This is a genomic window from Nonomuraea sp. NPDC049486 (genome assembly GCF_040676925.1).
GTDB lineage: Bacteria > Actinomycetota > Actinomycetes > Streptosporangiales > Streptosporangiaceae > Nonomuraea > Nonomuraea ferruginea.
Genome location: NZ_JBFAPV010000001.1, coordinates 795442 through 849593 on the forward strand (window position 1 = coordinate 795442; position 54152 = coordinate 849593).

A 54152-nucleotide genomic window follows, 5' to 3' on the forward strand; every position below is an offset into this window, starting at 1 on the left:
GGCATACATCAGCCTTATATGGACCAATAATAAGCTGGTCTGTGTCGTTTTCCGGTCACAGCCGGCCGGAGCATCCGGGAAACTAGGTCCGTGCGCGAATACCTGTTCATGGCGCTCATCGCGGCAGCGGTGACCTATCTGCTGGTCCCTCTGGTGCGCCGCTTCGCCATCCGCATCGGCGCGGCCCCCGAGATCCGTGATCGTGACGTGCACACCACGCCCACGCCCCGGCTGGGCGGCCTGGCGATGTACGGGGGTCTGGTCGTCGGGCTGCTGGTGGCCGCCCAGCTGACCAACACCGGCAAGGCGCTGGCCGGCACCGCCGCCGAGCCGGTCGTGGCCCTGATCCTGGCGGGCGGCCTGATCACGGTGACCGGCTTCCTGGACGACTGGTGGGGGATGGACCCCTTCATCAAGCTGGCCGGGCAGATCGCCGCCGCCGGGGTGCTGGTCCACTTCGAGCTGAGACTGACCTACATCCCGCTGCCGAAGGACTGGGGCGGCTCCACCAGCCTCGACTACACGCTGAGCGCGATCATCACGATCCTCGTGGTGGTGGTGGCGATCAACGCGGTCAACTTCGTCGACGGGCTCGACGGGCTCGCGGCCGGCATCGTGTGCATCGCCGCCATGGCGACCTGGGCCTACTCCATCTACCTCGGGCAGAACATCAGCGGTGACCGCATCACCACCACCGCCGCCATCTCCGCCGTGCTCATCGGGGCCTGCATCGGCTTCCTGCCGCACAACTTCCACCCGGCCAAGATCTTCATGGGCGACACCGGCGCGATGCTGATCGGGCTGGTGCTGGCCTCGTCGCTCGTCACCGTGATGCCGGTGGACCCGTCGGTCATCGAGGGCATCAACCGGTTCGGCGTGCTGCTGCCCCTGCTGGTGCCGGCCGCGGTCCTGGTGCTCCCGCTCATCGATCTGATAACGGCCGTGGTGCGCCGCACCTCCTACGGGATGTCGCCGTTCGCGCCCGACCGCGGTCACCTGCACCACCGGCTGATGGACATCGGCCACTCCCACCGGCAGTCCGTGATGATCATGTACGCGTGGACGTTCCTGTTCGCGTTCGGCATCTTCGCGATGTCCGTGGTCACGGTGCCGGTGCTGGCGTTCCCGGTGGTCATCCTGCTGGCCCTGGGCGTGCTGGTGCTGATGGCGCTGCCGCGCTGGCGGGGCAGAGGCGGCGCGCACACCTCGCGGGGCAAGCCGTCGAGCGACGACGACGACGGCCCGCCCACCGGCCCGATGCCGCCGGTCCGGCCCGACGCCGAGTTCCGGCGGCCGGTGCCGCCGCCCGGCCCGCCGCGGGAGCGGCCGAGCACCGATCCGAACTCGGTCATTCCCATCTATCCGGGCCGATCGTGATCGCGAACTAGAAACGGCAGGTAAAAGCAGCCTTCCGTGAGCTTGTGATATCTTTCACGAGCAGGGCCTCCAGATTTTCGTGTTCTGGAGGTAGCAAACGCTCGCTTGATAACTCGCGATGGAGCACCGATGCAGGCCAACGACGTGCGCGTACTGAAAAGCGCCGCGCTTCCCACCCTCGGGGTCGGAGTCGTCGCGCTGGCCGCGGCCACCATCCTGGCCGGTGGCAAAGGAGCGCTCGGCGCGGCCATCGGCGTGCTCCTGGTGATGGTCTTCTTCAGCGTCAGCGTGGTGGCCGTGTCGTACGCGGCCCGCGTCTCGCCCCAGCTGATGGCCATCGCCGCGATGGGCAGCTACCTCGTGAAGGTCATCGTCATCATGCTGATGCTGGCCACCTTCGGCGACACCACGCTGTGGAACTCGCAGGCTTTCGCCTGGACCGTGGTGGTCGGCACGATCGTGTGGACGGCCTTCGAGGTCCGCGCCTTCCTCAAGACCAAGATGCTGTACGTCGACCCCGACGCCAAGGTCCCCGGGCACGGCGACTGATGAGCCTGGTAAAACACGGGGTCCGATATGACTAGTCCTCTGCCCGCCTGCTATCGTCAGGGCCGCGATGAGCGAACAGGAACGCCGACCGGAGACAGACGGTCGCGACTTCGCCGACGCCATGTGGTCAGTCCCCAGCTATCTTCTCGCCGGGATGGCGGTCTACGGCGGCATCGGCTGGTTGCTGGACCGTTGGCTCGACCTGTCCGCGTTCTTCCCCATAGGCATCGTCCTGGGGCTGGTGCTGGCCGGCTACGCGGTCTACCGACGGCACGGTCGCTAGCCCCACGCCGCGACCGCTTCGCCGAGGAAATTCCTGTGATCCACTACGACGTTGAAGGGAACGCCGCGTGAGTGCGCTGACGGTCCTAGCGGCACCACCGGGTGAGTTCGGTGCGCCGACGCCTGGCGAGCTGTTCGACCTGCCCCCCATCATTCCCGGGGTCGCCTGGTTCACCAAGCCGGTCCTGCTCGCCATTCTCAGCTCGATCATCGTGATCGGCGTGTGCTGGGCGGCCTTCGCCAAGCCGAAACTCGTCCCCCGGGGCATCCAGAACGTCACCGAATATGGCTACATGTTCGTTCGTGACCAGGTCGCCCGGCCCTTCCTGGGCAAGGACACCGACCGGTGGATGGGCCTGCTCGTCAGCGTCTTCTTCCTGGTGCTGGTCTGGAATCTCATGGGCGTCATCCCCTTCCTCCAGTTCCCGGTCGCCTCGCACATCGCCTTCCCGTTCGTGCTGGCGCTCTCGATCTACGTCCTGAAGATCTACCTGGGCGTCAAGCACCAGGGTGGCATCGGCTACTTCAAGAACATGATGTTCCCGCCGGGGCTGCCGAAGCCGATCTATCTACTGCTGGCCCCGATCGAGTTCCTCTCGAACATGATCATCGCGCCGTTCACGCACGCCGTGCGACTGTTCGCGAACATGTTCGCGGGCCACATGCTGCTCGCCTTCTTCAGCATGGTGGGTTTCTGGTTCCTCTTCGAGAAGCTGACCCTGCCGGGCTCCACCATCGGTGTCCTCGGCGTGGTGATGACCATCATCCTCACCGGCTTCGAGATGTTCATCCAGTTCCTGCAGGCATTCCTCTTCGCGATGCTGGCCGCGATGTACATCGGTGGCTCGCTGCACGCGGAGCACTGAACCCCATACCGGAATATCCATGACCGGTGAGACTCCACTTCACCGGCCGTCCAGTAAAGGAATAAGAGCAATGGGTCTTCTCGCTGAGGTCTCCGGCAACGTCACCGCCATCGGTTACGGTCTCGCCGCCATCGGCCCCGGCATCGGCGTCGGCATCATCTTCGGTCAGGGCGTGCAGGCCATCGCCCGCCAGCCCGAGGCCTACGGCCTGATCCGCCAGAACATGCTCCTCGGCTTCGTCCTCACCGAGGCCCTCGCCCTGATCGGTCTGGTCGCGCCGTTCATCTTCCAGGCTCTCTGACGGCCAGAAGCATCCCCTGACGAAAGGCTGCACCCATGAACATGGCAGCTACGCTCCTCACAGTGGCGGCGGAGGAGGGTGCCAACCCCCTCATGCCGCACACTTACGAGCTCGTCGTCGGCATCTTCTCGTTCTTCGTCGTCGTTCTCGTCGTCGGCAAGATGCTCGTCCCGCGCATCCAGAAGACGCTGGCCGAGCGCACCGACGCCATCGAGGGCGGCATCAAGAGGGCGGAGGAGGCCCAGGCTCAGGCCCAGGCCCTGCAGCAGCAGTACGCCGAGCGGCTCGAAGAGGCGCGGCGCGAGGCGGCCAGGCTCCGCGAGGAAGCTCGCGAGCAGGCCGCGCTGATCAAGGCGGAGCTCCGCGAGGAGGCGCAGGCCGAGGCCCGTCGCCTCGTCGAGGCCGCACACGCCCAGATCGAGGCCGACCGCCAGGCGGCGTTCGCCCAGCTCCGCACCGAGATCGGCCGTCTGTCGACCGACCTGGCCGGCCGCATCGTCGGCGAGTCGCTGACGGACGAGGCCCGGCAGAGCCGCATCGTCGACCGGTTCCTCGACGAGCTGGAGAGCTCCAACGCGCAGGCGGTGCGCTAATGCGCGGCATGAGCAGAACCTCGCTGGCAGAGGTCGAGGAGCGCTTCAACGCGGTCGCGGGCAGCGCTGACCTCGGCACGCTCTCCGACGAGCTGTTCGCGGTCGCGGATCTGCTCGACCGCGAGCACGGCCTGCGCCGGGCGCTGTCCGACCCGGCGAGGCCCGCCGAGCAGAAGGCGCAGAGCGTGCGCGTGCTGCTGGAGGGCAAGGTCAGCGAGTCGGCGGTCGCCACCACCGAGGCCGCGGTCTCGGCCCGGTGGTCGCGCGTCGGCGACCTGGCCGACGTGATCGAGCGGCTCGGCGTGGTCGCGGCCGCCGCCGAGGCGGAGAGCCAGCGGCGGCTCGACGACGTGGAGGACGAGCTCTTCCGCTTCGGCCGCATCGTCGCCGCCAACCCGTCGCTGCGCCGCGCGCTCAGCGACGCCGGCGCCCCGGCGGAGGGCAAGCGCGAGCTGCTGCGGTCCTTGCTCGAAGGCAAGGTCGCGCCCAGCACGATGCGGCTCATCACGCAGGTTGTGGTACATCCACGAGGACGTAGCCTGGAGACAGGGCTGGAGGAGTTCGGCCGGCTGGTGGCTCAGCAGAGCCGGCGCCTGGTCGCCGTGGTCCGCAGCGCGGTCGAGCTGACCGAGGAGCAGAGGCAGCGTCTCATCACGTGGCTGCGCTCCTCCTACGGCCGTGACGTGCACCTGAACGTCGAGGTGGACAAGCGAGTGCTCGGTGGGTTCTCGGTCCGCATCGGCGACGAGATCATCGACACCACCATTGTGGGACGAATCGAAGAAGTCCGCCGCCGGTTGGCCGGCTAGGCGAATAGGGAGACAGAGTAGAGATGGCGGAGCTTACGATCCGGCCGGACGAGATCCGGGACGCGCTTGAGCGCTTCGTCCAGGCGTACGAACCGGAAGGCGCCGCGCGCGAGGAGATCGGGACCGTCGTCGACGCCGGCGACGGCATCGCCCATGTCTCCGGCCTTCCCTCGGCGATGGCGAACGAGCTGCTCGAGTTCGAGAACGGTACGCGCGGCCTGGCACTTAACCTCGACCCGCGCGAGATCGGTGTCGTTATCCTCGGCGAGTTCGCCGGCATCGAGGAGGGCCAGACGGTCCGCAGGACGGGCGAGGTCCTGTCCGTGCCCGTCGGCGACAACTTCCTCGGCCGCGTCGTCGACCCCCTGGGCAAGCCGCTCGACGGCAAGGGCGCGATCGAGCACGAGGAGCTGCGCGCCCTGGAGCTGCAGGCCCCGTCGGTCGTCCAGCGGCAGCCCGTGAAGGAGCCGCTGCAGACCGGCATCAAGGCGATCGACGCGATGACCCCGATCGGCCGCGGCCAGCGTCAGCTGATCATCGGCGACCGCGGCACCGGCAAGACCGCGATCGCCGTCGACACGATCCTCAACCAGCGCGAGGGCTGGCTGTCGGGCGACCCGGAGCGCCAGGTGCGCTGCGTCTACGTCGCCGTCGGTCAGAAGGGCTCGACGATCGCGCAGGTGCGTTCCCGCCTTGAGGAGGCGGGCGCGATGGACTACACGACCATCGTCGCCGCCCCGGCCTCCGACCCCGCGGGTTACAAGTACATCGCCCCCTACGCCGGTTCGGCCATCGGCCAGCACTGGATGTACCAGGGCAAGCACGTCCTCATCATCTTCGACGACCTCACCAAGCAGGCCGACGCCTACCGCGCGGTCTCGCTGCTGCTGCGCCGCCCGCCGGGCCGCGAGGCGTTCCCCGGTGACGTCTTCTACCTCCACTCCCGCCTGCTGGAGCGCTGCGCCAAGCTCTCCAACGACATGGGCGCGGGCTCGATGACCGGTCTGCCGATCATCGAGACCAAGGGCAACGACGTGTCGGCGTTCATCCCGACCAACGTCATCTCCATCACCGACGGCCAGTGCTTCCTGGAGACCGACCTGTTCAACGCGGGCGTCCGTCCCGCGATCAACGTCGGTATCTCCGTCTCCCGAGTCGGCGGTTCGGCCCAGGTCAAGGCCATGCGCAAGGTGGCCGGCACGCTCAAGCTCTCCCTGTCGCAGTACCGCGACCTGGAGGCCTTCGCGGCCTTCGCCTCCGACCTCGACGCCGCCTCTCGGGCCCAGCTCGACCGCGGTCAGCGTCTGGTCGAGCTGCTCAAGCAGCCGCAGTACTCACCGTTCCCGGTCGAGCGTCAGGTGGTGTCGGTGTGGGCCGGCACGACCGGTGAGCTCGACGAGGTGCCGGTCGAGGACGTCCGCCGCTTCGAGTCGGAGTTCCTCGACTACCTGGCCTCCTCGCACAAGGGCATCTTCGACGGCATCCGTGAGACCAAGGAGCTGCCGGACGACGCGGCGACCGCTCTCAAGGACGCCATCTCGGAGTTCAAGAAGGGCTTCACCACCTCTTCGGGCGAGCTGCTGGTGAAGGACGAGCCGGTGGCGCCGCTCGAGGCGGACGAGGTCGGCCAGGAGAAGATCAAGAAGGTCGTCCGTCCGGCGACGGGGAAGTAGCACATGGGTGCCCAGCTAAGGCTGCTGCGGCGGCGGATCAACTCGGTCAAGTCGACCGCGAAGATCACGCGCGCCCAGGAGCTCATCGCCTCCTCACGGATCGTGCGGGCGCAGCAACGGATGCAGGCGGCGCTGCCGTACGAGCGCGAGATCACTCGCGCCGTCACCGGCGTCGTCAGCAACGCGGCCAGCGTCGACCATCCGCTGACCGTGGCGAAGGAGAACCCCGCCAAGGCGGGCGTCCTCATCGTCACCAGCGACAGCGGCTTCTGCGGCGGCTTCAACGCCAACGTGCTGCGTGAGGCCGAAGCGCTGCGCGGGCTCATCGAGGGCCGCGGGATGCAGTACATCCCGTTCGTCAGCGGGACCAAGGGAGTCACCTGGCACACCTTCCGCCAGCGCGAGATGGGCGGTCAGTGGACCGGTTTCTCCAGGAACCCGTCGTACGCCGACGCCAAGGAGATCGCGACCACGCTGATCGACTCGTTCAAGGACGACAACGGGATCGACGAGATCCACATCGTCTCGACGCAGTTCGTCTCGATGCTCACGCAGAACGTCGTGGTCCGGCGGATCCTGCCGCTCGAGGTCGAGGTGACCGAGGCGACGGAAGCCACCGTGATCCCGCCGTACTTCGAGTTCGAGCCGACCGCCGGCGACGTGCTGGAGTCGCTGCTGCCGCGCTACGTGGAGTCCCGCATCTTCACCGCGCTGCTGCAGTCGGCGGCCTCCGAGGAGGCCGCGAGGCGGCGCGCGATGAAGTCCGCGACCGACAACGCCAACGAGCTGATGCGGATTCTCACCCAGCAGATGAACCAGGCTCGCCAGGCCGAGATCACCCAGGAAATCAGCGAGATCGTCGGTGGCGCCAACGCGCTCGCTGACGCCGCAGCGGGGAAAGAGTGAAATGACTGCAGAGGCTGTTGAAACTGTAGAAACCCCCGCGGCCGGCACTGGCCGCGTGGCACGTGTCACCGGCGCCGTCGTCGACGTGGAGTTCTCCGTCGAGACGATGCCGGAGATCTATAACGCGCTCAAGGTCGACGTGACCCTCGGCGGCGAGACCAGGACCCTGACCCTCGAGGTGGCCCAGCACCTGGGCGACAACCTCGTCCGGGCCATCTCCATGCAGCCGACCGACGGCCTGGTCCGTGGCCAGGCGGTGACCGACACCGGCGGCCCGATCTCGGTGCCCGTCGGCGACGTCGTCAAGGGCCACGTGTGGAACGCGCTGGGCGAGACGCTCGACGTGCCGACCTCGTCGCTCAAGATCGAGGAGCGGTGGGGCATCCACCGGCCGTCGCCGCCCTTCGACCAGCTCGAGTCCCGCACCGAGCTGCTGGTCACCGGCATCAAGGTCATCGACCTGCTCACCCCGTACGTGCAGGGTGGGAAGATCGGTCTGTTCGGCGGCGCGGGCGTCGGCAAGACCGTTCTGATCCAGGAGATGATCCGCCGCGTCGCCCGTAACTTCGGCGGCACCTCGTGCTTCGCCGGGGTCGGCGAGCGCACCCGTGAGGGCAACGACCTCTGGCTGGAGATGGAGGAGGCGGACGTCCTCAAGGACACCGCGCTCGTCTTCGGCCAGATGGACGAGCCGCCGGGCACCCGGCTGCGGGTGGCGCTGTCCGCGCTGACCATGGCGGAGTACTTCCGCGATGTGCAGAAGCAGGACGTGCTGCTGTTCATCGACAACATCTTCCGCTTCACGCAGGCCGGTTCCGAGGTCTCCACGCTGCTCGGCCGCATGCCGTCCGCGGTGGGTTACCAGCCGACGCTGGCCGACGAGATGGGTGTGCTCCAGGAGCGCATCACCTCGACGCGTGGTCACTCGATCACCTCCATGCAGGCGATCTACGTGCCCGCGGACGACATCACCGACCCGGCTCCGCACAACGCGTTCGCGCACCTCGACGCGCAGACCGTGCTCTCGCGGCCGATCTCGGAGAAGGGCATCTACCCGGCGGTGGACCCGCTCGACTCCTCCTCCCGGATCCTCGACCCGCAGATCGTGGGCGAGGAGCACTACCGGGTGGCCCAGGAGACCAAGCGGATCCTGCAGAAGTACCGCGAGCTCCAGGACATCATCGCCATCCTCGGCATCGACGAGCTCTCCGAGGAGGACAAGGTCACCGTCCAGCGGGCCCGCCGCATCGAGCGCTTCCTGTCGCACCCGATGTACGCGGCCGAGGCCTTCACCGGCCAGCCGGGCGAGACCGTGCCGCTGGACGAGACCATCGCCTCGTTCAAGGGGCTGTGCGCGGGCGAGTACGACCACCTGCCCGAGCAGGCGTTCTTCATGGTCGGTGGCATCGACCAGGCCGTGGCCAAGGCCAAGGAACTCGAGAGCCGCTAAACCGCCCTCTTATGGTGGTGGCGCGGCGGCCGGCCGTGCCACCACCTGATCGGAAAGGAACCTACACCAGTGGCTAAGCTACGCGTAGGGGTTGTCTCACCCGAGCGTGAGATCTGGTCGGGCGAGGCCGACATGGTGATTGCCAAGACCGTGGACGGCGAGATCGGTATCATGCCGCAACACGCACCCGTGCTCGGCGTCCTCGTCGAGGGCGGCGTGCTGCGCGTGAAGCGGGAGGGTGAGTCCGACCTGGTCGCCGCGGTTCACGGGGGCTTCATCTCCGTGGCCGACGACGAGGTCTCGGTGCTCGCGGAGGCGGCCGAGCTCGGTTCCGAGGTCGACGTCGCCGCGGCCCGTGACGCTCTCGACCGCGCGCAGGCCTCTGTCGAGGCCAACCAGGAAGACGCCGACGCGGCGCTCGAGGCCAAGCGGGCTCGGGCACGGCTGCGCGCGGCGGGCGAAGAGGTCTGACTTACACGAGCCTTTGGGGGGCGGCATGGTGGCAACGTTGGTGATCTGCGCGCTGCTGGCCGCCGCCCTGGTGGGCGCGCGGGTGTTCATGGTGGCCCGCCGCGGCAACGTACCGTGCCGCCTGAAGGCGGGCGACGGGGGGTGGCGTGCCGGAGTGGCACGCTATGCCGACGGAGAACTCCACTGGATCCCGCTCCTGGGTGTGCGACTGAGGCCGCGCCACGCGATCGCGAGGCGCGGCCTCGTCGTTTCCGGGCGCAGAGAGCTCGACAACGGGCTGTACGCCGTCGACTGCTCCGGCTCTACCCGTGACGTCTCGCTGGCGATGAGCGCCGACGCCCTGACCGGTTTCCTGGCCTGGCTGGAGTCGGCGCCGCCGAGCGCCTATCTCGACGTCGCCTGACCGGCTAGCGGGTGCCGCCGGGCTTCCAGAGGATCTCGTCGCCGTCGTGGGCGATCCTGCACAGGATGAAGAGCAGGTCCGACAGCCGGTTGAGGTAGGTGGCGGTCAGCGGGTTCATGTCCTCGTGCTCGTGCAGCGCCGCCCACGTGGTGCGCTCGGCGCGGCGGACGGTCACGCGCGCCAGGTGGAGCGCGGCGGTGGCGGGGTCGCCGCCCGGCAGGATGAAGCTGCGCAGCGGCTTGAGCCGCTCGTTGAAGAGGTCACACTGCTCCTCCAGCCAGTCGATGTACGACTGCTCGACCCGTAGCGGCGGGAACTCGGGATTCTCGGTGATCGGGCTGGACAGGTCGGCCCCGAGGTCGAACAGCTCGTTCTGGACGCGCCGCAGCACCGGTACGAGGTCGCCGGGCAGGGTGTCGTGCGCCAGGGCCAGCCCGAGATGGGCGTTGGCCTCCTCCACGTCCGCGTAGGCGGCCAGCCGCGGATTGGTCTTCGAAGTCCGGCTCATGTCGCCGAGCGTGGTGGTGCCGTCGTCCCCCGTGCGGGTGTAGATACGGGAGAGGACGACCGGTTTGTCCTTGTCTGCGCGCGTCATGTGCTCAGCGTAATGACAAATGTCATCCGGAACGGACGCGGATCACACCCCAGGCCGCTGATTTCCACGACTACCAGGCGAATGCCGCACGCGCCACGATCTATCCATGACGAAGGAGAGGACCTGATGCTCGAGATAAGCGGGCTGCGCAAGCGCTTCGCCGGAGGCCCCGGGGCGCCCGAGGGAAAGCAGGCCCTGGACGGGATCGGCTTCACCGTCCGGCCGGGTGAGATGTTCGGGTTCGTGGGCGCGAACGGCGCGGGCAAGTCGACGACCATGCGGATCGTCATGGGCGTGCTCAAGGCCGACGCCGGCACCGTGAGCTGGCGCGGCGAGCCCATGACGCACGCCGACCGCCAGCGCTTCGGCTACATGCCGGAGGAGCGCGGCCTCTACCAGAAGATGCGCGCGGGCGAGCAGATCGAGTACTTCGGCCGGCTGCACGGGATGAGCCAGGCCAAGGCGAAGAAGGCCACCGAGGATCTGCTGGAGCGGCTCAGCCTGACGGACCGCAGGAACTCCAGCGTGGAGTCGTTGTCGCTGGGCAACCAGCAGCGCGTCCAGCTCGCGGTGGCGCTCGTGCACGACCCCGAGCTGCTGATCCTGGACGAGCCGTTCTCCGGTCTCGACCCGATCGCGGTCGACGCGCTGGCCACGGTGCTGCAGGAGCGGTGCCGCGGCGGGGTGCCGGTGATCTTCTCCAGCCACCAGCTCGAACTGGTGGAGCGGCTGTGCGACTCCGTGGGCATCGTCTCCGCGGGCCGGATGGTGGCCAGCGGCACGGTCGACGAGCTGCGCGCCGCCGAGGGCGGCATGCTGCGGGTCGTGGTCCGCGACCCGGCTCCCGGGTGGGCGGACGGCCTGCCGGGTCAGGTCAACGTGCAGGGCAACCGGCACGTGCTGGTCACCGAGGACGGCGACGACCAGGACATCCTGCGCCGGGCCATCAAGGCGGGACACGTCGAGCACTTCGGGGTCGAGCAGCCGACCCTCACCGAGATCTTCAAGGAGGCCGTGGCGTGAACGGGATGATGCTGGTCGCGCGGCGGGAGATCACGACGCAGATACGGACCCGGTCGTTCGTCATCAGCCTGCTGGTCACCGTCGTGGTGGTGGGAGCGCTGGCGTTCGCGCCCAAGCTGTTCGACCGTCCTGACTCGTACACGATCGGCACCGTGAACTCGCAGCAGCTGCCGCTGGAAGCGGCGGCGCCGGACATCGAGTTCGAGTGGCGCAGCTTCCCCGACGAGGCCGCGGCCACGCGGGCCGTGCTCGACGGGGACGTGGACGCGGTGCTGGTCGACGGGGCCAAGGTGTTCACCGACGGGCAGATCGAGACCGAGCTGGGCGTCCTCCTGCAGAGCACGCACCGCGAGGCGAAGCTGGGCGCGGCCGGGGTGCAGATCGCGCCCCTGCAGATGGAGTCCGTCGGCGCGGACACCCGCTACCAGGCGGCCAGGACCGGCATCGCCGTGGTGCTGGTGCTGGTGCTGTTCATGCTCATCCTCGGACAGGTCATGATGGTCGCCATGGGCGTGGTGGAGGAGAAGGGCAGCCGGATCGTGGAGATCCTGCTCAGCTCGGTGCGCCCGTGGCAGCTCCTCGGCGGCAAGGTCATCGGTCTGGGCGTGCTCGGGCTGATCAACCTCGGCGCGATCCTGGTGGCCGGCATCGGCGCCTCGTTCGCCTCCGGGTTCGCCGCCGACTTCCCGCCGGGCATGACGGGCATCGTGGCCGGGGTCCTCGTCTGGTTCGTGCTCGGCTACGCGTTCTTCGCCACGCTGGGCGCCGCGCTGGCCTCTCTGGTGTCGCGCCAGGAGGAGGTCGGCAACGTGATGTCGCCGATGACCATGCTCATCATGGCGGCCTACTTCGTGGCCTTCTACGCGACCACCGACCCCACCGGCACCCTCGCCACGATCGTCTCGTTCGTCCCGCCGTTCTCCTCGATGGTGATGCCGGTGCGGATGGCGGCCACCGAGGTGCCCCTCTGGGAGGTCGCCGCGTCCGCCGGGCTCATGGTGCTGGCGGTGCTGGCCATCCTGGCCTTCGGGGCCAAGGTGTACGAGCGCGCCGTCCTGCGTACCGGGGCCAGGGTGAAACTCGGCGAAGTGCTGCGCGCGAAGTAATGAACGAGATCGACCGGGCGCGACGCAAGACCTGGTGGATGCTGGCGACTCTGGTGGGCTTCCTGTGGCTGTTCACCGGCACCCGCGTGGTCTTGTCGGCGCTCAACGGGGAGCCGCTTTCCTGGGCCCGCACCGTGCCCGCGATGATCTTGATTGCTGGTTTCACCTGGGTCTACCTGCGTATCTCCGCGGCGCTGACCGAGCGCCGTTACCCCGTCCGTGAGGTGGCGGTGGCCGGGGCGACGGCCGTCGTGACGGCTGCCGTCGGCGGTGCGGACCCGATGTCCTTCGGCTTCGTCCTGATCGCCTGGCTGGCGGTGGCCTCGCTGGAGGTGCCGTCCAGGGTGGCCATCCTGATGGCGGTGGGCACGTTCGTCACGGGCGTGGGACTGGCCTACGTCACCTACCTGAGCGATCCGGGCCATCTGCTGGGCGGCGACTGGAGCGCGGGCCGGAACCTGCTGTACCTGGCCCTCATGTACGGGGTGTTCTGCGCCGCCTTCCCTCCCACGAACCGGGTGTGGATGTGGTTGCTGACGCTGACCATCCAGGCGCACGAGGGCAGGGAGGCGCACACCCGCCTGGCCCTGGCCGAGGAGCGGCTGCGCTTCTCCAGGGACCTGCACGACCTCGTGGGGCACCGGCTGTCCGCGATCGCGGTCAAGGCGGGGCTCGCGGTGCGGCTCTCGGACCAGGACCCGGCGGCGGCCAGGTCGCAGATGGCCGAGGTCAACGAGCTCACCAGGACGGCGCTGCGCGAGCTGCGGCAGGCCGTGCGCGGCTACCGCGAGCTTGACTTGACCGCCGAGCTGAATAGCGTGAAAGACGTGCTCGAAGCGGCGGGCATCGCCTGCCACACCCGGCTGCCCTATCGTGACCTGCCGGGCGAGGTGGCGCCGGTGTTCGCCTACGTGGTGCGCGAGGCGGTGACCAACGTGCTCAAGCACAGCACCGCCACCCGCTGCGACCTCCTCCTGCGGTTCACCGAGGACGAGGCGGAGCTGCGCGTGCACAACGACGGCGCCGGCGCGCTGGACGGTGCGGGGACCGGTAGCGGGCTGCTGGGGCTGGAGGAGCGGGTGGCCGCCGTGGGCGGCGAGCTCACCGCCGGGCCCGACGGCGACGGGGGGTTTCTGCTCACCGCTGTCGTGTCCTTGCCCGTACGTGGGTAGGGGGGCATATATCCCCATGGAGGAGGTGGCATGCGCGTCCGGGGCAATCCCAAGGGTCAGGTGGTGCGGCTCGGCGCCCGGCTCGACGCGGGCACGTCGGCGGGAGTGCGCGAACGCCTGCACGAGGCGGTCGAGTCCGGCGCCGGCGACCTGATCCTCGACCTTTCCGAACTGGAGATGATCGACGCCACCGGCCTCGGCGTGCTCGTGGGCACGCACAGGCTCGCGCTCGACATAGACCGCCGCGTGGTGCTGCGCGCGGTGCCGCCGCGGATCATGCGGATCCTGGCGGTGACCCGGCTGAACCGGGTCCTCCACGTCGAAGCGCACACCGCCGCGGTGGCGTGAATCCGTATTTCGCCGCATTCAAACGTTGAATACGGCGGGCCAAATTGCGGCGTTACGGCGTCAGTGCACGCAGGAAGAGATGCACGGCCACGCCCACGAGTTCGTCGAGCTCCGGCGGCCGGTCGGCCAGCAGCCATTCGATGAGCAGCTCCTGAAGCCCGCCAATTACCCCCAGCGCCACCAGCCGCCGATTCACCCCCGGCGCCTGCGGGAAATCGGCCCAGGCTTCCTCCACGAGCCCGGCGAAGGAGTCGATGGCGCGCTGCCGCGACATCATCAGCACATCGCCGGATCTGCGCACCTCCACATGCATGATCCGGGCCCTGCGCCAGTCGGCGGTGGTGAACTCGATATAGGCCCGAATTCCCGCCCTGATCCGGCCGTCCAGCGTGTCGGGCGCGTCCTGCACGGCCTTCGCCACCACGGCGAGGCTTTCTTCGACGCAGCGCTCGTGCAACGCCTGTAAGAGTTCCTCCCGGCCGCCGAAACATTCATAGAAGGCGCGGTTGGAGATCCGCGCCTCGGAGCACAGCCTTTCGATCGTCGTGGCCGCGAAACCAGGCTTCGCGTATAGCGTGTAGGCGGCTGTCATCAGCCGCTCGCGTCTGTCGGCCAGCCTTTGTTCCGCTGACATCCCCCGGTAAGACCGGTTCACATTCCACCCGTCCAACATGATCGTGGCCCCCGAGCACACAATTATGGATGGATGATCGGATTGTGGAAAGGGCGGGCAGTTTACCTCTTACGTCGTCCGTGCAAGAACGTGACAAGTCTGATCAGCCGCTCAAGCTCGTCAGGCTGCCGGGAGAACGAGGTCAGCCGCATTCCGGGCACCGGGAAGCGCTGCCGCGCGATGGCCTTGGCGCGGGCGAACTCGCGCAGCCCGTCGGCGCCGTGGATACGACCGAAACCGGAGTCGCCCGTACCGCCGAACGGCAGCGAGGCCACGCTCGCGAACGAGATGACCGAGTTGACGGACGCCATCCCGGTGCGCATCGCGCGCGCCAGCGCCATCGCCCTGCGCCGGTTCCCGGAGAACACCGTGCCGGCCAGCCCGTACGCCGTGTCGTTGGCCAGCTCCAGCGCCTCCTGAGCGTCCTTGGTGCGGCGCACCGTGATCGTCGGCCCGAACGTCTCCTCGCGCACCGCCGGTGAGTCCTCGGGCACGTCCTCCACGATCACCGGGTCCACGTACGGCGGCCGCACCGAGTCGGGCCCGCCCGCGACCGTCCTGCCGGACTTGGTGGCGTCGTCGATGTGCCGCTTGATGATGTCGAGCTGCCCCGGCATGGTGATCGGCCCGTAGTGCTCGCCCGCCTTCACCGTGGCGGCCCGCTCCGACAGCGCCCGCATGAACGGCTCGTACACGGCGTCGACCACGTACACCCGCTCCACGCCCACGCACGTCTGGCCGGCGTTCGACAGCGCGCCCCACAGGCACGCGTCCGCCGCCGCCTCGACGTCGGCGTCGGCGTCGACGATGAACGCGTCCTTGCCGCCGCACTCCGCCACCATCGGCGTCAGGTTCTCCGCGCAGGCCGCCATGACCCGCTTGGCCGTCGCCGTCGAACCGGTGAAGGCGATCTTCTTCACCCGGGGGTCCCGCGCCAGGGCCGCGCCCGTCTCGCCCAGCCCCGTCACCGTCTGGAACACCGGCCGCTCCGGCACCGCCTCCGCGAACAGCTCCGCCAGCCGCACCCCCACCCCGGGCGTGAACTCGCTCGGCTTGAACACCACCGCGTTGCCCGCCGCGAGCGCGTACGCGATCGACCCCATCGGGGTGAACACCGGGTAGTTCCACGGCCCGATGACCCCGACCACGCCCAGCGGCAGGTACTCCAGCGTGGCCGACAGGTTGGCGCCGACCATCCCGGGGGAGACCCGGCGCGGCCCCAGCACCTTCCGCGCGTTGCGGGCCGCCCAGTCGATGTGCGTGATCGCCAGCACGATCTCCAGCGTGGCGTCCGCGACCGGCTTGCCCGTCTCCTCGTGCACCAGCGCGGCCAGCTGCCGCAGCTCGCGCGTGACGACCGCCTTGTAGTCGAGCAGTCTGCGCCTGCGGCCCGCGTGTCCCAGCCCCTCCCACCACTCGGCGGCCTCCTGCGCCCGGGCGACGGCCGCGCGCACCGCCTCGGCGTCGTGCTTGGGGTGACTGGCGACGACCGTTCCGGTCGCGGGATTCAGGGAGTCGAATGTGAGCGTCGTCATGACGCCAACATAGAACGGTAAGCCGTCGCTTACTAGCGGGCCGGTGGCTCAGAAGAGCGTCGGGTTCTCCGGCTCGATGCCGCGCAGCGCCTGGTAGTCGAGCGTGACGCACTCGATGCCGCGGTCGGCCGCCAGCACCCTGGCCTGAGGCTTGATCTCCTGGGCGGCGAACACCCCGCGCACCGGGGCCAGCAGCGGGTCGCGGTTGAGCAGCTCCAGGTAGCGGGTGAGCTGCTCGACGCCGTCGATCTCGCCACGGCGCTTGATCTCGACCGCCACCGTCGCGCTCTTGGCGTCGCGGCACAGGATGTCGACGGGGCCGATCGCCGTCATGTATTCACGCCGGATGAGCGTGTAGCCCTCGCCGAGAGTGGTGATGTGCTCGGCGAGCAGCTCCTGCAGGTGGGCCTCGACGCCGTCCTTGATCAGCCCAGGGTCGACGCCCAGCTCGTGGGAGGAGTCGTGGAGGATCTCGGCCATCGTCAGGACCAGCTTCTCGCCGGTCTTGCCGTGGGTGACGGTCCAGGTCTCGCCGTCCTCCTTGAGCTTGCACGGCGGGTTCATCCAGTTGAGCGGCTTGAAGGCGCGGTCGTCCGCATGGATCGACACGCTCCCGTCCGCCTTGATGAGCACGAGCCTCGGCGCCATCGGGAGATGTGCCGTGAGCCGTCCGATGTAGTCGACGCTGCATCGCGCGATGACCAGCCGCATGAGAGTCCACCCTAGCGGCTCTGTAAAACTACAAGCATGGCGTTTGAAATGGTGGGAGTGGTCGGGCTCGGCACGATGGGTGCCGGGATCGCGGAAGTGTTCGCCCGGGGCGGGCTGCGGGTCATCGGGGTGGAGGCCGACGCCGACGCGCTCGCCCGCGGCCGGGGCCACCTGGAGAGATCGACGCAGCGCGCGGTCGACCGGGGCAAGCTGGCGGCCGGTGACCGCGACGAGGTCCTGGGCCGGATCACGCTCACCACCTCCCGCGAGGACCTGCGCGAGGCGGACCTGGTGGTCGAGGCCATCCCCGAGGTGCTCGGCTACAAGACGGCGCTGATGAACGACCTCGACGGGATCTGCAAGCCGGAGACGGTGCTGGCCACCAACACCTCCTCGCTGTCGGTCACCGCGATCGCCGCCGCCACCGGGCGGCCGGGCCGGGTGGTGGGCCTCCACTTCTTCAACCCGGCGCCGGTCATGCGGCTGGCCGAGGTGGTGCGCACGGTCGTGACCGACGACGACGTGGTGCCGGCGATGCGCGAGCTGGCCGTACGGCTCGGCAAGACGGCGGTGGTCGTCGGCGACCGCGCCGGGTTCGTGGTGAACCGGCTGCTCCTGCCGTACCTCAACCACGCCGCCGTGCTGATGGAGCAGGGCGTGGCCGGGCGCGACGACATCGACGCGGCGATGCGCGACGGCGCGGGGCTGCCGATGGGCCCGTTCCAACTGCTCGACCTGATCGGGCTCGACACCGCCTACGAGATCATGGGCGTGCTGTTCGACGAGACCCGCGACCGCCGCCACGCGCCCGCGCCGGTGCTGCGCGAGCTGGTCTCGGCGCGGCTGCTGGGGCGCAAGAGCGGGCGCGGCTTCTACGGCGACGAGCCCCGGCCGCACGAGCCCGCCAAGTCCTCGGTGATCACGTTCGACGTCGCCGGGCAGGGCGGCGACGAGCTGGCCGAGCGGCTGGGCACCGCCGGGTTCAAGCGGTCGGCGGAGCCCGACGTGCTGCTCCGGATGGCCGACCGGCCGGTGATCGAGCACGCCGTCCAGCTGTCCGACCCGTCGCGGCTGGTCGGTGTCCACGTGGTGGGCGGCCGGGTGGCCGAGGTCGTCTCCACGGTCCTCACCTCCCCGGAGGCGGCCTTCGCGGCCGCCGACCTGATGAAGGTGATCGGGCTGGCCCCGGTGGCCTGCAAGGACCGGGCCGGGTTCGTGGTGGACGCGCTGCTCTACCCGTATCTCAACGACGCCGTGCGGATGTACGAGTCGGGCTACGCCTCGATCGACGAGATCGACTCGGCCATGCGGCTCGGCTGCGGCTACCCCGCCGGGCCGTTCGAGACGCTGGAGTCCGTCGGCCTGGACGTGGTGCGCGACGGGCTGCGGGCGCTGTACGCGGAGTACCGCGAGCCGGCGTTCGCCCCCGCGCCGCTGCTCGACCAGCTCGTCACGGCGGGCGTGCGCACCTTCCCGCGGCCATGAGCCCGCGCCGCGCCCGGCGCAAGGAGCCCGCCCGGCCTCCCGTCTTCCCTCGCAGCTCCGACCGGGTGGAGGAGTGGCCGGACGGTGAGTGGAAAGTACGCTCACTCACCGGCGGGACCTCCACCAAGGACTACCGCTGTCCCGGCTGCGACCAGGAGATCCGGGGCGGCCAGCCGCACCTGGTCACCTGGCCCGACTGGCCGGGCGGCGAGGACGAGCGCCGCCACTGGCATCCGGTGTGCTGGCGCAAGAGACTGGACCGCGGCCCGGGCCGCAGCCGCTACTGACCGACTCGACCCCGATGGACGAAGGAGCGACGTGGAAATTCGCGCGGCGACCGTGCTGCCCGCCCGGCGTGAGCCGATCGAGCTGCACACCGGCGACGGCCTGACCCTGGTGGGCGAGCTCGCCCTGCCCGAGGACCGGCCGCCGGCGGCGACCCTGGTGATGCTGCACCCGCTGCCGACCCACGGCGGCTTCATGGACAGCCATGTCTACAAGAAGGCCGCCAACCGCCTGCCCGCGCTGGCCGATCTGGCGGTGCTGCGCTTCAACACCCGCGGCACCTCCTCCGACCGGGGCACCTCCGAGGGCACGTTCGACGGCGGCGAGGACGAGCGGTTCGACGTGGCGGCGGCGCTGGAGTACGCCGAGTTCCACGACCTGCCCAGGGTCTGGGTGGTCGGCTGGTCGTTCGGCAGCGAGCTGGCGCTCAAGTGGGGGCACGACCCGCTGGTCGAAGGCGCCATCCTGCTGTCCCCGCCGCTGCACAGGGCCAACGAGACCGACCTCGACGCCTGGGCGCGGTTCGGCCGGCCGCTGGTCGCGCTGGTGCCCGAGTTCGACGACTACCTGCGCCCCGACGAGGCCAGGCGCCGCTTCGCGCGGGTGCCGCAGGCCGAGGTGGTCGGCGTCGAGGGCGCCAAGCACCTGTGGGTGGGCGAGCCGTACGTGCGCGTCGTGCTGAACGAGATCGTCCGCCGCGTCGTCCCCGACCGTCACCCCCTCCCCACCGAGGTGTGACCGCCATAGAATCTCGTTCGGTCCGTACGGAGGAGGCAACATGGGCGCGTTCGCTCTCGACGGCAAGAAGGCTCTGGTCACCGGGGCGTCCAAGGGCATCGGCAAGGCGATCGCGCTCGCGTACGCCGAGGCGGGCGCCGACGTGGCGCTGACCGCGCGGTCGGCCGACGCGCTGGCCGAGGTGGCCAAGGAGATCCAGGCGCGCGGCCGCGAGGCCGTGGTCATCCCCGCCGACCTGACCGACAGGGACACCGCCGCCGCCGTCGTGCGCGAGGCCGTCGCCGGGCTCGGCCACCTCGACGTGGTGGTCAACAACGCGGGCGGGTCCAACTTCCTGGTCGAGTTCAAGGACCTGCGGCTGGCCGGCTGGGACAAGATCATGCGGCTCAACCTCGACTCCGCCATGGCCGTCTGCCACGCCGCCGCGCCCCACCTGCTCGGCCGCGGCAGCGGGTCCGTGATCAACATCGCCTCCGCGGCCGCGCTCGGCGCGCCCTTCCTGGCCCCGTACGCGGCCGCCAAGGCCGGTCTGGTGGCCCTGACCAAGACGCTGGCCCTGGAATGGGCGTCGGCGGGGGTACGGGTCAACGCGCTGTGCCCCGGCTGGACCGCCACCGACCTCAACCGCAACCTGTGGGACGACGAGAGCGGCGGACAGGCGACGGTGGCGAACGTGCCGATGCGCCGCTGGGCCACGGTGGAGGAGATCGCCCAGCCGGCCGTGTTCCTGGCCAGTGAGGCCTCGTCCTACATGACCGGCCAGATGATGATCGTCGACGGCGGCCTCACCACCGCCTGACGAACCGGACGGACCATTCACCGCATATCGGCACCGGCTGTGGAGTGATTGTCGCGGGGAACCGGGCTACCGTGAGGTCCGTGCAGCTCTACACGAGAACAGCCGGGACCGGGCTCCCGGTCGTACTGCTCCACGCGTTCCCGCTCTCGTCGGCCATGTGGCTGGCCCAGCGGGAGGGGCTGGCCAGGGCGTGCCGGGTGATCACCCCCGACCTGCGCGGCTTCGGCGGATCGCGGCTCGGCGACGACGAGCCGTCACTCGACCTCATGGCCGACGACGTTGCCAGGGTGCTCGACGGGGAAGGCGTCGAGCGGGCGGTCATCGGAGGGTTGTCGATGGGCGGTTACGTGACCATGGCGTTCTGCCGCCGCCACCCCGACCGCGTGCTGGGCGTCATCCTGGCCGCCACCAAGGCGAGCCCCGACGCCGCGCCCGCCCGCGACAACCGCGAGCGCATCGCCCAGGCGGTGCTCGCCGACGGCAGTGGCGTACTGGTCGAGGAGGTGCTGCCTGGCCTGATCGGGACCACCACCAAGCAGCGCAGGGCCATGGTGTTCGGCCGGGTCAAGGGGCTGGTGCAGTCGGCGCCGCCCAAGGCCGTGGCCTGGGCGCAGCGCGCGATGGCCGCGCGGCCCGACTCCCTCGACACGCTGGCCGCGCTCAAGGTGCCCGCGCTGGTGCTGGTGGGCGACGAGGACGAGCTGGCGCCGCCGGCGGACGCCCGGGCCATGGCCGGAGCGGTGCAGGACGGCCGGCTGGAGATCATCTCCAAGGCCGGTCATCTGATCGCCGTCGAGCAGCCCGAGGCGTTCAACGCCGCTGTCGAGCGCTTCCTCAGCTCTGAGCTTGCCGGGGTATCACGATCTCACGAATGATCAGGGCGATCGCGGCGGCCACCGGGATGGCCAGCAGCGCGCCCACGATGCCGAGCAGCGTGCCGCCCACCAGGGCGGCGATCACGGTCACCGCCGGGGTCACGTCGACCGAGCGTTTCATCACCTTCGGGTAGATGACGTAGTTCTCGATCTGCTGGTAGATCACGAAGAAGATCGCGCAGGCGATGCCGGCGGGGAGCGAGCCGAGCAGCGCGACACCGGTCACCACCACGGCCCCGATCGTGGCGCCCACCAGCGGGATCAGGTCGGTCAGGGCCACCACGAGGGAGAGCGCGAGCGCGTACTCCACGCCCAGGATCGACAGGAAGATCCACGTCAGCACGCCGGCGATGAGCGAGATGAGGATGTTGCCGGCGACGTAGCCGCCGATGCCGCCCAGGATCTCCTCGGCGATCGCCCCGGTGCGGTCGCGGCGCGAGGCGGGGACCAGCTTGAGCAGGTAGGCCTTGATCGTGTGCAGCGAGCCGAGGAAGTAGAGCATGAGCACCAGCAGCGTCACCGTGGTGAACAGGCCGTCGATCACCACCAGCCCGGCTCCCACCACGCCGGTGGCCAGCGACGGTCCGAGCGTGCTCGTGACGAACGTGGCCAGCTGCGGCAGGATCTGGTAGTCGGCGTCGAGCTCGCGCAGCGTCGGGTGGCTGCTCAGCTCGCGGATGTAGCCGGGCACGGCCGCCACGAAGTCGGCGAGCTCCCGGCTGACCGGCGGCACCACGGCCAGGCCGAACAGCACGAACGCCACGATCACCGCGGCGAACACGGACGTGATCGCCCACCGCCTGGCCAGGCCGCGCCGCTGCAGCGCCTCAACCGCCGGGTTGAGCCCCACGGCCAGGAACATCGCCACCACGATCATGATGATCACGCTCAGCGAGCTGACGACCATCTGCGCGATCGCGATGGCGGTGAGCACGCCGAGCCCGCCGGTCAGCCCGAACAGGAATGGGCCCCGGGCCAGCGGCTTCCCCGGCATCCCGTACGAACCCAGCGAGATCCCCGCGGGGACGTCGCCGGGGATGACGGTGCGCGCGCCCTGCTCCGCGCGCGGGGGACGCGGGGTGGCCTGAGCGTGATCTCCGGACCCGGCCGGCGCGGCCGTCCTGGCCCCGTCCGTGAGGGCGGAGGGCGGGTCCGCGGGAGGCTCCGGGCTCGGGAGGGAGTCCGCTCCGGCGGGCTCGGCTGCTGCGGTCACGGGGTCTCCTGCACGAGGGGGGCGCACAACGAGAGAGAGCCTAGCGACCTTGGTCGCCAGGCTCTCTCCGGTTATGCGATCGATCCCCGTGCAGCCGGCCCGGGACGCCCCTCGTGCCGGCCTACTCCTGCCACCACTCGGCGTCGTCGTCGGACTTGCTCGCGGCCTTGGCGGGAGCCGCCGGGGCGGCCACCGGGGCCGGGTGGTCGTCGACCGACGCGGCGGCGATGGCCGGCTTCGGCGGGGCCGCGGTGACGGCGGGGTCGGGGTCGAGGCCCGGCAGCGCCGCGCCGCCGAGCAGCTGGCGCAGCTGGGCGAGGTGGCTGGTGATGCTGTCGCGCTGGCGGGTCAGCTCGTCGACCTGGCGCTGCATCGAGGTGCGGGTGCGCTCGGCTTCGTTCTTCGCCTCGGTGACGATGGTCTCGGCGCTGCTCTTGGCCTCGGCGACGATCTGCTCGGAGTTCTTGCGCGCGTTGGCGACCAGCTGCTTGGCGTGCAGGTCGGCCTCGCGGCGGGTCTGCTCGGCCTGCTGGGTCGCCTTCGTGGCCCGGGACTCGGCGGTGGCGGCGCGCTGCTCCGCCTCGGCCACCAGCTTCTGCGTCGCGGCCTGGGTGGCGGCGTGGCGCTCGGCCTCCTGGCGCTCCGCCTCCTCGCGCCGGGCGGCGAGCTGGATCTCGAACTCGGCCTCGTCCTGCGCCCGCTTGGCCTCGGACTCCTCCAGCACCCGCTGAGCCTGCGCGCGCATCTCGTCGGCCTGCCGCTTGGCGGTGGTCAGGACCTCGTCGCGCTCGCGCTTGGTCGAGGCTCGCAGCTGGGCGACCTCGCGCTCGGTGGTGGTGCGCAGCTTGGCGATCTCGCGCTCGGCGTCGGCCCGCTTCTCCGCGACCTCGTGGTCGGCGGTGGCGCGGAGCTTGGCCACCTCGCGCTCGGTGGTCGCCGTCAGCTCGTCGGACTCGCGGCGGGCGGTCGAGCGGATCTCCTCGGCGTCGCGCTCGGCGCTGGTGCGCATCTCCTCGCTCTCGCGCGTCGCCTGCGCCCGCTTCTCGGCCGCCTCGGCCTCCGCGGCGGCACGCAGGTCGGCCGCCTCGACCTTGGCCGCGGCCTTGATCTCGTTGGCCTCGGACCTGGCCGCCTGGACGAGCTCCGTGGCCTGTTCTTCCGCCAGGCGGAGCAGCTGTTCGATACGGGCGCCGAGACCGGAGTAGGTGGGCCGCTCCTGCTCCTGCAGCTGGCGCTGGGAGTCGGAGAGCTCGCGCTGCAAGGACGTGGTCTGCTCGCGAGCCTGGCGCAACTCGGCGTCGAGCTGCTTCAGGTGGTCGTGGACCTGATGCCGGTCGTAACCTCGGAGCACCACGTCGAACTCGCGGGCTGGTGCGTCCTCGAAGAAGTTGTTGAGCTGGGCGTCGATGTCGGACTGCATGGAGGCTCGATCCTGGGTTGTCGAGACGGCTACACGGGCCGGACGGGGGGTTCGGGGCATCCGAGCCTGGAGCCCGTGCCTCGGGGCAGGCTCCATGTCCGGTGGAAGGCCAGCGTACTCCGCCGATGCCGAGTACGAAGCCCCGTCCGGGTTTCTGCGTGACTAGTTACTTATGAACGATTTTTGCGTTTGCTAGCCCTTGGCCGCTTGCACCAACTCGGTCAGCATTCCTCCCACGTCCTTGGGGTGCAGAAACGCGATCCGGGAGTCCATGGAACCGTGACGGGGGCGCTCGTCGAGCAGCCGGACGCCCTTGTCGCCGATCTTGGACATCGCCTCCGCGACGTCCGGGACGCCGAACGCCACGTGGTGCACTCCCTCACCCCTCTTGGCGAGGAATTTCCCCACGGGGGAGTCGGGCGAGAGCGGTTCGAGCAGCTGGATGTAGGAGCCGCCGCCGTCGGCGTCGGCGATGCGCAGCATGGCCTCCTTCACCCCCTGCTCCTCGTTGACCTCGCGGGCGACCACCTCCAGCTCGAACAGTTCAGAGAAGAGCGCGATCTTCTCTTCGAGGTCGTTGCACGCGATCCCGATGTGGTCGATGCGCATGAACATGTGGGCCACCTCCATAGCGAACACCCTGCTACCGATAGGTATGGTGTCAAAGAGCTCCCCTCGTGTGCACAGGAGGCCCCGCATGTCTGGTTCCGTCATCGTCGCCGGAGCGCGTACCCCCATCGGAAAACTGCTCGGCTCGCTGTCCGGCCTGAGGGCGGTGGACCTGGGCGCCATCGCGGTCAAGGCCGCGCTGGACCGTGCCGGGGTGGCGCCGGAGGCCGTCGAGTACGTGATCCTGGGCCAGGTGCTGCAGGCCGGGTCGGGTCAGCTCCCCTCCCGCCAGGCGGCGGTCAAGGCGGGCATCCCGATGACGGTCCCGTCCATCACGATCAACAAGGTGTGCCTGTCGGGCCTGGACGCCATCGCCATGGCCGACCAGCTCATCCGCGCGGGCGAGTTCGACATCGTGGTCGCGGGCGGCATGGAGTCGATGACCAACGCCCCGCACCTGCTGCCCGGCATGCGCAAGGGGGTCAAGTACGGAAGCGCCGAGATCCTCGACTCGATGGCCCATGACGGCCTGTTCTGCGCGTTCGACCAGTGCGCGATGGGCGAGTCGACCGAGCGCTACAACACGCGGCTGGGCATCGGCCGCGAGGAGCAGGACGCCGTGTCGGCCCGCTCCCACCAGCTCGCCGCCGCGGCGGCCAAGAACGGCGCGTTCGAGCCGGAGATCGTGCCGGTGGAGATCCCGCAGCGGCGCGGCGAGCCGCTGGTGGTCAAGGACGACGAGGGCGTGCGCGGCGACACCACTGCCGAGACGCTGGCCAGGCTGCGGCCCGCGTTCGCGGCCGACGGCACCATCACGGCCGGCTCGGCGTCGCAGATCTCCGACGGCGCCTGCGCGGTGGTGGTGATGTCCAAGGCCAAGGCCGAGGAGCTGGGCCTGGAGTGGCTGGCCGAGATCGGCCGCCACGGCAACGTCGCGGGCCCCGACTCCTCCCTGCAGTCGCAGCCGGCCAACGCCATCAAGCACGCCCTGGCCAAGCAAGGGCTGAGCCCGCAGGACCTGGACCTGATCGAGATCAACGAGGCGTTCGCCAGCGTGGTGATCCAGTCGGTCAAGGAGCTGGGCGTGCCGATGGACATCGTGAACGTCAACGGCGGCGGCATCGCGCTCGGCCACCCCATCGGCGCGTCCGGCGCCCGCATCGTGCTCACCCTCGCCCACGAGCTGAAGCGGCGCGGCGGCGGCGTCGGCGCCGCGGCCCTGTGCGGCGGCGGCGGCCAGGGTGACGCGCTGATCATCAGCGTGCCGAAGAACGCGTAACACCCGCGCGCCCGCTCCCCGAACCCAGGGGAGCGGGCGCGCCGGTGCGTGTCGCTAGGGGGGGAGATGCGCCCGGCCGCGAGGGAGGGTGCGGCCGGGCGTCCTTGGCATGGTCATGACTCGCGCAGCAGGCCGAAGAGGGAGCGGTGACGGCGCTCGGGCTTGCGCGCCCTGGCCGCCGCGCGGGCCAGCCGTCGCTCGGCGGCCTCCTGGCGCAGCTCGCGCGCCCGATGCTGCATGACGGTGTACTCGAACTCGGCGTTCATGAGAGTGCTCCTCGTGGTCGTTTCTCCGCACTCTCAAGATTCGTCCTAAGGCCCGTGGCGGCACATCGGGCGGATGCCTTATCTCCCGGCCTCAGCCGTGGCCGGCCCGCGTCTAAGGGTGCCTAGGGCTCGTCCGCGAACTTGACCGTGACCTTGGTGAAGCCGAGCGACTTCAGCATGCCCTCCAGCATGGTCCGGGTGTTGGCGTCGGCCCGGGCCCGCAGGTCGCTGGAGGCGGCCGCCTCGGCGATCTTGCGTTCGGCGAGCACGTACAGCTCCCGCTGGTCGGCCGGAGAGCCGGACAGGAAGTCCTCCACCCGGTCGAACAGCCCCCGCCGCTGGGCGAAGACGTAGGAGCGCTCGTTGTCCAGGTTGGGCTTCTCCAACTGGGCGCGGGGGAGGGTGACCGTGACCGCGGTGCGGTCCTCCGACACGGTCAGCGCGTCGCCGGCCAGGCCGGCGAAGTCGACGTACGCGTCCACGCCGCCGGCGCCGACGAAGAGGGTGCGGGTGCCCTTGACCGCGTCAGGCAGGAAGTTGGCGTCCTTCTCCAGGTCGACCACGACCTGGAAGGTGCCCGTCGCGGCCTCGAACCTGCTCAGGTCCTTGATCGATTCGAGCAGCACCGGCTGGCTGCGGTCGACGGTCTGCGTGCCCATGGGATTGAGCCAGGACCAGGCCAGCCGCCCGGCCACCACCAGCAGGACCGCCACGACCAGCAGCCCCGCCACATATCGCCACGTGCGGCGCCGGCGAGGAGAGACCGCCGAGGGCGCCGTCTGCGAAGTCGTCATGCCCCCTGACTACCCCCGGATCGATCATCTGTGCCACCCATGAGGTGACATCTCCGGTCCCCAGTTCGGCGAGGGGTGCCCGCTCGGGTCAGGGTAGACCGGGTAGACCTGCGGGGCGCTCTCCTGGTGCACCTGCGTGGCCACCGGGGTGGCGGCCTGGGGCGGAGTGCCGGCCGGGCCGCCGCCGAAGTGGGTGGCCGACAGCTTGCAGGCCTGGAAGTCGCTGAAGAACATGCGCAGCCACTCGCGGCGCTGGTGCTCGTTCAGTCCGGAGAACCAGGCGGCGGCGTACTCGTGCTCCAGCAGCGGCCCCCCGGGCAGCGGCTCGCCGCGCAGCCAGGCCGTCACGATCTCGCGGTAGCCGTCGGCCGGCCTGCCGGGACACCGGGCGGCCAGGGCCTCGACGTACTCGTGCACGGCCTCCTCGGCGAACCCCGCCGACAGGTCCGGCACGTGGATCGGCGCCAGCCCGTTCGAGGGCTTGAGCGGGTCGTCCAGCGGCCGCTGCTCCACCCGGGTGAACGCGGCGGGCGTCTCGGCCAGGCGGGAGGCGATCTCGGTGAAGGCGGCGCCGAGCTCGGTCAGCCCGCCCCGCATGCCGGGATGGACGCAGACCGTGATGGGCCACTCCTGACAGCTGTAGGCGATGTCCTGGGCGGCCGCGGGCCGCGGCTCGCCGAGCACCCGCGCCACGCCCGTGCCGGCCGCCAGCACCGCCAGCAGCGCGAAGGCCAGCACCACGGCCTGCCGGGTGACCAGCGCGGCCCAGCCCAGCAGCAGCGCCCCGGTCACGCCGAGCAGCCAGATGATCTGGTTGACGAAGACGGTGCCGCTCAGCCCCTGGAACAGGTCGTACGGCTCGCCCGTACCGGGTGCGAGACGGTCGGCCCAGCCGTCGCCGTCGGCGACCCAGCTGAACAGGGCGTAGCAGCCCAGCCCGGCCAGCGGCGCGGTCGGCGCGTACGGCAGGACCCAGCCGGCCACCCACCCGATCACCGAGTAGAGGGCCAGCCCCGCCATGCCCATGCCCAGGCCCGTCAGGCTGAGCCGGCCCGCCTGCTCGGTGAGCACCGTCTTGACGGCCAGCACCAGCACGGTCGCGGCGAAGGAGCCCAGCACCACCAGCACGATCGCCAGCGGCGCCTTCAGCGCGCGCCAGGTCGTCAGCGGCAGGTCGCGCGAGGCCCGGCGCTTGCGCAGGGCCACCCAGGCGGCGAAGGCGGCGGCGACGGGCCCGGTCAGCCTGAGCGAGCCGATGACCGCCGCCACGATGTTCTCCCACGCGTCCACGCCGGGGATCAGGACGCTCCACGCCGCGACCAGGCCGAGCGCGAGCAATACGGCCACCGTGACGGCCGCGCCCTGCTTCAGCTCCTCGCGTGAAACGCCCCCGTGCTCACGCACGCGTCATCCCAATGAAGTTCATCAAAAGCACCCCCCGTGCCCCGTCGGCGACAGGGGGAGCCGGCAGTCCGGCCGGTCCCCACACGGCTGATGGACTTGGCTCCCCCGTCACCATTCGATGCGAGAACCATAACGGAGCGTGATGAAGGACGCCCGGATTCTTGGCCAAGCGGAGAATGCGATTGCGCTCCGTAAGCAGACGAAACTGGACGAGCAGCGCGCTAACGTATCTGCGTGTCGCAGCCCAAGCCGCTCAACCTGCCGTTCGACCCCATCGACCGTGCCGCGGAGACCTGGCGCGATCACTTCGGGCCCTCGTCCGCCATGGCCGCCGTCACGTCGATCATGAGAGCCCACCAGATCCTGCTGTCCCAGCTCGACTCGCTGCTGAAGCCGTACGACCTGACCTTCGCCCGCTACGAGGCCCTGGTGCTGCTGACCTTCAGCAAGACCGGGGCGCTGCCGCTGTGGAAGATCGGCGAACGGCTGATGGTCCACCCGACGAGCGTCACGAACACCGTCGGCCGGCTGGAGAGGTCCGGGCTGGTGCGCCGCCTGCCCAACCCGCGCGACGGCCGGGGCGTGCTCGCCGAGATCACCGAGGCCGGTCGCGACGTCGTGCGGCGCGCCACGGGCGATCTCATGACCGCCGAGTTCGGCCTGGGCATGTACGCCGAGAGCGAGCTTGGCCGGATGTTCGACCTGCTGCGCACGTTGCGGGTGGCGGCGGGTGACTTCTCGGTCCCCCCGATGGGGCAAGATGAGGAGCATGGCGGACTTCTCTAGGCCCGGATCGCTCTACGGAGCGGTCGATCTGGGCGCACGTAAGCAGGCTCTGGAGGCGCAGGCCCGGCGGGAGACCGGTGGTGCCCAGGCAGCCTCATCGGCCTCGGTCGTCGACGTGACCGAGGAGACGTTCACCACCGACGTCATCGACCGCTCGATGAGCGTGCCCGTCGTGCTCGACCTGTGGTCGCCGCGGGCGCCCGGCAGCGCCCAGCTCAGCCCGGTGCTGGAGAAGGTCGTCGGCGACCTGGGCGGCAGGGCCGTGCTCGCCAAGGTCAACGTCGACGGCAGCCCGCAGATCGCGCAGGCGCTGCGCGTGCAGGCCGTGCCGACCGTCCTGGCGATCTTCCAGGGGCAGGCCGTCACCGGGTTCCAGCAGGTGCTGCCCGAGCCGGAGGTGCGCCGCTGGCTCGACGAGCTGATGGCCGCCGTGGAGCAGTTCTACCAGGCCAACCCGGGGGCCAGGCCGCCCGCCGAGGGGCCGGGCGAGCCGGAGGCGCCGCCTGCCGACCCCGACCTGGTCGCCGCCGAGCAGGCCATCGACCAGGGCGACCTCGACGCCGCCGCGGCCGCCTACGAGCGACTGCTCGCCCGCGTGCCCGGCGACGAGGACGCCAGGATGGGGCTCGCCGGCGTCAGGCTGATCAAGCGCACGTCCGACGCCGACCCGGACGACGTGCAGCGCCGCCTGCAGGACCCCGCCGACATCGACGCGCACCTTCTGGCCGCCGACCTGGAGATGCTGTCCGGCTCCGTCGACCAGGCGTTCGAGCGGATCATCGCGGTGGTCAAGCGCACCTCCGGCGACGACCGCGACAAGGCCCGCGTCCACCTGCTGGGCCTGTTCGAGACGCTGCCCGCCGAGGACCCGTCCCTGGCGAAAGCCCGGCGAGCGCTCGCGAGCGCCCTGTTCTAACCTGAAGGTGTGCGAGTCGTCACAATTTCGGCGACCTACGGCACCGCCGGCCACCAGGTGGGCCCGGCCGTCGCCGAACGGCTGGGCGTGCCCTTCGTCGACCGGGCGATCCCCGGCGCCGTCGCCGGAGAGCTGGGCTGCACCCTCGAGGAGGCCCTGACCTACGACGACCGCGCCGAGCACGGCCTCGGCCGCCTGCTGTCGGGGACACTGCGGCTGCCGACCGTGACGTTCGGCGGCGTCGACATGTACGTCCCGGGCCCGCTGCCGCACGCGCCGGAGGAGTTCGTCCGGCGCACCGAGCAGGTGCTCCGCGACACCGCCCGCACCCAGGGCGGCGTCTTCCTGGGCAGGGCGGGGGCGATCGTGCTCGCCGATCTGCCCGGGGCGCTGCACGTACGGCTCGACGCACCGCTGGAGCGGCGGGTCCGTCAGGCGGCCCGGCTGGGCGCGACGACCGAGCGGGAGGCCCGCAAGGTCATCGAGGACAACGACCGCGCCAGGAACGCCTACGTCCGCCACTTCTACCGCGCGGACCCGTCCGATTGCTGCCTGTATCACCTGGTGATCGACAGCACCGTGCTCCCGGTGCCGGTGTGCGCCGACATGATCGTCATGGCGGCCGAGGCGCTGGCTTGACCCGAACACCCCTAACATGGGAGCACTTCATGGGCAGGCGCGAAGGAGCGATTGACGTGGCGACCGTCCCCAGTGTGTCGTACTCCATCACCGTGCGGCTGGAGGTGCCGGCCGGGGGCAAGGCCGTCAGCCAGCTCACCCACGCCGTAGAGTCGGCGGGGGGCGTCGTGACCGCCCTCGACGTCACCAACGCCGGCCACGAGAAGCTCCGGATCGACGTCACCTGCGCGGCCCGCGACACCGACCACGCCCAGGCCATCGTCGACCAGCTCGAAGCCGTCGAGAGCGTGGTCATCCACAAGGTCTCCGACCGGACCTTCCTCATGCACCTCGGCGGCAAGATCGAGATGCAGTCGAAGGTGCCGCTGCGCAACCGTGACGAGCTGTCCATGGCCTACACGCCGGGCGTGGCGCGGGTGTCCATGGCGATCGCCCGCAACAAGGAGGACGCGCGCCGCCTCACCATCAAGCGCAACACCGTCGCCGTCGTCACCGACGGCTCGGCCGTGCTCGGGCTGGGCAACATCGGGCCGGAGGCGGCGCTGCCGGTGATGGAGGGCAAGGCGGCGCTGTTCAAGCGGTTCGCCGGCATCGACGCCTGGCCCATCTGCCTCGACACCCAGGACGTCGACGAGATCGTCCGGACCGTCCAGCTCCTCGCCCCCGGCTTCGGCGGCATCAACCTCGAAGACATCGGCGCCCCGCGCTGCTTCGAGGTGGAGCGGCGGCTGCGCGAGCTGCTCGACATCCCGGTCTTCCACGACGACCAGCACGGCACCGCCATCTGCGTGCTGGCCGCGCTCACCAACGCCCTGCGCGTGGTCGACAAGAAGCTGGAGGACGTGCGCATCACCATGGCGGGCGCGGGCGCGGCGGGCAACGCGGTGCTGCGGCTGCTGCTGGCGGCGGGCGCGCGCAACGTGATCGTCTGCGACTACCGCGGCGCCGTCTGCCGCACCCGCGACGACCTCGACGACTCGCTGCGCTGGATCGCCGAGCACACCAACGCCGAGGGCTACTCCGGCGACCTGCGCGGCGCGGTCAAGGGCGCCGACGTCTTCGTGGGCGTGTCGGCGCCGGGCATCCTCACCGGTGACGACATCGCCGCCATGGCGCCGGGCGCCGTGGTGTTCGCGCTGGCCAACCCCGAGCCCGAGGTGTCGCCCGACGAGGCCCGCGAGCACTGCGCGGTGGTGGCCACCGGGCGCTCCGACTACCCCAACCAGATCAACAACGTGCTGGCGTTCCCCGGCGTCTTCCGCGGTCTGCTCGACGCGCAGGCCACCGAGGTCACGGAGGAGATGCTCCTGGCCGCGGCCCGCGCCCTCGCCGCCGTGGTGACGACGGAGGAGCTGGGGCCCAACTACATCATCCCGAGCGTCTTCCACCCGGACGTGGCGGGCGCGGTCGCGGCGGCGGTCCGCGAGTCGGCGGGCGGCCGCGCCCGCGGCTTCACCGAGGCCTGACCCTTCCGCGGGTCCTCCCGGGCCGGGCCGCGGATCCTCACGGGTCCGGGCGCGGCCCCTTCCCGTGCCCGCGAACGTGTCTCGCCCGCGGGCGGCGGCCATCGCTCGCCCTCCCGGGCGGGTCGGTCATGCCCGTCCGGCGGCGCTCTCATCGAGTACGCGCCCATGCCCTGGTGAAGTAGAGCGAAAGGAGAGTCGATGGAATCAGGGTCCCGCTTGGCGGGAACGGTCCGTCCTGGCGGACGCACGGCGAAGGTCCGCGCGGCGGTGCTCCAGGCCACCCAGGACGAGCTCGCCGAACGCGGCTTCCACCGCCTGACCATGGACCAGGTGGCCAGCAGGGCGGGCATCGGCAAGACGACCATCTACCGGCGCTGGGGCACCCGCGTCCGCCTTGTCACCGATCTCATGAGGGAGCTGGCCGAGCGGTCCCTGCCGCCCCCCGGCGCGGGCTCGGTCGAGGACGTGCTCATGGCCAGCGCCAGGTCCGTGCTGGAGTCGCTCACCGACCCGCACCTCGGCGTCACCCTCCAGGCGGTCATCGCGGCCGCCGTCTCCGACGAGGAGGCGGCCGGCGCGCTGCGCGCCTTCTACGACCGGCGCATCGGGGAATGGGCCCGGTTCGTGGACGCCGCGGTCGAGCGCGGCGAACTGCCGCCGGGCACCGACGGGGCGGAGCTGATCCGCGCCGTCTCGGCGCCCCTCTACTACCGGCTGATGGTCGTCAGGCACCCCCTGGACGAGACGACGGCCGCCCGGTCGGTCGCCCGCGCCCTGGTCGCCGCCAGGGCGGGCGCGTTCGTGCCCACCTGAGGCTCAGCGCTCGAAGGGTGAGCCGGAGCGCGGCCAGAGGGACCCGTACCACCACACGACGCCGCCGGTGAGGATCAACCCGCCCGCCGTCGCCAGCTTGGCCACCAGGTCGAGCGGCGGGCCGGTCATCGGCAGCCGGTGACCCCACGGACAGTCGTTGCGCACCCGGGTGGAGTCGATCAGCGTGTCGGCCGCCGACCCGCTCACCGAGTACGCCTCGATCTCCGCGCTGCTGCCCTGGCGTACCTTCACCGTACGGGTGATCGCCTTTCTGGCCGGGATGGAGCCCGACGCCACGGTCGCCGAGTCGGCGCGCAGGTCGAAGCGGGTGAGCTGGCGGGTCTGGTTGCGCAGCGTGACCCGTACCGTGTTCGCGCGGCAGCCGATCCGGTCCACCGACATCGTGAACGGGTCACCGGGGTCGGGGCCCGGCCAGGCGCAGGCCGTCGCCGGCAGGAGGAAGACCACGAAGGCGGGCAGGGCGGCGAGGGCGAGGCGGGCGCGCATGCGATGGCTCCTCCAGGCACGGGCGAACGTGACACATTTTCGTCCCGCATCGTGCCCATATCGCTACGTTGAGTAACATGCGGCGGCTGTAGGCGCGAAGAGCCCCCTTCCTCCTTCATGATGGATGTATGGCGGAAGCGATCTACGTCGGCGGGTTGTTGGTGGCGACGCCGCTTCTCGACGATCCCAACTTCCGGCGTAGCGTCGTGCTCATCCTCGAACACGACCACGACGGCGGCACGCTCGGCGTGGTTCTCAACCGGCCGAGCGAGATCTCGGTGACCCAGGTGCTGCCCGTGTGGGACCCCCTGGTGACCGGGCCGCCGGTGCTCTTCGAGGGCGGGCCGGTGCAGACCGACAGCGCGCTCGCGCTGGCCGCCGTGCCGAGCGGGGAGGAGCCGCTGGGCTGGCGCCGGCTCCACGCCGGCACCGCGGCGGTGTCGCGGCTCGGCACGGTCGACCTGGACGCGCCGCCCGAGATCCTCCAGGGCGAGATCGCGCAGATGCGCATCTTCGCCGGCTACGCGGGCTGGACCACGGGCCAGCTGGAGAGCGAGATCGCGGAGGGCGCGTGGTACGTCGTCGACTCGGAGGCCGGCGACACCTTCCACGCCGATCCCGGCTCGCTCTGGCGACACGTGCTGCGGCGGCAGAAAGGTGAGCTGGCGTTCGTGGCGACCTGCCCGGACGATCCCACGATGAACTGACTAGGCGTCCCAGCCGGGGCGCAGCGAGCGCTCCACGAGCTGGAGCGTCTCCTCCATGCGCCGGACGATCTTCTGGAGGTCGGGCGGGTCCGCCGGGCAGGTGAATCCGATCCGCATGGCGGCCATCACGAACGTCACGACGAGATGGGGGAGCGGGCTCTCGTACGGGTCGACGCCCTGGCGGGCGGCGATGGCCTCGACCAGGCGCCGTTCGGACTCGACGGCCCGGGCGAAGGTGCTGTGGGCCAGGTGGGGGGTGGTGTCGAGAAGGCGCCTCACCTTGAGGAATCGCGCGACGTCGTCCGGTGTTGCGTACTCCATGGTGCGCAGCTGCGCGCGCAGGGCGTGGGTCATGGAGACGAACGGCGGCTCGTCCGCGGGGCGGTCGGCCAGGACCTCCAGCATCGTCTCCTCGACCTGGTCGTGGAGCCACAGGATCAGGTGTTCCTTGCTGGTGAAGTAACGGAAGAAGGTGCGTGGAGAGACCTCGACGGCCTCCGCTATCTGGTCGATCGGCGTCGAGTCGTACCCTTGTTCGAGGAAAAGATCGAGTGCGGCATCCAGAAGGGCGACCCGCGTCTTTTCCTTCTTGCGCTCCCGTAGTCCCATGTCTGTCACTCCCTCGACATCGTGATGTCACATACTGCCACATGTCAGCTTCTGGCGAATAAAACCCGTTTGTCATGTGGCAGCGTCTGCCACTATGGTTCCTGAGGTTTAAGAGACAATTGAGGGGGATTCAATGGCAGATGCGAAGACGGTGGCCGCGCCGTCGTCGCCGCCGGGCAAGACCGGGGCTCGCGGCAATCCTTGGCTGGTGCTGCTGGCGGTGAGCCTGGGCGTCATCATGGTGATGCTCGACGGCACCGTGGTCGGCATCGCGAACCCGGTGATCCAGGCCGACTTGGGCGCGACGCTGGCCGAGCTGCAGTGGGTGACCAGCGGCTACCTGCTGGCCCTGGCCGTGTTCCTGATCACCGCGGGGAAGCTGGGCGACCTTTTCGGGCACAAGCGCGTCTTCCTCATCGGCGTGGGCGGCTTCGCCCTCGTGTCGGTGGGCATCGGCTTCAGCGCCGAGCTGGCCGACGTCGTCCCCGGCGTGTCGCCGGCCGGCATGCTGATCGGCCTGCGCGTGCTGCAGGGCCTGTTCGGCGCGCTGCTGCAGCCCGCCGCGCTGGCGCTGCTGCGCGAGGCGTTCCCCGGCGACAGGCTGAAGCAGGCGATGGGCGCGTGGGGTGCGATCATCGGCCTGTCCAGCGCCGCCGGCCCGATCGTGGGCGGCGTGCTGGTGGAGAACGTGAGCTGGGAGTCGGTCTTCTTCATCAACGCCCCGGTGGGCGTCATCGCCCTCATCATGGGCGCGCTGCTCATCGAGAAGAGCCCGATCAAGGTGCTGAACAAGATCGACTGGGGCGGCGTGGTGCTGCTGTCCGGCGCCATGTTCGCGCTCGTCTGGTCGATCATCAAGGCGCCCGAGTGGGGCTGGGGCGATTCGACCACGCTGACCTTCCTCGGCATGTTCGCGGTGCTCACCGCCGCCTTCGTCTTCTGGCAGAGCCGGGCCAAGCAGCCGCTGGTGCCGCTGTCGCTGTTCGCCAACGCGTCGATCTCCATCGGCACCGTGCTGATGATGATGGTCGCCTTCGCGATGTTCGGCGCCATGTTCTTCCTGGGCTTCTTCTTCCAGGGCACCCACGGGCTGACCCCCCTGGAGGCCGGCATCCGGATGCTGCCCATGAGCGCGGGCATGATCGTCGCCTCGCCGCTGGCGGGCATCCTGCTCGGCAAGCTCGGGCCGCGGCTCACCATGGCGGCCGGTCTGGTGGTGACCTCGGGGGCCATGTTCCTGATGTCCCAGCTGACGATGGACGCCACGTTCCTGGAGACCTCGATCCCGTTCGTGGTGCTGGCGTTCGGTATGTCGCCGGTGTTCGTCGGCGCCACCGAGATCATCGTGGGCAACGCCCCCGAAGGGCTCACCGGCGTGGCGGGCGGCCTTCAGCAGTCGGCCATGCAGGTCGGCGGCGCGCTCGGCACCGCCATCCTTGGCGCGGTCATGGCGGGGCAGATCTCCGCCAAGCTGCCCGGCTACCTCGGCCCGGCCGCCCAGTCGATCCCGCCCGACCAGCTCGCGCAGCTGGAGGCGGCGGCCTCGTTCGGCGGGCTCCCGCCGGGCACTCCCGAGCAGATCGCCCAGATCGTGGGCCCGGCCGCGAAGAGCGCCTTCATGGACGGCATGCACCTCGCCTTCCTGGTGAGCACCGGGATCGCGCTGCTGACGGCCGTGCTGGCCCTGTTCGTCAAGGCCGGACGCAAGACGGAGGACGTCCCCGTCCACGTCGGCTGAACCCCTTGGACACGGCCCCCGCCCGCACCGGGCGGGGGCCGTACCACTTTCCTGGATCGGCGCGCGGCGGGCATAGACTCGGTGGGGTGAGCACGAAGATCCTTCCAGAGCAGGAAACGCGTCCGAAGACGTCACACGGCGACGGTGACCACGAACGCTTCGCCCACTACGCCGACAAGCACAAGATCACCGAGTCCATGGTGACGGGCACGCCGATCCGGGCCCTGTGCGGCAAGGTGTGGGTGCCCAGCCGCGACCCGAAGAAATACCCCGTCTGCCCGGAGTGCAAGGAGATCTACGAAGGTCTGCCGTCCGGTGGCGGCGAGGGCGACGGCAAGGACAAGTAACCCGGCCACCGGGTCTGCCCTGGGGTCACGCCTGAATACGATGTCCGGGTGACAGCACCGAAAGCACTCGACACCCCATACGATGCCCCGCGCATCTTCGGCCCCGCATACCGCACGGCGACCCTGGGCATCCTCCTCGTCGTCACGCTGGTCGCCTTCGAGGGCATGTCGGTCAGTGTCATCATGCCGGAGGTCTCCAAGGACCTGCGGGCCCTGGAGCTCTACGGCGTCAGCTTCTCCGCCTTCTTCATCGCCAGCCTCTTCGCCAACGTGGTGGCGGGTCTGTGGGCCGACCGGCGCGGCTACGCGCTGCCGTTCCTGGCCGGTCTGGTGCTGTTCGTGCTCGGCATGGCGCTGGCCGGGGCCGCGACGGGCAAGGAGATGTTCCTGCTGGCGCGGGCCGTGCAGGGGCTCGGCGCCGGGCCGACGGTCGTGGCGCTGTATGTCATGATCGCCCGGGTCTATCCGCAGGACGTGCGGCCCCGGGTCTTCGCGGCGCTGTCGGCCGCGTGGGTGCTGCCGTCGATGATCGGCCCGTCCGTGGCGGGGTTCGTCGCCGAGCACCTCGGCTGGCGTTGGGTGTTCTACGGCATCATCCCGCTGGTCGTGCCCGCCCTGCTCATGCTCCTGCCCTCGCTCAGGCGGCCGGCCGACGACCACGAGCCCGCCACCGGCCCGCGCTCGCGCCCGATGGCCATGACGGTGGCCGCCACCGCCACCGCCGTGGGCAGCGGCGTGCTGCTGTACGGGGTCGAGGAGCTGTACGACGCGCCGCTGGTCAGCGTCGTGTGGTGTGTGCTCGGGCTGGCGGCGCTCGGCTACGGGCTGGCCAGGCTGCTGCCGCCGGGTGCGCTCCGGTTCGGCCGCGGGCTGCCGACGACCGTCATGATGCGCGGGCTGTTCGCCGCCGCGTTCTTCGGGGTCAACGGCTTCATCCCGCTCGCCCTGACCGACGTCAAGGGGTTCACCACCGCCCAGGCGGGCATCGCGCTGACCACCGGGGCGCTCGGCTGGTCGGCCGGCTCCTACCTGCAGAGCAGGCGCGTGATCGACCCGTACCGCAGGATCAGGATGGGCGCGGCCTGCGTGACCGCCGGCATCCTGCTGGTCGTGCCCTCGGTCGTGGCCGGGGTCACCGGCTGGGTCGCGGTGCCGGCCTGGATCGTCGCCGGGTTCGGGATGGGCATGGCGATGGCCACCATCAACGTGACCGCGCTCAAGCAGTCGCCGGTCAACGAGCAGGGCGCCAACAGCGCCGCGCTGTCCGTGACCGACATGCTCGGCGCGGCGCTCGCGCTCGGCGTCGGCGGCGCCCTGTCGAACGTGATCGGCTTCACGCCCAGCCAGATCGCGGTGGGATTCGCGGTGATCTGCGGGCTGATGGCGCTGATCGGGCTGGCCGCCACCTTCCTTTCGGCCCGGGTCACCGACCCGGCAGCCTGAATCCGTCCCTCCAGCCACACCGGCAACGGATCGCCGGACCGGGGCCGCCCAGGGATGGTAGGACAGCGGTCGTGGAGCGTGACGACCGCGTCCGTACGCGATGGGACTCCCTGCCGCCGTCCGCGCGCATGTACGGCACCCCCGCCGACCCCGGCCCCCGGGTGCCGCGGCGCGCGCTGGGGCGCCTGGCCCGGCCCGTGCTGGCGGTCGTGGCCGCGGCCGGGCTGGTGGCGGCGCTCGCCCTCGCCGTGCTCCGGCTGATGCCCTCGGGCGGGGAGGCCACGCCGCTGACCGACACGCTGGCCGGGGTGCGGCTGGCGCTGCCGCCCGGCTGGGAGGAAGAGAAGGTGGCGCCCGTCACCGGGTTCACCTCGTCGGCCAGGAACGACGACGGCGGCCTGGTCATGACCAGGCCGCTGCCGGGAGAGATCGCCGACCCGCGCGCGGGCGTCAAGGACGCCGCCGAGCACTACGCGCGCCTCCTGCTGAAGGGGGACAGGGTCAAGGTGGTCGACGACCGGCCGGTCGCCGGCGGCCACACCAGGGCGCTGCTGGCCCGGTACGACGACGTGGTGAACCGTCCCGCGTACCTGCGTGTGACGCTTGTCACGAACGGCGGGAAGGCGGCGCTCGTCCTCGGGCTGCTCCAGCCCGAGGAGACGGCCGCCAGGCAGGCGCTGGACGGGGTGATGGCCAGTGCCCGATAACGCCCATAGCACGCGCGGGAGAGCTTGGCCAGGATCGAGGAGCACGGCACGTCTTGTCGGTGGGCCGGTCTACTCTTGGGACACTGTGAGAAAGCGAAGCACACGAACCCCAGAGGTGATGCGGTGAGCACCTTCGCCGCATCCCACCTGTCGCCTTCCTATCCCGACCGCGCCGCGTGGGGCACCGCGCCCAAGTTGCGCGCCTGGCAGCAGGAGGCGTTCGACCTCTACTTCGGGCGAGAGCCGCGAGACTTCCTCACCGTGGCCACGCCGGGCGCCGGCAAGACCACCTACGCCCTGCGCATCGCCAGCGAGCTGCTCACCCGCGGGGTGATCCGCGCGATCACCATCGTCACCCCGACCGAGCACCTCAAGCGCCAGTGGGCCGACGCCGCCGGCAAGGTCGGCATCAGCATCGACCCCGAGTTCAAGAACAGCCAGGGCACCACCAGCCGCGACTACACCGGGGTCGCGGTGACCTACGCCCAGGTCGCCATGCACCCCGCGCTCCACCGCGCCCGCACCGAAGCCCGCAAGACGCTGGTCATCTTCGACGAGATCCACCACGCGGGCGACGCCAAGTCCTGGGGCGACGGCGTGCAGGAGGCGTTCGAGCCGGCCGCCCGGCGGCTGCAGCTCACCGGCACCCCGTTCCGCTCCGACGACAGCCCGATCCCGTTCGTCACCTACGAGGAAGACGCCGAGGGCCTCAAGCGCAGCCGCGCCGACTACTCCTACGGCTACGGTCCCGCGCTCGCCGACAACGTCGTGCGGCCGGTCATCTTCCTGGCCTACTCCGGCGAGATGAGGTGGCGCACCCGCGCCGGCGACGAGCTCGCCGCCACGCTCGGCACCCCGCTCACCAAGGACCAGCTCTCCCAGGCCTGGCGCGCAGCCCTCGACCCGAAGGGCGACTGGATCCGCCAGGTCATGCAGGCCGCCGACCGCCGCCTGACCGAGGTGCGCCGCCACGTGCCCGACGCGGGCGGCCTGGTGATCGCCACCGACCACGAGACGGCCCGCGCCTACGCCCGCCACCTGCGCAACATCGCCGGCGAGGCGGCCACCGTCGTGCTCTCCGACGACCCCGGCGCGTCCAAGAAGATCAAGAACTTCGCCGCCTCGGGCGACCGCTGGCTGGTCGCGGTCCGCATGGTCTCCGAAGGCGTCGACATCCCGCGGCTGTGCGTGGGCGTCTACGCCACCTCCACCTCCACCCCGTTGTTCTTCGCCCAGGCCGTGGGGCGCTTCGTGCGCGCCCGCAAGCGCGGCGAGACCGCCTCGGTGTTCCTGCCCTCGGTGCCGACCCTCATGGGCCTGGCCAACGAGATGGAGGCCGAGCGCGACCACGTGCTCAACCGCCGCCCGCCCGAGGACGGCCTCGACGACAGCCTGCTCGACGACGCCAACCGCAAGAAGGACACCCCCGACGTCCTCGGCGACGAGCTGCCGTTCGAGACCATGGAGACCTCGGCCACCTTCGACCGGGTGCTCTTCGACGGCGGCGAGTTCGGCACCGGCGCCGAGGTCGGCTCCGCCGAGGAAGAAGACTTCCTCGGCCTGCCCGGCCTGCTGGAGCCAGACCAGGTGGCCACATTGCTGCGCAAGCGTCAGTCCGATCAGCAGGCGGCCAAGCGCAAGCAGCCCGAGCCCAAGGACACCCTGGCCCCGCACGAGCGCATCGCCGAGCTGCGGCGCGAGCTCAACGGCCTGGTCGGCGCGTGGAACCACCGCACCGGCCAGCCCCACGGCGTGATCCACGCCGAGCTGCGCCGCTCCGCCGGCGGGCCGCCGATCGCGCAGGCGACCGCCGAGCAGATCCAGGAACGCATCGACCTCATCCGGCGCTGGGCGACCCAGCGCCGGTAGGCGGCTTTCGGATCAGCGGCCCCGGAGATCGTGACGCTCCGTAACCCTATGCGTTTGGCAACAGAGCAGTAGCCTTCCGTTAGAAAGCAGGCCGGACAGGCAACACTTTCCGATGGGCTGCCTAACGGAGATCCAGAGGGACGTGCTCATGTCGCCTGAGGCCATGGGAAGGTCGATGCTCGCCGTCTCGTCCGGGCTCTTCTCCAATGCGATCGTCATCCGGCTGAGCGGCGAGATCGACGTGTACGGGCTCCCGGCGCTCCGCGATCACCTCACCCGGGTGTGGGACCTGCCGCCCACGCCGTTCCTGATCCTCGACATGCAAGAGGTCGGTTTCTGCGATTCGATGGGCATGAACGAGCTCCTGGACATCATGCACCGCTGCGAGGCGCGTGACACCGGGCTGCTGCTGGGCGGCGTGCAGGGCGTGATGGCCCGGGTGCTGTCCATCACCGGGCTGCGCAACGCCTTCGAGGTCTTCGGCACCCTCGACGAGGCGTTGCGCCACGCCGGCATGCGGGCCTGAGAACCCGTTTCCCGCCATCGGGTGAAAGGGAGTACGACACCCGATGGAAAGGGGGCGATTTGATTACGGACACAGAACGCGTGTCCACGGACGCCGAGGTGATCGAACAGTCCTGGCGGGACCCGGCCGCCTTCTCGACGCTGTTCGACCGTCACGCGCCCGCCCTGCACCGCTACGTCACCCGGCGGCTGGGCGACTCGCTCGCCGACGACGTCGTGGCCGACACGTTCCTGGCCGCCTTCCGGCGGCGCGACCGGTACGACGTGCGCCACACCGACGCCCGCCCCTGGCTGTACGGGATGGCCGCCAACCTGATCGGCAAGCACCGCCGCAGCGAGGTCAGGTCCTACCAGGCGCTGGCCAGGACCGGCGTGGACGACGTGGTGGAGAGCTACGCCGACCGGGTGGACGCGCGGGTGTCGGCGTCGGCGGCACAGCGCGACCTGGCCCGCGCGCTGGCCGAGCTGTCCCCCGACGAGCGTGACGTGCTGCTGATGATCGCGTGGGCCGACCTGGGCTACGAGGAGGTGGCCCAGGCGCTCGGCATCCCGGTGGGGACCGTCAGGTCCCGGCTGCACCGGGCCAGGAAGAAGACCCGCGCCGCTCTGGGCGGGATGAATCCGACGGACGTCGACGAGGAGAACGATCATGGATGACCTGCGGGTGCTCCAAGAGATGCGCGCGGACGCGCCGGAGCCCGGCGAGGCGCGGCTCGCTGAGATGCGTGCCGCGCTCAGCGAGGAGATCACGCTCAGCGGCCTGACAGCGGGCACGCCACCCCGCGAGGCTCTCGCGGCGGGCGCGCTCGCCACCCAGGGCGCCGTCCGGGGGACCGCGGCGCGACGGGTGCCGCGCTTCGTCAAGCTGGGCGTCGCGCTGTCGGGGGTCGCGGCGGCCGCTCTCGCGGCGCTGCTGGTCAACGGCGGTGCGGCCCCGGCGTTCGCCGTCACCTCTCAGGCCGACGGCTCGATCAAGGTGACCATCAACGAGTTCAGCGACCCCGGCAGCCTTGAGGAAGCGCTGGCGGACAAGGGCGTCAACGCCGCGGTCGACTACCTGCCCGAGGGGAAGACCTGTCAGGGCACACGGGGCGAGCCCGCCAAGGCGAGCGGACGGGTGGAGACCGGCCTCCGCTCGAACGGCGGCGGCGTGGACTTCACCATCACCAAGGGCGCGGTCGGCAGCGGCGAGACGCTGGTCCTGGCCATCTCCGGCGGCGGGTCCGGCAAGGCGCCCTCCGGCATGAATGTCGCGGTGATCAAGGGCGAGGTGAAGGAGTGCACGCCGGTCTCGGTGCCCGCTCCCGCCGATTCCGGCGAGGGTGAGAAGGGTTCCGAGGTCAACGAGCAGGGCGGCCCGGAGAAGGGGACCCACAGCGTCACCGAGGGTGACGACCAGGGCCCCCGGCACGACACGGGCGGCAGCTCCGACGACGGCTCCAAGATCCTCCACCACAGCGGCGACTAGCGACGCGCCCTCACCCGGCGGCCCCGCCACGGGGCCGCCGGGAACCCGGGCTCCTAGGGGCGGCCCCTTCGCATGACACGTGGCCTCGCCGAGGTGGCCGCCCTGCTGGCGACCGCGCCGCTGCCATGGTGGATCGGCGGCGGACACGCGATCGAGTGGCCGCCCTGCTGGCGACCGCGCCGCTGTCATGGTGGATCGGCGGCGGACACGCGATCGAGCCGGCGGTCGGCCACGCGTACCGCACGCGCGGCGACGTGGACCTCGGCCTGCTGCGCCGCGACCACGCCCCCGCCGCCCCCTGACCGCCCTCACCGTCGCCGGCGTCCCCTGCGCCGGCTCGCTCCAGAGGTCCGGCTCCTCTACAAGGCGCGGGCGCTGCGCCCCAAGGACGAGATGGACTTCGACCGCATGCTGCCCCTGCTCACCCCGCCCCAGCGAGACTGCGGAGACCGAGCACGGCGCACATCCGTGGCGGGGCCGTCTGATGATGTGAACCGGTGGTAGAGATCTTTCCTCCCGGGTGGAGGAAGGTCTTCGGGTTCTTGGCACCTACATAACCGGAGCGTGAGGAAATCTGTACTCTTCGTGATCGGTGGTGTCGCAGGGACGCCGCGTTACCGTAGAGGAGTGCCAGAGGTGAGTCTGTACCTGCCGGAGGACATGAAGCAGCGGGTCGCGGAAGCGGCCAGGGCGCATCACATGTCCGAGGACGCCTACATGCGCGAGGCGATCGCGCGGATGCTCGGCGCCGAGGTCCTGACCGAGCGGCCCCGTCCCACGCTGCCGCTCTTCGACAGCGGCGACCCGAGCCTCGCCCGCAGGGTCGACGAGATCATGGAGGACTTCGACCCGGGCGGGCGCGACTGATGCTCGTCCTCGACACCAGCGGCGCCTTCGCCGCCATCGACCGCGCCGCCGAGGACCACGGGGCGGCGAGGCGGATACTGGAGGCGGAGAAGGGGCCGATCCTCCTGTCGCCCTTCGTGCTCGCGGAGCTCGACTACCTGCTCCTGACCCGGATCGGCCTGCGGGCCGAGACCGACTATCTACGCGAGGTGACTTACGGAACGTACGATCTCGTACCGATGGCGCGGCAGGAGATCGTCGAGGCCACCGACGTCATCCTCCGCTACGCCGACATGAAGGTCGGCCTGGCCGACGCTTCCATCGCCGTGCTGGCGGCCCGCTATGAGACGACCCGGGTGCTGACGCTGGATCAGCGGCACTTCCGGGCCATGAAGCCGCTCTGGGGCGACGCGTTCACCGTGTTGCCCGCCGACCTCGACTAGCGGACGATCGGGGCGCCGTGGAGGGTGGCGCCGGCGGCGTCGAGCTGGGCCACGGCGGCGTCCGTCGTCTGCTTGGCCACGCCGGCCGTGAGGTCGAGCAGCACGCGGACCGTGAGGCCGTGCTTGACGGCGTCGATGGCGGTGGCGCGGACGCAGTGGTCGGTGGCGATGCCCACCACGTCGACGTCGCGCACGCCGTGCTGGCGCAGCCACTCCGCCAGCGGGACGCCGTCGCCGGAGGTGCCCTCGAAGCCGCTGTAGGCCGCCTCGTGGGCGCCCTTGCTGAAGACCTCCTCCACGGCCGACATGTCGAACGCCGGGTGGAAGTCGGCGCCGGGGGTGCCCGCCACGCAGTGGGCCGGCCAGGAGGTGGCGAAGTCGGGCTCGTCGGCGAAGTGGGAGCCGGGGTCGACGTGGTAGTCGCGGGTGGCCACCACGTGGTCGTAGCCGTGGCCGGCCACGTGTCGCGAGATCGCGGCCGCGACCTCGGAGCCGCCCGCCACGGCGAGGCTGCCTCCCTCGCAGAAGTCGTTCTGCACATCGACGATGATCAGCGCCGTACCCATACGGCCCACGATACGTCAGGCGAACTCCGTGGGGATCGCCGCGTACCCCCGGGCGAGGTGGAGCGCGTCCTGCGGCAGGCGGGCGATCGCCTCGGCGTGCCGCGCCCGCGCCTCGGCGAGGGGTTCGCGGCCGACGATTTCGCCCTCGCGTACGAACTCGGTCAGCAGCGGCACGCCGCCCTCCGGCACCAGCCCGGACGTGGTGACCAGCTCCGTCTCGTAGTGGTCCGACTTGTTCAGCAGGCGGTAGGCCTGCTTGCGCCCGCCCCGCGACGGCTTGCCGACCGACCGTTTGGCCACCGGTTCCAGCTTGCCGGTCCTGGTCTCGCGGGCCACCAGCTTGTAGACCAGCGCGGCCGTGGGCACGCCCGAGCCGGTCACCAGGGAGGTGCCGACGCCGTAGCCGTCGACCGGGGCCGCGGCCAGCGCGGCGATCGCGTACTCGTCCAGGTCGGAGGTGACCAGGATGCGGGTGTGGAAGGCGCCGAGAGAGTCGAGCTGCTCGCGTACCTCCTGGGCGGCGGCGGCCAGGTCGCCGGAGTCGATGCGGACGGCGCCCAGCTTCTCGCCGGCCAGCTCGACCGCGGTGCGCACGGCCTCACGCACGTCGTAGGTGTCGACGAGCAGCGTGGTGCCGGGGCCCAGCGTGGCGATCTGGGCCTCGAACGCCTGCTCCTCCGAGTCGTGCAGGAGCGTGAACGCGTGCGCGGCCGTACCGGCCGTGGGGATCCCGTACAGCCGCCCGGCCTGCAGGTTGGAGGTGGAGGAGAACCCGGCGAGGTAGGCGGCGCGGGCGGCGGCCACCGCGGCCTGCTCGTGCGTGCGGCGCGCGCCCATCTCGATGATCGGCCGCTTGCCGGCCGCGTTCACCATCCGGGAGGCGGCCGAGGCGATCGCGCAGTCGTGGTTCAGCACCGAGAGGATCAGCGTCTCCAGCAGCACGGCCTCGGCGAACGTGCCCTCCACGACCATGATGGGGGAGGCGGGGAAGTACAGGTCGCCCTCGCGGTAGCCGTGGATGCTCCCCGAGAACCGGTATTCAGCCAGGAACGCGAGGGTCGGCTCGTCGATGACGTTGTGCTCCTGGAGAAAAGTGAGTTCTTCGTCACCGAAACGGAAGCGTTCCAGCTCGTCGAGGACGCGTCCCGCCCCGGCGACCACTCCGTAGCGCCGCCCGCCGGGCAGGTGGCGGGCGAACACCTCGAAGACCGCTCGCCGGTGTGCCGCGCCGCTTCGCAACGCCGCCTGCAGCATCGTCAGCTCATAGTGATCTGTCAGCAACGCGGTGCTCATGGTCATCGTCACGAGTCGAAGACTACGGCCCACATAGGGCAGACTCATGGATGTGGGTAGCACCGCTCCAATCACCGTCGAGCGTCCTTCACAGGACGTCCGGCCCGATCTGCCGTGGGTGACGATCGTCTGGAACGACCCGGTCAACCTCATGTCCTATGTGACCTATGTCTTCCAAACGGTCTTCGGCTACACCCGGGAGAAGGCCGAGAAGCTGATGATGGACGTCCACCACAAGGGGAAGGCCGTCGTGTCCAGCGGCACGCGCGAAGAGATGGAACGCGATGTGCAGATTCTCCACTCCTACGGCCTGTGGGCGACGGTCCAGCCGGATTCGGTCAAGTGAGGCGGTGCCGGTGAGCTCGGGGTTCTCCTCCGGACGCGACGGAGCGGTGATCGCGAAGTTCGAGGCCGCGGAGGTCTCGATCCTGTCCTCGCTCGTCGGGATGGTGCTCGGGCTGGTCGCGCCCGGCGAGACCAGCGACGACCCGCTGGAGCGGGCGCTCGGCATCGGCGACGGCGCGGCGCCGTCCGATCCGGTGCTGGCGCGGCTGTTCCCGTCGGCATACGAGGACGAGAAGGAGTCGACGGAGTTCCGCCGCTACACCGAGGCGACGCTCCGCGACGGCAAGCGCGCCGACGCCCAGACCCTGCTCGACACCGCCGCGCCCGGCCGGGTGGAGCTCACTCCCGAGCAGGCCCAGGCCTGGCTGCGCTCGCTCAACGACGTCCGGCTCACGCTCGGCACCCGCCTGGAGGTGACCGAGGAGATCCACGACGAGCTCGAGTCGATGTCCGAGGACGACCCGCGCTACCCGGCGTTCGTCACCTACGACTGGCTCACCTACCTGCAAGACAGCCTGGTCCGAGCGCTCTGGTAACTTCCGCAGCATGCTGACCATCTCGAAGGAACTGGCCGACAAGATCGTCGCCCATGCCCGGGCCGACCACCCCGACGAGGCATGCGGCGTGATCGCGGGGCGTGACGGCGTCCCGGAGCGGTTCATCCCGATGGAGAACGCCGAGCGCTCGCCCACCTTCTACCGGTTCGACTCGATGGAGCAGTTCCGCGTCTGGCGTGAGATGGACGACCGCGACGAGGAGCCGGTGGTGATCTACCACTCCCACACGGCCACCGAGGCATACCCGTCGCGGACCGACGTCTCATACGCGTCAGAGCCGAACGCCCACTACGTCCTGGTCTCGACCAGGCACGAGACGGACGTCGAGTTCCGCTCGTACCGGATCCTGGACGGTGAGATCACCGAGGAAGAGGTAAGGTTCATCCCATGATGGGCTGGCCTGTGCAGAGTTTCCTCTTCGCACACACTCCGGCTGTCCTCCTGTACGACTGTCGCGGGCTCTGATCAGGTAACTGAGCAGGAATCCCCAGACACCCGTCGGTGTTGCATGCCGATGGGGACGACGACCAGATCGAGGAGATTGACAGCGATGGCCATCGAGGTCCGCATTCCGACCATCCTGCGTAACTACACCGACGGCGCCAAGGCCGTCAGCGCCGAAGGCGCGACCCTGGACGAGCTGATCGCCAGCCTGGAGTCCCGCCACCCCGGCATCAAGGACCGCCTCGTCGACGACAACGGCCTGCGCCGCTTCGTCAACGTCTACCTGAACGACGAGGACGTGCGCTTCCTCGGCGGGCTCGGCACCCCCGTCTCCGACGGCGACACGGTGACCGTCCTCCCGGCCGTCGCCGGCGGGTGACATGCGGTTCGAATCGCTGACCGACTCGGTCGGCCGGACGCCCATGGTGGGGCTGCCGAGGCTGTCCCCGTCCGCCGACGTGCGCGTCTGGGCCAAACTCGAGGACCGCAACCCCACCGGCTCCATCAAGGACCGCCCGGCGCTGTGGATGGTCGAGCAGGCGGAGAAGGACGGCCTGCTCACCCCCGGCTGCACGATCCTGGAGCCGACCAGCGGCAACACCGGCATCTCGCTGGCCATGGCGGCCAAGCTCAAGGGCTACCGCCTGGTCTGCGTCATGCCGGAGAACACCTCGGAGGAGCGCCGGCAGCTGCTGCGCATGTGGGGTGCGGAGATCATCTCCTCGCCGGCCGCGGGCGGCTCCAACGAGGCGGTGCGGGTGGCCAAGGGCCTGGCCGAGTCCCATCCCGACTGGGTCATGCTCTACCAGTACGGCAACCCGGCCAACTGGCGCTCCCACTACGAGACGACCGGGCCGGAGATCCTCGAGGACCTGCCCACCGTGACCCACTTCGTCGCGGGCCTGGGCACCACCGGCACCCTCATGGGCGTCGGCCGCTTCCTGCGCGAGCGCGTGCCCGAGGTGCAGATCGTGGCCGCCGAGCCGCGCTACGGCGAGCTCGTCTACGGGCTGCGCAACGTCGACGAGGGCTTCATCCCCGAGCTGTACGACGAGTCGGTGCTGACCACCCGGTTCTCCGTGGGGTCGGCCGACGCGCTGCGCCGCACCCGCGAGCTGCTGTCTTCCGAGGGCATCTTCGCGGGCGTGTCCACCGGCGCGGCCCTCCACGCCGCCCTGGGCGTCGCGCGCAAGGCCGTCAAGGCGGGCCAGCGGGCCGACGTCGTGTTCGTGGTGGCCGACGGCGGCTGGAAGTATCTCTCGACGGGCGCGTACGAAGGCACCCTCGACGAGGCCGAGCAGCGCCTCGAAGGCCAGCTCTGGGCCTGAGACCGCGAAGGGGCGGCCGGCGCGCGCCGGCCGCCCCTTCGCGTCCCGTCATCAGTTGAACAGCACCCGCATGGAGAACGTCACTTCCGTGTCGGTCTGCTTGCCGCTGAGGCCGACGGCGCGCAGCACCTCCAGGTTGGCCTTCTCCTCGCCCCGCATGTTCGCCAGGTAGAGCTTCTCCACCTTGTCCAGGTCGACGAACAGGCCGTACGTGGCCTCGCCCGCGTCAGGGATGGCGGTCTGGAAGGTCTCGCTCTCGCCGAGCGTGCCCTCACCGGCGAGCGTCTTGGCGTACTCGTCGGTGGTCGCCACGGTGAACACGCCGTCACCGGCGACCTTGGCGATCTGCACCTGCTGCCCCTGGGCGCTCAGGCTCTGCTGCACCCGGTCCAGGATGGCCTGGGCCTTGGCGGCGTCGGTGGTGATCCGCACGCCCGCCTTGAACTGCTGGGTGTCGAGGCCCTCGCTGTCGACGGCCACGGTGAGGTTCTGGCCGAGCACGGTGGCCAGGTCGTCCGGCAGCTTGAGCCCGAACTGGGTCTGCGCCTGCTGCAGGAACGTCTGGAACTCCTGGGACGCCCCGGCCGACTTCTGGATCTCGGCCCACTGCTTGGTGACGATCTTGTCCAGGCCGGAGATCGTGAGCGCGCCCGCGGTCGAGCCCGGCAGCGCGGCCAGGTTCGCGGTCGGCACGTCCTCGCCGCCGGTCAGGTCCTTGGCGCCGCGCAGCACGCCGGCGAGCTCGACGTACCCGCCGTCGAACCGCAGCGCGCCCGCGAACCTGGCGGTCTTGACCTGCTCGACCACCTGCTGCTGCTCGGCGGTCAGCGTCTCGCCCGAGAGCTCGGCGACCTTGCCCATGTGCGCCCAGAACGACAGCACGCCCTGCTCGCCGATGGCGCTCAGGTCGTCGCTGAAGTCGGCGTTGTCGGCCAGCGTGGTCTCCGCGGCCGCGTACTTGTCGGCGTTCTCCTGCGTGTCGGAGATGATCGCGTAGTCCTCGCGGAAGGCCAGGCCGTGCTTGCTCTTCCCCATCATCTTGGCGATGCCGGCCTTGGCGGCCTCCTCGTCCTTCACCTGGATCGCCATCGCGACGCCGGGCTCCTCGCCGCCGCTGGGCAGCACGCCGACCCCGACCCGGCTCCCGAGCCACGGGTCGATGTCCTTGGCGAAGTCGACGTCCTTGAGGCTGTTGTCGCTCTCCTTCAGGGAGTCGAAGAAAGCCTTGCGCGGGTCGTCGCCCTGGAAGGTGTCCTTGGTGGTGGAGAACTTCTGCGCGATCTGGAACAGGGCCAGCTTCTGGTTGGCGGCCGGGTCGAGGTCCAGGCGGACGTAGGCGATGGCGTCGGCGGGCAGCACGTCGTGCGGCTGCGTGCCGCCGCCGCCGAGGAACGACCCCACGGCCCAGGCGCCGCCGCCGAAGAGCACCACGGCCAGCGCCGCCGCGACGGCGATCATCCAGCCCTTGCGGCCCTTCTTGGGCGGCTCGCCGCCGTGGCCGGGGAAATCCTGGCCCGGGGCCTGCCAGCCGAGCTGCTCCTGCTGCCCGTAACCCTGCTGTCCAAAGCTCTGCTGTCCGTAGCCCTGCTGCTGCCCGTACTGCTGCTGCTGGCCGTACTGGGGCTGCTGACCGTACTCAGGCTGCTGGCCGTATTGGGGCTGGCCGTACTGGGGTTGCCCGTACTGCTGCGGGTCATAGCCGGGCTGGCCGCCGTGCGGAGGCTGCTGCCCGTAGGACGCCTGCTGCCCGTGAGGGGACTGCTGACCTGGGTCGGCCTGCTGACCGTACTGCGGCTGACCGTACTGGGGCTGCTGGCCGTACGGGGCCTGCTGCTGGTACGGCTGCTGCGGGGGGTACGGCTGGCCGTGAGACATAGGCGTCGTCGGCGGGTTCTCGGGCTGCTGCTCCTGATTCCACCGGAACGCTGTCGTCCGGTCAGGATCCTGCCCCGGCGGGGGATTATTCGCAGACATCACTCAACTCACAGTGTGGACATTTAAATCACACAGAAGGTAGCTGATGTTGCTAGACCCCCGCTTGCAATGCGCTGAAGTGTGCAGGCGGCCCGGTTTGGGGCGGGTTTATGGATGTACAGTATGAACTCACTAGAATATAGTTCCGTACTTGAGGCAGGGGCGGATGACCAAGTTCGACGAGGCCACGCAGGCGATCCGGGTCGACGAGACCACCTACGACGTCTGCCTCGACCCCGGCTACCAGATCGGCGGCCCGCTCAACGGCGGCTACCTGATGGCGGTGGTCCTGCGGGCGGTGGTCGACGACTCGCCGTTCGCGCACCCGGTGAGCACCTCCGCGCAGTTCCTCAAGGCTCCCGTGCCCGGGCCCGCCACCGTACGCGTCGAGCGGATCAAGACCGGCAAGACCGCCGCGTTCACCCGCGCCACCCTCGTCCAGGACGGCGTCGCGCAGATCGAGACCCTCGTCACCACCGCCACGCTGACGAACGCCGATCCCGTCTACGCCGACGGGCCCGCGCACGCCATGCCGCCCCTGGAGGAGTGCGTCAAGCTGCCGGACCCCAAGCCCGAGTCGAACATGAACATGAACGCCCAGGTGGAGGTCGTGTTCGACCCGCCGAGCATCGGCTGGCTCTCCGGCGCGCCCGCCGGCCGGCCCGAGTCGCGCGCCTACTTCCGGATGGCCGAGCCGCAGGACCCCGACCCGTTCGTGCTGGCGGTGGCCGTGGACGCGCTGCCGCCTGTGGTGTTCTCCGCCGGCCTGCGCGGCTGGGCGCCGACCGTCGAGCTCACCTGGCACCTGCGCGCGCTGCCCGCCCCCGGCTGGCTCACCGTGCTGGCCGGCGGCCGGCTCGTCGCCGACGGATGGTTCGACGAGGACGCCGAGGTGTGGGACTCGACGGGCCGCCTGGTGGCGCAGTCGCGCCAGCTGGCACGGGTGGGGCGAGGTTGACACGCGCGCTGTGAGCATTCTTACGCAGTGAAAAGAGCGCAGGTCGCCTACCCTCTGAAGCGTGCCGGACGCGAGTATTGGGATCTTCGACAGCGGGGTGGGCGGCCTCACGGTCGCACGGGCGATCATCGACCAGCTGCCCCATGAGTCCATCACCTACGTGGCCGACACGGCCCGGCAGCCGTACGGGCCCAAACGCATCGCCGAGCTGCGCGCCTACGCCCTGGAGGTGATGGACCACCTCGTCGAGCTGGACGTCAAGATGCTCGTGATCGCCTGCAACAGCGCCAGCGCCGCCGTGCTGCGCGACGCCCGCGAGCGCTACGACGTGCCCGTCGTCGAGGTGATCCAGCCCGCCACCCGGCGGGCGGTGCGCGCCACCCGCAACGGCAGGGTCGGTGTGATCGCCACCCGGGCCACGATCGAGTCGATGGCCTACCACGACGCCTTCACCGCCGCTCCCGACGTCCAGCTCACCGGCGTGGCCGCCCCACACCTGGTGTCGTACGTCGAGCGCGGCGAGACGATGAGCGAGCGGCTCATCGAGGTCGTCCGCGGCTACCTGGAGCCCATCCAGGACGCCGGATGCGACACGCTCATCCTCGGCTGCACCCACTACCCGCTGCTCACCGGCGCGATCTCCTATGTCGCGGGCGACGGGGTCACGCTGGTGTCCAGCGCGGACGAGACGGCCAAGGACGTCTACCGCATCCTGCACGACCGCGGCCTGGCGGCCGGCGGCGAGGCCAGCCCCCGGCACCGCTTCCGCGCCACCGGCGACTCCACGCTCTTCGCCCGGCTCGGACGCCGCTTCCTGGGTCCGGAGATCGACGCGGTCGAAGTCGCTCCAGTGGGGGGTACCACCGTCAAGGGAGGCCCGCATGAAAGTGACCATCATCGGCTGCTCGGGAAGTTTTCCCGGCCCTGACAGCCCCGCGTCCTGCTACCTCGTCGAGGCGGAGGGCTTCCGGCTGCTGCTCGACTTCGGCAGCGGGTCCCTGGGAGTGCTCCAGCGCCACATCGGCCTGTACGACGTCGACGCGATCTGCCTGACCCACCTGCACGCCGATCACTGCCTCGACCTGTGCGGCTACCACGTGGCCCGCACCTACGGCCCCGACGCCCCGTACCCGCGGGTGCCCGTCCACGCGCCGGCCGACGCGCCGCGCCGGCTCGCCGCCGCCTACGGCATGCCGGACGAGCCCGGGCTGGAGACCGCCTTCGACTTCGCGGGGCTCGCGCCGGGCACGATCGAGGCCGGCCCGTTCACGGTGACCGCGGCCCTGGTCAACCACCCGGTGGAGGCGTACGGGTTCCGCGTCGAGCACGGCGGGCGCAGCGTCGTCTACTCCGGCGACACCGGCGAGTGCGCCGAGCTGGTCAAGCTGGCCACCGACGCCGACCTGCTGCTGTGCGAGGCGTCGATGCTCGACGGCCCCGACCTGCCCACCGGGCTCCACCTGTCCGGCCGCCAGGCGTCCGAGCACGCCGCCGAGGCCGGGGCCGGGCGGCTCGTGCTCACCCACCTCGTCCCGTGGAACGACCCGGCCGAGGTGCTGGACGACGCCACCCGGGGCGGCTTCGCCGGGCCGATCGAGCTGGCCCGCAGCGGCGCCGTCTACGACCTGGCGTGAGGTCGTGCGGGGCGGGGATAGGCTGATCTGCATGTCGCGACAGGATGGCCGAAACCCCGACCAGCTCCGCCCCGTCACCATCACCCGCAACTGGATCACCCACGCGGAGGGGTCCGTGCTGGTGGAGTTCGGCCAGACGAGGGTGCTGTGCGCCGCGTCCGTCCAGGACAGCGTGCCGCGCTGGCGGCGCGGCACCGGCCAGGGCTGGGTGACAGGCGAGTACGCGATGCTCCCGCGCGCCACCAACACCCGCAACGACCGCGAGTCCGTCCGCGGCAAGATCGGCGGACGGACCCACGAGATCTCCCGCCTGATCGGCCGCTCGCTGCGCGCCTGCGTCGACTACAAGGCCCTGGGCGAGAACTCGATCCTGCTCGACTGCGACGTCCTGCAGGCCGACGGCGGCACCAGGACCGCCGCCATCACCGGCGCCTACGTCGCGCTCGCCGACGCCGTCGCCTGGATGCGCGAGCGCAAGATGTGCCCCGGCGACCCGCTCATCGGCTCGGTGTCGGCGGTCTCCGTGGGCGTCGTCGGCTCGGTGCCGATGCTCGACCTCTGCTACGTCGAAGACGTCGCCGCCGAGACCGACATGAACGTCGTCATGACCGGCGAGGGCAGCTTCGTCGAGGTGCAGGGCACCGCCGAGGGCGCCCCGTTCGACCGCGGCGCGCTCGACCGGCTGCTCGACCTCGCCGTGACCGGCTGTGAGGAGCTCACGCTCATCCAGCAGGAGGCGCTGTCCGCATGAGGATCCTGCTCGCCACCCGCAACCCCGGCAAGATCGCCGAGCTGCGGCGCATCCTCGCCGGGTTCGACATCGTGGGGCTGGAGGAGTTCCCGGAGATCGGCGACGTGGCCGAGACCGGCGTCACCTTCGAGGACAACGCCCTGCTCAAGGCCCGCGAGGTGGCCAGGCAGTCGGGCCTGCCCTCGGTGGCCGACGACTCCGGGCTCTGCGTCGACGTGCTCAGCGGCATGCCCGGCGTGTTCTCCGCCCGCTGGTCGGGCCGTCACGGCGACGACCAGGCCAACCTCGACCTGCTGCTCGCCCAGGTGTCCGACGTGCCCGACGACAAGCTCACCGCCCACTTCACCTGCGTGGCCGCGCTGTCGCTGCCCTCGGGCGAGTCCAGGGTGGCCGAGGGCGTCCTGCCCGGTCATCTCGTGCGCGCCCCGCGCGGCTCGGGCGGCTTCGGGTACGACCCGATCTT

Annotated in this window: 65 protein-coding genes (2 of these 65 only partly in view); 50 read left to right on the forward strand and 15 right to left on the reverse strand. The window is 70.4% G+C overall.

What is annotated here, in order from left to right; all coding sequences use genetic code 11:
• The 13 genes from glyA to AB0K05_RS03730 form a co-directional block, all read left to right on the forward strand.
• Nucleotides 1-30, forward strand: partial view of a serine hydroxymethyltransferase gene (gene glyA, locus AB0K05_RS03670; RefSeq protein ID WP_271280217.1) — the final stretch only. Its footprint begins 1233 nt before the window's first position; only the last 30 of its 1263 coding nucleotides appear in the window; its start codon lies off the left edge, out of view; the stop codon is at nucleotides 28-30.
• 60 nt (nucleotides 31-90) lie between these two features.
• On the forward strand, nucleotides 91-1377 hold the full coding sequence (locus AB0K05_RS03675) for an MraY family glycosyltransferase (RefSeq protein WP_219551051.1): 1287 nt from the start codon (nucleotides 91-93) through the stop codon (nucleotides 1375-1377).
• 129 nt (nucleotides 1378-1506) lie between these two features.
• Nucleotides 1507-1926, forward strand: coding sequence for a hypothetical protein (locus AB0K05_RS03680; protein ID WP_148033917.1), 420 nt, complete (start codon nucleotides 1507-1509; stop codon nucleotides 1924-1926).
• Between the two features lie 67 nt (nucleotides 1927-1993).
• Complete coding sequence (locus AB0K05_RS03685; protein ID WP_187281350.1) at nucleotides 1994-2209, forward strand: AtpZ/AtpI family protein; 216 nt, start codon at nucleotides 1994-1996, stop codon at nucleotides 2207-2209.
• Nucleotides 2210-2276: 67 nt separating this feature from the next.
• Complete coding sequence (gene atpB / locus AB0K05_RS03690; protein ID WP_271280216.1) at nucleotides 2277-3074, forward strand: F0F1 ATP synthase subunit A; 798 nt, start codon at nucleotides 2277-2279, stop codon at nucleotides 3072-3074.
• 70 nt (nucleotides 3075-3144) lie between these two features.
• A complete protein-coding gene (gene atpE, locus AB0K05_RS03695) occupies nucleotides 3145-3375 on the forward strand; it encodes an ATP synthase F0 subunit C (RefSeq protein WP_148033915.1) in 231 nt (76 codons plus the stop codon).
• Between the two features lie 35 nt (nucleotides 3376-3410).
• Nucleotides 3411-3968 carry a F0F1 ATP synthase subunit B gene (locus AB0K05_RS03700; protein ID WP_148033914.1) on the forward strand — a complete coding sequence of 186 codons (558 nt, stop codon included), beginning with the start codon at nucleotides 3411-3413 and terminating at the stop codon, nucleotides 3966-3968.
• Nucleotides 3968-4777, forward strand: a complete 810-nt coding sequence (locus AB0K05_RS03705) for a F0F1 ATP synthase subunit delta (protein ID WP_271280215.1) — start codon at nucleotides 3968-3970, stop codon at nucleotides 4775-4777. Before AB0K05_RS03700 ends, AB0K05_RS03705 begins: the two co-directional genes overlap by 1 nt.
• Nucleotides 4778-4800: 23 nt before the next feature.
• Nucleotides 4801-6450, forward strand: a complete 1650-nt coding sequence (atpA, locus tag AB0K05_RS03710) for a F0F1 ATP synthase subunit alpha (protein WP_271280214.1) — start codon at nucleotides 4801-4803, stop codon at nucleotides 6448-6450.
• A 3-nt stretch (nucleotides 6451-6453) separates the two neighbouring features.
• Nucleotides 6454-7356 carry a F0F1 ATP synthase subunit gamma gene (locus AB0K05_RS03715; RefSeq protein ID WP_148033911.1) on the forward strand — a complete coding sequence of 301 codons (903 nt, stop codon included), beginning with the start codon at nucleotides 6454-6456 and terminating at the stop codon, nucleotides 7354-7356.
• A gap of 1 nt (nucleotide 7357) precedes the next feature.
• Nucleotides 7358-8806 (forward strand): F0F1 ATP synthase subunit beta, encoded by a 1449-nt coding sequence (gene atpD, locus AB0K05_RS03720; RefSeq protein ID WP_271279427.1) that lies wholly within the window; start codon nucleotides 7358-7360, stop codon nucleotides 8804-8806.
• Nucleotides 8807-8875: 69 nt separating this feature from the next.
• Nucleotides 8876-9277, forward strand: coding sequence for a F0F1 ATP synthase subunit epsilon (locus tag AB0K05_RS03725; RefSeq protein WP_148033909.1), 402 nt, complete (start codon nucleotides 8876-8878; stop codon nucleotides 9275-9277).
• 25 nt (nucleotides 9278-9302) lie between these two features.
• Nucleotides 9303-9680, forward strand: coding sequence for a DUF2550 domain-containing protein (locus AB0K05_RS03730; protein ID WP_148033908.1), 378 nt, complete (start codon nucleotides 9303-9305; stop codon nucleotides 9678-9680).
• A gap of 4 nt (nucleotides 9681-9684) precedes the next feature.
• On the opposite strand, the gene AB0K05_RS03735 is transcribed toward AB0K05_RS03730, so the two are convergent.
• Complete coding sequence (locus AB0K05_RS03735; protein ID WP_364226348.1) at nucleotides 9685-10275, reverse strand: cob(I)yrinic acid a,c-diamide adenosyltransferase; 591 nt, start codon at nucleotides 10273-10275, stop codon at nucleotides 9685-9687.
• A gap of 126 nt (nucleotides 10276-10401) precedes the next feature.
• On the opposite strand from AB0K05_RS03735, the gene AB0K05_RS03740 reads away from it, so the two are divergent.
• Genes AB0K05_RS03740 through AB0K05_RS03755 form a run of 4 tightly spaced genes read left to right on the forward strand, consistent with a single transcriptional unit; the run spans nucleotide 10402 to nucleotide 13924 of the window.
• Nucleotides 10402-11298 carry an ATP-binding cassette domain-containing protein gene (locus AB0K05_RS03740; protein WP_364226351.1) on the forward strand — a complete coding sequence of 299 codons (897 nt, stop codon included), beginning with the start codon at nucleotides 10402-10404 and terminating at the stop codon, nucleotides 11296-11298.
• Nucleotides 11299-11303: 5 nt separating this feature from the next.
• On the forward strand, nucleotides 11304-12404 hold the full coding sequence (locus AB0K05_RS03745; protein WP_246641218.1) for an ABC transporter permease: 1101 nt from the start codon (nucleotides 11304-11306) through the stop codon (nucleotides 12402-12404).
• A complete protein-coding gene (locus AB0K05_RS03750) occupies nucleotides 12404-13576 on the forward strand; it encodes a sensor histidine kinase (RefSeq protein WP_364226354.1) in 1173 nt (390 codons plus the stop codon). Before AB0K05_RS03745 ends, AB0K05_RS03750 begins: the two co-directional genes overlap by 1 nt.
• 30 nt (nucleotides 13577-13606) lie before the next feature.
• A complete protein-coding gene (locus AB0K05_RS03755) occupies nucleotides 13607-13924 on the forward strand; it encodes an STAS domain-containing protein (RefSeq protein WP_148033903.1) in 318 nt (105 codons plus the stop codon).
• A 52-nt stretch (nucleotides 13925-13976) separates the two neighbouring features.
• Here AB0K05_RS03755 and AB0K05_RS03760 read toward each other — a convergent pair whose 3' ends face one another.
• The 3 genes from AB0K05_RS03760 to nucS all read right to left on the reverse strand — a co-directional run bounded on the left by AB0K05_RS03760 (nucleotide 13977) and on the right by nucS (nucleotide 16843).
• Complete coding sequence (locus AB0K05_RS03760) at nucleotides 13977-14516, reverse strand: TetR/AcrR family transcriptional regulator (protein WP_364226358.1); 540 nt, start codon at nucleotides 14514-14516, stop codon at nucleotides 13977-13979.
• A gap of 143 nt (nucleotides 14517-14659) precedes the next feature.
• Nucleotides 14660-16132 (reverse strand): aldehyde dehydrogenase family protein, encoded by a 1473-nt coding sequence (locus tag AB0K05_RS03765; protein WP_364226361.1) that lies wholly within the window; start codon nucleotides 16130-16132, stop codon nucleotides 14660-14662.
• A 48-nt stretch (nucleotides 16133-16180) separates the two neighbouring features.
• On the reverse strand, nucleotides 16181-16843 hold the full coding sequence (gene nucS, locus AB0K05_RS03770; protein ID WP_148033900.1) for an endonuclease NucS: 663 nt from the start codon (nucleotides 16841-16843) through the stop codon (nucleotides 16181-16183).
• 36 nt (nucleotides 16844-16879) lie between these two features.
• On the opposite strand from nucS, the gene AB0K05_RS03775 reads away from it, so the two are divergent.
• From AB0K05_RS03775 to AB0K05_RS03795, 5 genes are all read left to right on the forward strand, one after another.
• On the forward strand, nucleotides 16880-18328 hold the full coding sequence (locus tag AB0K05_RS03775) for a 3-hydroxyacyl-CoA dehydrogenase NAD-binding domain-containing protein (RefSeq protein ID WP_364226365.1): 1449 nt from the start codon (nucleotides 16880-16882) through the stop codon (nucleotides 18326-18328).
• A complete protein-coding gene (locus AB0K05_RS03780; protein WP_148033898.1) occupies nucleotides 18325-18615 on the forward strand; it encodes an ATP/GTP-binding protein in 291 nt (96 codons plus the stop codon). The genes AB0K05_RS03775 and AB0K05_RS03780 overlap by 4 nt, the downstream gene beginning before the upstream one ends.
• Nucleotides 18616-18646: 31 nt before the next feature.
• Nucleotides 18647-19351, forward strand: a complete 705-nt coding sequence (locus tag AB0K05_RS03785; RefSeq protein WP_148033897.1) for an alpha/beta fold hydrolase — start codon at nucleotides 18647-18649, stop codon at nucleotides 19349-19351.
• Nucleotides 19352-19391: 40 nt separating this feature from the next.
• Nucleotides 19392-20150, forward strand: coding sequence for an SDR family NAD(P)-dependent oxidoreductase (locus tag AB0K05_RS03790; RefSeq protein ID WP_219551072.1), 759 nt, complete (start codon nucleotides 19392-19394; stop codon nucleotides 20148-20150).
• 80 nt (nucleotides 20151-20230) lie between these two features.
• Nucleotides 20231-21025, forward strand: coding sequence for an alpha/beta fold hydrolase (locus AB0K05_RS03795; RefSeq protein ID WP_364226370.1), 795 nt, complete (start codon nucleotides 20231-20233; stop codon nucleotides 21023-21025).
• Here AB0K05_RS03795 and AB0K05_RS03800 read toward each other — a convergent pair.
• From AB0K05_RS03800 to mce, 3 genes are all read right to left on the reverse strand, one after another.
• Nucleotides 20985-22238: an AI-2E family transporter gene (locus AB0K05_RS03800; protein WP_148033894.1), complete on the reverse strand. Its 1254-nt coding sequence runs from the start codon at nucleotides 22236-22238 to the stop codon at nucleotides 20985-20987. The two genes, AB0K05_RS03795 and AB0K05_RS03800, sit on opposite strands and share 41 nt — an antisense overlap.
• Nucleotides 22239-22359: 121 nt before the next feature.
• Nucleotides 22360-23658, reverse strand: coding sequence for a DivIVA domain-containing protein (locus tag AB0K05_RS03805; protein ID WP_364226373.1), 1299 nt, complete (start codon nucleotides 23656-23658; stop codon nucleotides 22360-22362).
• A gap of 192 nt (nucleotides 23659-23850) precedes the next feature.
• Nucleotides 23851-24273, reverse strand: a complete 423-nt coding sequence (gene mce, locus AB0K05_RS03810; RefSeq protein ID WP_148034891.1) for a methylmalonyl-CoA epimerase — start codon at nucleotides 24271-24273, stop codon at nucleotides 23851-23853.
• Between the two features lie 82 nt (nucleotides 24274-24355).
• On the opposite strand from mce, the gene AB0K05_RS03815 reads away from it, so the two are divergent.
• Nucleotides 24356-25546: an acetyl-CoA C-acetyltransferase gene (locus AB0K05_RS03815; protein WP_219551082.1), complete on the forward strand. Its 1191-nt coding sequence runs from the start codon at nucleotides 24356-24358 to the stop codon at nucleotides 25544-25546.
• A 113-nt stretch (nucleotides 25547-25659) separates the two neighbouring features.
• Here the strand turns inward: AB0K05_RS03815 and AB0K05_RS03820 are convergent, their stop codons facing one another.
• The 3 genes from AB0K05_RS03820 to AB0K05_RS03830 all read right to left on the reverse strand — a co-directional run bounded on the left by AB0K05_RS03820 (nucleotide 25660) and on the right by AB0K05_RS03830 (nucleotide 28010).
• On the reverse strand, nucleotides 25660-25812 hold the full coding sequence (locus AB0K05_RS03820) for a hypothetical protein (protein ID WP_187281349.1): 153 nt from the start codon (nucleotides 25810-25812) through the stop codon (nucleotides 25660-25662).
• A gap of 122 nt (nucleotides 25813-25934) precedes the next feature.
• A complete protein-coding gene (locus AB0K05_RS03825) occupies nucleotides 25935-26606 on the reverse strand; it encodes a DUF4230 domain-containing protein (RefSeq protein WP_148033891.1) in 672 nt (223 codons plus the stop codon).
• Nucleotides 26607-26630: 24 nt separating this feature from the next.
• The gene (locus AB0K05_RS03830; protein WP_148033890.1) at nucleotides 26631-28010 is read right to left on the reverse strand and encodes a hypothetical protein; all 1380 of its coding nucleotides are present in this window, start codon (nucleotides 28008-28010) and stop codon (nucleotides 26631-26633) included.
• A 234-nt stretch (nucleotides 28011-28244) separates the two neighbouring features.
• Here AB0K05_RS03830 and AB0K05_RS03835 point away from each other — a divergent pair, with 234 nt between their 5' ends.
• The 5 genes from AB0K05_RS03835 (at nucleotide 28245) to AB0K05_RS03855 (ending at nucleotide 32630) form a co-directional block, all read left to right on the forward strand.
• On the forward strand, nucleotides 28245-28796 hold the full coding sequence (locus AB0K05_RS03835; RefSeq protein ID WP_148033889.1) for a MarR family transcriptional regulator: 552 nt from the start codon (nucleotides 28245-28247) through the stop codon (nucleotides 28794-28796).
• Entirely contained in the window at nucleotides 28780-29712 is a 933-nt protein-coding gene (locus AB0K05_RS03840) for a tetratricopeptide repeat protein (RefSeq protein WP_364226379.1), read from the forward strand. Before AB0K05_RS03835 ends, AB0K05_RS03840 begins: the two co-directional genes overlap by 17 nt.
• A gap of 9 nt (nucleotides 29713-29721) precedes the next feature.
• Nucleotides 29722-30351, forward strand: coding sequence for a cytidylate kinase-like family protein (locus tag AB0K05_RS03845; protein WP_219551088.1), 630 nt, complete (start codon nucleotides 29722-29724; stop codon nucleotides 30349-30351).
• A gap of 56 nt (nucleotides 30352-30407) precedes the next feature.
• Nucleotides 30408-31817 carry an NAD-dependent malic enzyme gene (locus tag AB0K05_RS03850; RefSeq protein WP_148033886.1) on the forward strand — a complete coding sequence of 470 codons (1410 nt, stop codon included), beginning with the start codon at nucleotides 30408-30410 and terminating at the stop codon, nucleotides 31815-31817.
• A gap of 198 nt (nucleotides 31818-32015) precedes the next feature.
• Entirely contained in the window at nucleotides 32016-32630 is a 615-nt protein-coding gene (locus AB0K05_RS03855; RefSeq protein ID WP_364226383.1) for a TetR/AcrR family transcriptional regulator, read from the forward strand.
• Nucleotides 32631-32633: 3 nt separating this feature from the next.
• Here the strand turns inward: AB0K05_RS03855 and AB0K05_RS03860 are convergent, their stop codons facing one another.
• On the reverse strand, nucleotides 32634-33137 hold the full coding sequence (locus tag AB0K05_RS03860) for a hypothetical protein (protein ID WP_271279918.1): 504 nt from the start codon (nucleotides 33135-33137) through the stop codon (nucleotides 32634-32636).
• 128 nt (nucleotides 33138-33265) lie between these two features.
• On the opposite strand from AB0K05_RS03860, the gene AB0K05_RS03865 reads away from it, so the two are divergent.
• Nucleotides 33266-33844, forward strand: coding sequence for a YqgE/AlgH family protein (locus AB0K05_RS03865; RefSeq protein ID WP_148033883.1), 579 nt, complete (start codon nucleotides 33266-33268; stop codon nucleotides 33842-33844).
• Here AB0K05_RS03865 and AB0K05_RS03870 read toward each other — a convergent pair whose 3' ends face one another.
• Nucleotides 33845-34453, reverse strand: coding sequence for a TetR family transcriptional regulator (locus AB0K05_RS03870; RefSeq protein WP_148033882.1), 609 nt, complete (start codon nucleotides 34451-34453; stop codon nucleotides 33845-33847).
• Nucleotides 34454-34586: 133 nt separating this feature from the next.
• On the opposite strand from AB0K05_RS03870, the gene AB0K05_RS03875 reads away from it, so the two are divergent.
• The 11 genes from AB0K05_RS03875 (at nucleotide 34587) to AB0K05_RS03925 (ending at nucleotide 43839) form a co-directional block, all read left to right on the forward strand.
• The gene (locus AB0K05_RS03875; RefSeq protein WP_219546530.1) at nucleotides 34587-36191 is read left to right on the forward strand and encodes a DHA2 family efflux MFS transporter permease subunit; all 1605 of its coding nucleotides are present in this window, start codon (nucleotides 34587-34589) and stop codon (nucleotides 36189-36191) included.
• Nucleotides 36192-36277: 86 nt separating this feature from the next.
• Nucleotides 36278-36538 carry a DUF3039 domain-containing protein gene (locus tag AB0K05_RS03880; protein ID WP_148033880.1) on the forward strand — a complete coding sequence of 87 codons (261 nt, stop codon included), beginning with the start codon at nucleotides 36278-36280 and terminating at the stop codon, nucleotides 36536-36538.
• A 48-nt stretch (nucleotides 36539-36586) separates the two neighbouring features.
• Nucleotides 36587-37981, forward strand: coding sequence for an MFS transporter (locus AB0K05_RS03885; protein ID WP_271279919.1), 1395 nt, complete (start codon nucleotides 36587-36589; stop codon nucleotides 37979-37981).
• Nucleotides 37982-38052: 71 nt separating this feature from the next.
• The gene (locus tag AB0K05_RS03890) at nucleotides 38053-38688 is read left to right on the forward strand and encodes a hypothetical protein (protein WP_148033878.1); all 636 of its coding nucleotides are present in this window, start codon (nucleotides 38053-38055) and stop codon (nucleotides 38686-38688) included.
• A gap of 123 nt (nucleotides 38689-38811) precedes the next feature.
• Complete coding sequence (locus AB0K05_RS03895) at nucleotides 38812-40557, forward strand: DEAD/DEAH box helicase (RefSeq protein ID WP_271280154.1); 1746 nt, start codon at nucleotides 38812-38814, stop codon at nucleotides 40555-40557.
• 163 nt (nucleotides 40558-40720) lie between these two features.
• Nucleotides 40721-41083, forward strand: a complete 363-nt coding sequence (locus AB0K05_RS03900; RefSeq protein WP_261808804.1) for an STAS domain-containing protein — start codon at nucleotides 40721-40723, stop codon at nucleotides 41081-41083.
• 80 nt (nucleotides 41084-41163) lie between these two features.
• On the forward strand, nucleotides 41164-41739 hold the full coding sequence (locus tag AB0K05_RS03905) for an RNA polymerase sigma factor (RefSeq protein WP_261808803.1): 576 nt from the start codon (nucleotides 41164-41166) through the stop codon (nucleotides 41737-41739).
• On the forward strand, nucleotides 41732-42550 hold the full coding sequence (locus tag AB0K05_RS03910; protein ID WP_364226392.1) for a hypothetical protein: 819 nt from the start codon (nucleotides 41732-41734) through the stop codon (nucleotides 42548-42550). The genes AB0K05_RS03905 and AB0K05_RS03910 overlap by 8 nt, the downstream gene beginning before the upstream one ends.
• 155 nt (nucleotides 42551-42705) lie before the next feature.
• Nucleotides 42706-42852 carry a hypothetical protein gene (locus AB0K05_RS03915; RefSeq protein ID WP_364226395.1) on the forward strand — a complete coding sequence of 49 codons (147 nt, stop codon included), beginning with the start codon at nucleotides 42706-42708 and terminating at the stop codon, nucleotides 42850-42852.
• A 334-nt stretch (nucleotides 42853-43186) separates the two neighbouring features.
• A complete protein-coding gene (locus AB0K05_RS03920) occupies nucleotides 43187-43417 on the forward strand; it encodes a hypothetical protein (protein ID WP_148033874.1) in 231 nt (76 codons plus the stop codon).
• On the forward strand, nucleotides 43417-43839 hold the full coding sequence (locus AB0K05_RS03925; RefSeq protein WP_364226398.1) for a VapC toxin family PIN domain ribonuclease: 423 nt from the start codon (nucleotides 43417-43419) through the stop codon (nucleotides 43837-43839). Before AB0K05_RS03920 ends, AB0K05_RS03925 begins: the two co-directional genes overlap by 1 nt.
• On the opposite strand, the gene AB0K05_RS03930 is transcribed toward AB0K05_RS03925, so the two are convergent.
• Nucleotides 43836-44405 (reverse strand): nicotinamidase, encoded by a 570-nt coding sequence (locus tag AB0K05_RS03930; protein WP_271280149.1) that lies wholly within the window; start codon nucleotides 44403-44405, stop codon nucleotides 43836-43838. The genes AB0K05_RS03925 and AB0K05_RS03930 overlap by 4 nt on opposite strands.
• Before the next feature lie 15 nt (nucleotides 44406-44420).
• Nucleotides 44421-45710: a nicotinate phosphoribosyltransferase gene (locus AB0K05_RS03935; protein ID WP_364226401.1), complete on the reverse strand. Its 1290-nt coding sequence runs from the start codon at nucleotides 45708-45710 to the stop codon at nucleotides 44421-44423.
• 40 nt (nucleotides 45711-45750) lie between these two features.
• Here AB0K05_RS03935 and clpS point away from each other — a divergent pair, with 40 nt between their 5' ends.
• From clpS to AB0K05_RS03960, 5 genes are all read left to right on the forward strand, one after another.
• On the forward strand, nucleotides 45751-46044 hold the full coding sequence (gene clpS / locus AB0K05_RS03940) for an ATP-dependent Clp protease adapter ClpS (RefSeq protein WP_148034889.1): 294 nt from the start codon (nucleotides 45751-45753) through the stop codon (nucleotides 46042-46044).
• Between the two features lie 46 nt (nucleotides 46045-46090).
• Nucleotides 46091-46579, forward strand: a complete 489-nt coding sequence (locus AB0K05_RS03945; protein ID WP_308249034.1) for a DUF2017 domain-containing protein — start codon at nucleotides 46091-46093, stop codon at nucleotides 46577-46579.
• Nucleotides 46580-46589: 10 nt separating this feature from the next.
• The gene (locus AB0K05_RS03950; protein WP_148033869.1) at nucleotides 46590-46991 is read left to right on the forward strand and encodes a M67 family metallopeptidase; all 402 of its coding nucleotides are present in this window, start codon (nucleotides 46590-46592) and stop codon (nucleotides 46989-46991) included.
• 159 nt (nucleotides 46992-47150) lie between these two features.
• On the forward strand, nucleotides 47151-47423 hold the full coding sequence (locus AB0K05_RS03955) for a MoaD/ThiS family protein (protein WP_148033868.1): 273 nt from the start codon (nucleotides 47151-47153) through the stop codon (nucleotides 47421-47423).
• A 1-nt stretch (nucleotide 47424) separates the two neighbouring features.
• The gene (locus AB0K05_RS03960) at nucleotides 47425-48372 is read left to right on the forward strand and encodes a cysteine synthase (protein WP_364226406.1); all 948 of its coding nucleotides are present in this window, start codon (nucleotides 47425-47427) and stop codon (nucleotides 48370-48372) included.
• Between the two features lie 51 nt (nucleotides 48373-48423).
• Here the strand turns inward: AB0K05_RS03960 and AB0K05_RS03965 are convergent, their stop codons facing one another.
• Nucleotides 48424-50247 carry a DUF3352 domain-containing protein gene (locus tag AB0K05_RS03965; RefSeq protein ID WP_364226409.1) on the reverse strand — a complete coding sequence of 608 codons (1824 nt, stop codon included), beginning with the start codon at nucleotides 50245-50247 and terminating at the stop codon, nucleotides 48424-48426.
• Nucleotides 50248-50512: 265 nt separating this feature from the next.
• On the opposite strand from AB0K05_RS03965, the gene AB0K05_RS03970 reads away from it, so the two are divergent.
• From AB0K05_RS03970 to rdgB, 5 genes are all read left to right on the forward strand, one after another.
• A complete protein-coding gene (locus AB0K05_RS03970; RefSeq protein WP_364226412.1) occupies nucleotides 50513-51304 on the forward strand; it encodes a thioesterase family protein in 792 nt (263 codons plus the stop codon).
• Between the two features lie 61 nt (nucleotides 51305-51365).
• Nucleotides 51366-52232, forward strand: a complete 867-nt coding sequence (gene murI / locus AB0K05_RS03975; RefSeq protein WP_364226415.1) for a glutamate racemase — start codon at nucleotides 51366-51368, stop codon at nucleotides 52230-52232.
• Nucleotides 52186-52938, forward strand: a complete 753-nt coding sequence (locus AB0K05_RS03980) for an MBL fold metallo-hydrolase (protein ID WP_364226418.1) — start codon at nucleotides 52186-52188, stop codon at nucleotides 52936-52938. The genes murI and AB0K05_RS03980 overlap by 47 nt, the downstream gene beginning before the upstream one ends.
• Nucleotides 52939-52969: 31 nt before the next feature.
• Entirely contained in the window at nucleotides 52970-53689 is a 720-nt protein-coding gene (gene rph, locus AB0K05_RS03985) for a ribonuclease PH (protein WP_364226421.1), read from the forward strand.
• Nucleotides 53686-54152, forward strand: the 5' portion of a protein-coding gene (rdgB, locus tag AB0K05_RS03990; RefSeq protein WP_271279085.1) for an RdgB/HAM1 family non-canonical purine NTP pyrophosphatase. 124 nt of this gene lie beyond the right edge of the window; 467 of the gene's 591 nt are visible here — the first part of the coding sequence; it begins with the start codon at nucleotides 53686-53688; its stop codon lies off the right edge, out of view. Before rph ends, rdgB begins: the two co-directional genes overlap by 4 nt.

Coding starts and splice junctions, on each gene's coding strand:
- AB0K05_RS03680 (WP_148033917.1), top strand. CDS start 1,507: ATGCAGGCCAACGACGTGCGCGTACTGAAAAGCGCCGCGCTTCCCACC.
- AB0K05_RS03685 (WP_187281350.1), top strand. CDS start 1,994: ATGAGCGAACAGGAACGCCGACCGGAGACAGACGGTCGCGACTTCGCC.
- atpE (WP_148033915.1), top strand. CDS start 3,145: ATGGGTCTTCTCGCTGAGGTCTCCGGCAACGTCACCGCCATCGGTTAC.
- AB0K05_RS03700 (WP_148033914.1), top strand. CDS start 3,411: ATGAACATGGCAGCTACGCTCCTCACAGTGGCGGCGGAGGAGGGTGCC.
- AB0K05_RS03705 (WP_271280215.1), top strand. CDS start 3,968: ATGCGCGGCATGAGCAGAACCTCGCTGGCAGAGGTCGAGGAGCGCTTC.
- atpA (WP_271280214.1), top strand. CDS start 4,801: ATGGCGGAGCTTACGATCCGGCCGGACGAGATCCGGGACGCGCTTGAG.
- AB0K05_RS03715 (WP_148033911.1), top strand. CDS start 6,454: ATGGGTGCCCAGCTAAGGCTGCTGCGGCGGCGGATCAACTCGGTCAAG.
- atpD (WP_271279427.1), top strand. CDS start 7,358: ATGACTGCAGAGGCTGTTGAAACTGTAGAAACCCCCGCGGCCGGCACT.
- AB0K05_RS03730 (WP_148033908.1), top strand. CDS start 9,303: ATGGTGGCAACGTTGGTGATCTGCGCGCTGCTGGCCGCCGCCCTGGTG.
- AB0K05_RS03735 (WP_364226348.1), bottom strand. CDS start 10,275: ATGACGCGCGCAGACAAGGACAAACCGGTCGTCCTCTCCCGTATCTAC.
- AB0K05_RS03740 (WP_364226351.1), top strand. CDS start 10,402: ATGCTCGAGATAAGCGGGCTGCGCAAGCGCTTCGCCGGAGGCCCCGGG.
- AB0K05_RS03745 (WP_246641218.1), top strand. CDS start 11,304: ATGATGCTGGTCGCGCGGCGGGAGATCACGACGCAGATACGGACCCGG.
- AB0K05_RS03750 (WP_364226354.1), top strand. CDS start 12,404: ATGAACGAGATCGACCGGGCGCGACGCAAGACCTGGTGGATGCTGGCG.
- AB0K05_RS03755 (WP_148033903.1), top strand. CDS start 13,607: ATGCGCGTCCGGGGCAATCCCAAGGGTCAGGTGGTGCGGCTCGGCGCC.
- AB0K05_RS03760 (WP_364226358.1), bottom strand. CDS start 14,516: ATGACAGCCGCCTACACGCTATACGCGAAGCCTGGTTTCGCGGCCACG.
- AB0K05_RS03765 (WP_364226361.1), bottom strand. CDS start 16,132: ATGACGACGCTCACATTCGACTCCCTGAATCCCGCGACCGGAACGGTC.
- nucS (WP_148033900.1), bottom strand. CDS start 16,843: ATGCGGCTGGTCATCGCGCGATGCAGCGTCGACTACATCGGACGGCTC.
- AB0K05_RS03775 (WP_364226365.1), top strand. CDS start 16,880: ATGGCGTTTGAAATGGTGGGAGTGGTCGGGCTCGGCACGATGGGTGCC.
- AB0K05_RS03780 (WP_148033898.1), top strand. CDS start 18,325: ATGAGCCCGCGCCGCGCCCGGCGCAAGGAGCCCGCCCGGCCTCCCGTC.
- AB0K05_RS03790 (WP_219551072.1), top strand. CDS start 19,392: ATGGGCGCGTTCGCTCTCGACGGCAAGAAGGCTCTGGTCACCGGGGCG.
- AB0K05_RS03805 (WP_364226373.1), bottom strand. CDS start 23,658: ATGCAGTCCGACATCGACGCCCAGCTCAACAACTTCTTCGAGGACGCA.
- mce (WP_148034891.1), bottom strand. CDS start 24,273: ATGTTCATGCGCATCGACCACATCGGGATCGCGTGCAACGACCTCGAA.
- AB0K05_RS03815 (WP_219551082.1), top strand. CDS start 24,356: ATGTCTGGTTCCGTCATCGTCGCCGGAGCGCGTACCCCCATCGGAAAA.
- AB0K05_RS03820 (WP_187281349.1), bottom strand. CDS start 25,812: ATGAACGCCGAGTTCGAGTACACCGTCATGCAGCATCGGGCGCGCGAG.
- AB0K05_RS03825 (WP_148033891.1), bottom strand. CDS start 26,606: ATGACGACTTCGCAGACGGCGCCCTCGGCGGTCTCTCCTCGCCGGCGC.
- AB0K05_RS03840 (WP_364226379.1), top strand. CDS start 28,780: ATGGCGGACTTCTCTAGGCCCGGATCGCTCTACGGAGCGGTCGATCTG.
- AB0K05_RS03855 (WP_364226383.1), top strand. CDS start 32,016: ATGGAATCAGGGTCCCGCTTGGCGGGAACGGTCCGTCCTGGCGGACGC.
- AB0K05_RS03860 (WP_271279918.1), bottom strand. CDS start 33,137: ATGCGCGCCCGCCTCGCCCTCGCCGCCCTGCCCGCCTTCGTGGTCTTC.
- AB0K05_RS03865 (WP_148033883.1), top strand. CDS start 33,266: ATGGCGGAAGCGATCTACGTCGGCGGGTTGTTGGTGGCGACGCCGCTT.
- AB0K05_RS03870 (WP_148033882.1), bottom strand. CDS start 34,453: ATGGGACTACGGGAGCGCAAGAAGGAAAAGACGCGGGTCGCCCTTCTG.
- AB0K05_RS03875 (WP_219546530.1), top strand. CDS start 34,587: ATGGCAGATGCGAAGACGGTGGCCGCGCCGTCGTCGCCGCCGGGCAAG.
- AB0K05_RS03900 (WP_261808804.1), top strand. CDS start 40,721: ATGGGAAGGTCGATGCTCGCCGTCTCGTCCGGGCTCTTCTCCAATGCG.
- AB0K05_RS03910 (WP_364226392.1), top strand. CDS start 41,732: ATGGATGACCTGCGGGTGCTCCAAGAGATGCGCGCGGACGCGCCGGAG.
- AB0K05_RS03925 (WP_364226398.1), top strand. CDS start 43,417: ATGCTCGTCCTCGACACCAGCGGCGCCTTCGCCGCCATCGACCGCGCC.
- AB0K05_RS03930 (WP_271280149.1), bottom strand. CDS start 44,405: ATGGGTACGGCGCTGATCATCGTCGATGTGCAGAACGACTTCTGCGAG.
- AB0K05_RS03950 (WP_148033869.1), top strand. CDS start 46,590: ATGCTGACCATCTCGAAGGAACTGGCCGACAAGATCGTCGCCCATGCC.
- AB0K05_RS03955 (WP_148033868.1), top strand. CDS start 47,151: ATGGCCATCGAGGTCCGCATTCCGACCATCCTGCGTAACTACACCGAC.
- AB0K05_RS03960 (WP_364226406.1), top strand. CDS start 47,425: ATGCGGTTCGAATCGCTGACCGACTCGGTCGGCCGGACGCCCATGGTG.
- AB0K05_RS03965 (WP_364226409.1), bottom strand. CDS start 50,247: ATGTCTCACGGCCAGCCGTACCCCCCGCAGCAGCCGTACCAGCAGCAG.
- AB0K05_RS03970 (WP_364226412.1), top strand. CDS start 50,513: ATGACCAAGTTCGACGAGGCCACGCAGGCGATCCGGGTCGACGAGACC.
- AB0K05_RS03980 (WP_364226418.1), top strand. CDS start 52,186: ATGAAAGTGACCATCATCGGCTGCTCGGGAAGTTTTCCCGGCCCTGAC.
- rph (WP_364226421.1), top strand. CDS start 52,970: ATGTCGCGACAGGATGGCCGAAACCCCGACCAGCTCCGCCCCGTCACC.